The sequence below is a fragment of the Pseudoalteromonas luteoviolacea S2607 genome (assembly GCF_001625575.1).
Taxonomy (GTDB): Bacteria; Pseudomonadota; Gammaproteobacteria; order Enterobacterales; family Alteromonadaceae; genus Pseudoalteromonas; species Pseudoalteromonas luteoviolacea_E.
In genome coordinates this window covers 57,672-115,342 of sequence record NZ_AUXV01000019.1, presented here as the reverse complement: position 1 = coordinate 115,342, position 57,671 = coordinate 57,672, and the positions used below count along the sequence as shown (strand labels likewise).

The 57,671-nt window shown below is 42.1% G+C and carries 47 protein-coding genes and 1 tRNA gene (1 of these 48 only partly in view); 18 read left to right on the top strand and 30 right to left on the bottom strand.

Features of this window, described 5'->3' with window-relative positions:
- A protein-coding gene (locus N480_RS11580) for a LysR substrate-binding domain-containing protein (protein ID WP_063372666.1) crosses the window boundary here: on the bottom strand, positions 1 to 483 show its 5' portion. It extends 453 nt beyond the left edge of the window; the window shows 483 of its 936 coding nt (coding positions 1-483); its start codon is at positions 481 to 483; its stop codon lies off the left edge, out of view.
- A 124-nt stretch (positions 484 to 607) separates the two neighbouring features.
- Between N480_RS11580 and N480_RS11575 the strand changes: the two genes are divergently transcribed.
- Positions 608 to 1,072 carry an OsmC family protein gene (locus tag N480_RS11575; RefSeq protein WP_063372665.1) on the top strand — a complete coding sequence of 155 codons (465 nt, stop codon included), beginning with the start codon at positions 608 to 610 and terminating at the stop codon, positions 1,070 to 1,072.
- Here the strand turns inward: N480_RS11575 and N480_RS11570 are convergent, their stop codons facing one another.
- Both N480_RS11570 and N480_RS11565 read right to left on the bottom strand, forming a co-directional pair.
- Positions 1,073 to 2,230 (bottom strand): sensor histidine kinase, encoded by a 1,158-nt coding sequence (locus N480_RS11570; protein ID WP_063372664.1) that lies wholly within the window; start codon positions 2,228 to 2,230, stop codon positions 1,073 to 1,075.
- Positions 2,223 to 2,906 (bottom strand): response regulator transcription factor, encoded by a 684-nt coding sequence (locus N480_RS11565; RefSeq protein ID WP_063372663.1) that lies wholly within the window; start codon positions 2,904 to 2,906, stop codon positions 2,223 to 2,225. The genes N480_RS11570 and N480_RS11565 overlap by 8 nt, the downstream gene beginning before the upstream one ends.
- A 71-nt stretch (positions 2,907 to 2,977) precedes the next feature.
- Here N480_RS11565 and N480_RS11560 point away from each other — a divergent pair, with 71 nt between their 5' ends.
- The 3 genes from N480_RS11560 (at position 2,978) to N480_RS11550 (ending at position 8,257) form a co-directional block, all read left to right on the top strand.
- Positions 2,978 to 4,723 carry an amidohydrolase gene (locus tag N480_RS11560; protein WP_063372662.1) on the top strand — a complete coding sequence of 582 codons (1,746 nt, stop codon included), beginning with the start codon at positions 2,978 to 2,980 and terminating at the stop codon, positions 4,721 to 4,723.
- 334 nt (positions 4,724 to 5,057) lie between these two features.
- Positions 5,058 to 7,010, top strand: coding sequence for a methyl-accepting chemotaxis protein (locus tag N480_RS11555; RefSeq protein WP_063372661.1), 1,953 nt, complete (start codon positions 5,058 to 5,060; stop codon positions 7,008 to 7,010).
- A gap of 8 nt (positions 7,011 to 7,018) precedes the next feature.
- The gene (locus N480_RS11550; protein WP_063372660.1) at positions 7,019 to 8,257 is read left to right on the top strand and encodes an extracellular solute-binding protein; all 1,239 of its coding nucleotides are present in this window, start codon (positions 7,019 to 7,021) and stop codon (positions 8,255 to 8,257) included.
- A 453-nt stretch (positions 8,258 to 8,710) separates the two neighbouring features.
- On the opposite strand, the gene N480_RS11545 is transcribed toward N480_RS11550, so the two are convergent.
- Positions 8,711 to 8,986: a hypothetical protein gene (locus tag N480_RS11545; protein WP_063372659.1), complete on the bottom strand. Its 276-nt coding sequence runs from the start codon at positions 8,984 to 8,986 to the stop codon at positions 8,711 to 8,713.
- Between the two features lie 88 nt (positions 8,987 to 9,074).
- Here N480_RS11545 and N480_RS25340 point away from each other — a divergent pair, with 88 nt between their 5' ends.
- The 5 genes from N480_RS25340 to N480_RS11525 all read left to right on the top strand — a co-directional run bounded on the left by N480_RS25340 (position 9,075) and on the right by N480_RS11525 (position 14,597).
- Positions 9,075 to 9,338 carry a hypothetical protein gene (locus N480_RS25340; protein ID WP_155732826.1) on the top strand — a complete coding sequence of 88 codons (264 nt, stop codon included), beginning with the start codon at positions 9,075 to 9,077 and terminating at the stop codon, positions 9,336 to 9,338.
- A 132-nt stretch (positions 9,339 to 9,470) separates the two neighbouring features.
- A complete protein-coding gene (locus N480_RS11540; RefSeq protein ID WP_063372658.1) occupies positions 9,471 to 10,166 on the top strand; it encodes a fimbria/pilus periplasmic chaperone in 696 nt (231 codons plus the stop codon).
- A gap of 8 nt (positions 10,167 to 10,174) precedes the next feature.
- A complete protein-coding gene (locus N480_RS11535; RefSeq protein ID WP_063372657.1) occupies positions 10,175 to 12,631 on the top strand; it encodes a fimbria/pilus outer membrane usher protein in 2,457 nt (818 codons plus the stop codon).
- Complete coding sequence (locus N480_RS11530) at positions 12,628 to 13,494, top strand: hypothetical protein (RefSeq protein ID WP_063372656.1); 867 nt, start codon at positions 12,628 to 12,630, stop codon at positions 13,492 to 13,494. Before N480_RS11535 ends, N480_RS11530 begins: the two co-directional genes overlap by 4 nt.
- Positions 13,495 to 14,093: 599 nt before the next feature.
- Positions 14,094 to 14,597: a hypothetical protein gene (locus tag N480_RS11525; RefSeq protein WP_063372655.1), complete on the top strand. Its 504-nt coding sequence runs from the start codon at positions 14,094 to 14,096 to the stop codon at positions 14,595 to 14,597.
- Positions 14,598 to 15,300: 703 nt separating this feature from the next.
- Here the strand turns inward: N480_RS11525 and N480_RS11520 are convergent.
- On the bottom strand, positions 15,301 to 15,717 hold the full coding sequence (locus N480_RS11520; protein WP_063372654.1) for a BLUF domain-containing protein: 417 nt from the start codon (positions 15,715 to 15,717) through the stop codon (positions 15,301 to 15,303).
- Positions 15,718 to 15,818: 101 nt separating this feature from the next.
- Here N480_RS11520 and N480_RS11515 point away from each other — a divergent pair, with 101 nt between their 5' ends.
- Positions 15,819 to 17,618: a sensor histidine kinase gene (locus tag N480_RS11515; protein WP_063372653.1), complete on the top strand. Its 1,800-nt coding sequence runs from the start codon at positions 15,819 to 15,821 to the stop codon at positions 17,616 to 17,618.
- 275 nt (positions 17,619 to 17,893) lie between these two features.
- Here N480_RS11515 and N480_RS11510 read toward each other — a convergent pair whose 3' ends face one another.
- From N480_RS11510 to N480_RS11485, 6 genes are read right to left on the bottom strand one after another with little or no spacing between them, the layout of a single operon-like run.
- The gene (locus N480_RS11510) at positions 17,894 to 19,186 is read right to left on the bottom strand and encodes a sensor histidine kinase (protein WP_063372652.1); all 1,293 of its coding nucleotides are present in this window, start codon (positions 19,184 to 19,186) and stop codon (positions 17,894 to 17,896) included.
- Position 19,187: 1 nt separating this feature from the next.
- Entirely contained in the window at positions 19,188 to 20,453 is a 1,266-nt protein-coding gene (locus N480_RS11505) for a sigma-54-dependent transcriptional regulator (protein ID WP_063372651.1), read from the bottom strand.
- Positions 20,454 to 20,507: 54 nt separating this feature from the next.
- Entirely contained in the window at positions 20,508 to 21,731 is a 1,224-nt protein-coding gene (locus N480_RS11500; RefSeq protein ID WP_063372650.1) for an ABC transporter permease, read from the bottom strand.
- 9 nt (positions 21,732 to 21,740) lie between these two features.
- Positions 21,741 to 23,030 carry an ABC transporter permease gene (locus tag N480_RS11495; RefSeq protein WP_063372649.1) on the bottom strand — a complete coding sequence of 430 codons (1,290 nt, stop codon included), beginning with the start codon at positions 23,028 to 23,030 and terminating at the stop codon, positions 21,741 to 21,743.
- A gap of 14 nt (positions 23,031 to 23,044) precedes the next feature.
- Complete coding sequence (locus N480_RS11490) at positions 23,045 to 23,770, bottom strand: ABC transporter ATP-binding protein (protein WP_063372648.1); 726 nt, start codon at positions 23,768 to 23,770, stop codon at positions 23,045 to 23,047.
- Between the two features lie 26 nt (positions 23,771 to 23,796).
- Entirely contained in the window at positions 23,797 to 25,065 is a 1,269-nt protein-coding gene (locus N480_RS11485) for an efflux RND transporter periplasmic adaptor subunit (protein ID WP_063372647.1), read from the bottom strand.
- Between the two features lie 510 nt (positions 25,066 to 25,575).
- Here N480_RS11485 and N480_RS11475 point away from each other — a divergent pair.
- Entirely contained in the window at positions 25,576 to 27,750 is a 2,175-nt protein-coding gene (locus tag N480_RS11475; protein WP_063372645.1) for a fasciclin domain-containing protein, read from the top strand.
- A 55-nt stretch (positions 27,751 to 27,805) separates the two neighbouring features.
- On the opposite strand, the gene N480_RS11470 is transcribed toward N480_RS11475, so the two are convergent.
- The 3 genes from N480_RS11470 to N480_RS11460 form a co-directional block, all read right to left on the bottom strand.
- Positions 27,806 to 28,681: an ROK family protein gene (locus N480_RS11470; RefSeq protein ID WP_063372644.1), complete on the bottom strand. Its 876-nt coding sequence runs from the start codon at positions 28,679 to 28,681 to the stop codon at positions 27,806 to 27,808.
- Between the two features lie 3 nt (positions 28,682 to 28,684).
- Positions 28,685 to 29,935, bottom strand: coding sequence for an MFS transporter (locus N480_RS11465; RefSeq protein ID WP_063372643.1), 1,251 nt, complete (start codon positions 29,933 to 29,935; stop codon positions 28,685 to 28,687).
- 668 nt (positions 29,936 to 30,603) lie between these two features.
- The gene (locus tag N480_RS11460) at positions 30,604 to 33,582 is read right to left on the bottom strand and encodes a TonB-dependent receptor (RefSeq protein ID WP_231102256.1); all 2,979 of its coding nucleotides are present in this window, start codon (positions 33,580 to 33,582) and stop codon (positions 30,604 to 30,606) included.
- Positions 33,583 to 34,061: 479 nt separating this feature from the next.
- Between N480_RS11460 and N480_RS11455 the strand changes: the two genes are divergently transcribed.
- Complete coding sequence (locus N480_RS11455) at positions 34,062 to 34,928, top strand: AraC family transcriptional regulator (RefSeq protein ID WP_063372641.1); 867 nt, start codon at positions 34,062 to 34,064, stop codon at positions 34,926 to 34,928.
- Positions 34,929 to 35,040: 112 nt separating this feature from the next.
- Complete coding sequence (locus tag N480_RS11450; protein ID WP_063372640.1) at positions 35,041 to 35,826, top strand: penicillin-binding transpeptidase domain-containing protein; 786 nt, start codon at positions 35,041 to 35,043, stop codon at positions 35,824 to 35,826.
- A 48-nt stretch (positions 35,827 to 35,874) separates the two neighbouring features.
- Here the strand turns inward: N480_RS11450 and N480_RS11445 are convergent, their stop codons facing one another.
- Both N480_RS11445 and N480_RS11440 read right to left on the bottom strand, forming a co-directional pair.
- Positions 35,875 to 38,379 (bottom strand): ABC transporter permease, encoded by a 2,505-nt coding sequence (locus N480_RS11445; RefSeq protein WP_063372639.1) that lies wholly within the window; start codon positions 38,377 to 38,379, stop codon positions 35,875 to 35,877.
- The gene (locus N480_RS11440; protein ID WP_063372638.1) at positions 38,369 to 39,088 is read right to left on the bottom strand and encodes an ABC transporter ATP-binding protein; all 720 of its coding nucleotides are present in this window, start codon (positions 39,086 to 39,088) and stop codon (positions 38,369 to 38,371) included. Before N480_RS11440 ends, N480_RS11445 begins: the two co-directional genes overlap by 11 nt.
- Between N480_RS11440 and N480_RS11435 the strand changes: the two genes are divergently transcribed.
- Positions 39,087 to 39,707 (top strand): arylesterase, encoded by a 621-nt coding sequence (locus N480_RS11435; RefSeq protein WP_063372637.1) that lies wholly within the window; start codon positions 39,087 to 39,089, stop codon positions 39,705 to 39,707. The two genes, N480_RS11440 and N480_RS11435, sit on opposite strands and share 2 nt — an antisense overlap.
- Positions 39,708 to 39,788: 81 nt before the next feature.
- Here the strand turns inward: N480_RS11435 and N480_RS11430 are convergent, their stop codons facing one another.
- The 4 genes from N480_RS11430 to N480_RS11415 all read right to left on the bottom strand — a co-directional run bounded on the left by N480_RS11430 (position 39,789) and on the right by N480_RS11415 (position 43,948).
- On the bottom strand, positions 39,789 to 41,048 hold the full coding sequence (locus N480_RS11430; protein WP_063372636.1) for a sensor histidine kinase: 1,260 nt from the start codon (positions 41,046 to 41,048) through the stop codon (positions 39,789 to 39,791).
- Positions 41,049 to 41,052: 4 nt separating this feature from the next.
- A complete protein-coding gene (locus N480_RS11425; protein ID WP_063372635.1) occupies positions 41,053 to 41,778 on the bottom strand; it encodes a response regulator transcription factor in 726 nt (241 codons plus the stop codon).
- A 281-nt stretch (positions 41,779 to 42,059) separates the two neighbouring features.
- On the bottom strand, positions 42,060 to 42,476 hold the full coding sequence (locus N480_RS11420; RefSeq protein WP_063372634.1) for a winged helix-turn-helix domain-containing protein: 417 nt from the start codon (positions 42,474 to 42,476) through the stop codon (positions 42,060 to 42,062).
- 365 nt (positions 42,477 to 42,841) lie between these two features.
- Positions 42,842 to 43,948 (bottom strand): type 1 glutamine amidotransferase domain-containing protein, encoded by a 1,107-nt coding sequence (locus tag N480_RS11415; protein WP_063372633.1) that lies wholly within the window; start codon positions 43,946 to 43,948, stop codon positions 42,842 to 42,844.
- A gap of 251 nt (positions 43,949 to 44,199) precedes the next feature.
- Here N480_RS11415 and N480_RS11410 point away from each other — a divergent pair, with 251 nt between their 5' ends.
- Together N480_RS11410 and N480_RS11405 are read left to right on the top strand one after the other, a co-directional pair.
- Positions 44,200 to 44,670 carry a hypothetical protein gene (locus tag N480_RS11410; protein WP_063372632.1) on the top strand — a complete coding sequence of 157 codons (471 nt, stop codon included), beginning with the start codon at positions 44,200 to 44,202 and terminating at the stop codon, positions 44,668 to 44,670.
- Between the two features lie 454 nt (positions 44,671 to 45,124).
- A complete protein-coding gene (locus N480_RS11405) occupies positions 45,125 to 47,509 on the top strand; it encodes a hybrid sensor histidine kinase/response regulator (RefSeq protein ID WP_063372631.1) in 2,385 nt (794 codons plus the stop codon).
- On the opposite strand, the gene N480_RS11400 is transcribed toward N480_RS11405, so the two are convergent.
- The 3 genes from N480_RS11400 to N480_RS11390 form a co-directional block, all read right to left on the bottom strand.
- On the bottom strand, positions 47,489 to 47,815 hold the full coding sequence (locus N480_RS11400) for a cupin domain-containing protein (protein WP_063372630.1): 327 nt from the start codon (positions 47,813 to 47,815) through the stop codon (positions 47,489 to 47,491). The two genes, N480_RS11405 and N480_RS11400, sit on opposite strands and share 21 nt — an antisense overlap.
- 62 nt (positions 47,816 to 47,877) lie before the next feature.
- Positions 47,878 to 47,953 (bottom strand) — tRNA-Ala (locus N480_RS11395).
- Positions 47,954 to 48,112: 159 nt separating this feature from the next.
- Positions 48,113 to 48,640 carry an NADPH-dependent FMN reductase gene (locus N480_RS11390; protein WP_063372629.1) on the bottom strand — a complete coding sequence of 176 codons (528 nt, stop codon included), beginning with the start codon at positions 48,638 to 48,640 and terminating at the stop codon, positions 48,113 to 48,115.
- A gap of 119 nt (positions 48,641 to 48,759) precedes the next feature.
- Between N480_RS11390 and N480_RS11385 the strand changes: the two genes are divergently transcribed.
- Positions 48,760 to 49,659 carry a LysR family transcriptional regulator gene (locus tag N480_RS11385; protein WP_063372628.1) on the top strand — a complete coding sequence of 300 codons (900 nt, stop codon included), beginning with the start codon at positions 48,760 to 48,762 and terminating at the stop codon, positions 49,657 to 49,659.
- A 2-nt stretch (positions 49,660 to 49,661) separates the two neighbouring features.
- Here N480_RS11385 and N480_RS11380 read toward each other — a convergent pair whose 3' ends face one another.
- Complete coding sequence (locus N480_RS11380; RefSeq protein WP_196761486.1) at positions 49,662 to 50,399, bottom strand: substrate-binding periplasmic protein; 738 nt, start codon at positions 50,397 to 50,399, stop codon at positions 49,662 to 49,664.
- 394 nt (positions 50,400 to 50,793) lie between these two features.
- Here N480_RS11380 and N480_RS11375 point away from each other — a divergent pair, with 394 nt between their 5' ends.
- Positions 50,794 to 51,177, top strand: coding sequence for a hypothetical protein (locus N480_RS11375; protein WP_063372627.1), 384 nt, complete (start codon positions 50,794 to 50,796; stop codon positions 51,175 to 51,177).
- A 256-nt stretch (positions 51,178 to 51,433) separates the two neighbouring features.
- Here the strand turns inward: N480_RS11375 and N480_RS11370 are convergent, their stop codons facing one another.
- From N480_RS11370 to N480_RS11345, 6 genes are all read right to left on the bottom strand, one after another.
- Positions 51,434 to 52,588 (bottom strand): PQQ-binding-like beta-propeller repeat protein, encoded by a 1,155-nt coding sequence (locus N480_RS11370; RefSeq protein WP_063372626.1) that lies wholly within the window; start codon positions 52,586 to 52,588, stop codon positions 51,434 to 51,436.
- Between the two features lie 92 nt (positions 52,589 to 52,680).
- Positions 52,681 to 54,057 carry a winged helix-turn-helix domain-containing protein gene (locus N480_RS11365; RefSeq protein ID WP_063372625.1) on the bottom strand — a complete coding sequence of 459 codons (1,377 nt, stop codon included), beginning with the start codon at positions 54,055 to 54,057 and terminating at the stop codon, positions 52,681 to 52,683.
- A 175-nt stretch (positions 54,058 to 54,232) separates the two neighbouring features.
- Positions 54,233 to 54,979, bottom strand: coding sequence for a hypothetical protein (locus tag N480_RS11360; protein ID WP_063372624.1), 747 nt, complete (start codon positions 54,977 to 54,979; stop codon positions 54,233 to 54,235).
- Between the two features lie 515 nt (positions 54,980 to 55,494).
- Positions 55,495 to 56,100, bottom strand: coding sequence for a glutathione S-transferase family protein (locus N480_RS11355; protein ID WP_063372623.1), 606 nt, complete (start codon positions 56,098 to 56,100; stop codon positions 55,495 to 55,497).
- Positions 56,101 to 56,229: 129 nt separating this feature from the next.
- Positions 56,230 to 56,643, bottom strand: coding sequence for a VOC family protein (locus tag N480_RS11350; protein ID WP_063372622.1), 414 nt, complete (start codon positions 56,641 to 56,643; stop codon positions 56,230 to 56,232).
- Positions 56,644 to 56,717: 74 nt separating this feature from the next.
- The gene (locus N480_RS11345; RefSeq protein ID WP_063372621.1) at positions 56,718 to 57,623 is read right to left on the bottom strand and encodes a LysR family transcriptional regulator; all 906 of its coding nucleotides are present in this window, start codon (positions 57,621 to 57,623) and stop codon (positions 56,718 to 56,720) included.
- Positions 57,624 to 57,671 lie beyond the last annotated feature (48 nt).

The following is a 57,671-nucleotide window of genomic DNA, read 5'->3' as shown; positions in this document are numbered from 1 at the left end:
TGCCATAAAAACACATTCCACCTCTGTTTGCTGACCATGGCCGAAGTGGAGGTGCCCATGAATATGATGTTGATTGAAATCGACCAATTGATCAGCGGCTATTAACTGCAACTCAATATTTGGAAAGCAATCGTAAAAGTCATTCAACCTTGGTATTAACCAATTTTCCAACAGTGATGGAACCACAGCGAGTACTAGGCGTTGCACCGATTCAGTTTGTGTCGCAGCTCCCACGCCAGAGTCGATTAATTCAAACCCCTTGTTGATTTGTTTAGCCAATTGCTTGGCTGTATCGGTTAACATTACCCCTTTTGACTTACGATGAAACAAGCTCATACCAAGCTGTGATTCCAATAGCTTCATTTGATGGCTCACTGCGCTAGGGGAGATGTTAAGAACTTGCGCAGCTTTTGAAAAATTGAGAACTTTAGTAACAACTGAAAATGTTTGGAGTGCAGTCATTGAATAGTTTGGCTTGCTCATGATGTGAATATTGCTCAACTCAGTTTGACGTATTATCGCTTCTCTCGGGCGCTTGTCAAATGCATACTAAGCCTCAGTTTCACCCGAAAAGTAGCCCATAATCGAAATATAGGGAGTATCTATCATGGCAAAATATATCGCACAAATTTCTTGGCAGCGTTCTCAACATGACGCTTTTATCGATCAGAAATATAGCCGAGTACATACTTGGGTATTTGATGGAGGCGCAAAAGTTGAGGCGTCTGCGTCACCAACCATTGTGCCGCTACCTTATTCTGATGAAGCACATATCGACCCTGAAGAAGCCTATGTCGCTTCATTGTCCAGTTGCCATATGCTGTTTTTTCTGCATTTTGCAGCCAAAGCAGGACTCACCGTAGATAGCTATGTCGATAGCGCAGAAGGAATCATGAGCAACAATGCGCAAGGTAAGCTAGCCATGACACAGGTTATACTCAAACCGCAAGTCACATGGCAAGCAGGGAGCAGTGTGACTGAAAAAACACTTAACCTTTTACACCATCAAGCGCATGAAGCCTGCTTTCTCGCAAACTCTGTTCATACAGATATCCAAATTAAACCACACTAGCTAGAAGGTAATTTCGAGCACATACCATTCACTGCTCGAGGAGGTAGTCACACGCCAACCGAAACAATCACATACCTGTTTAGTAATCTTGCTGCCCAGGCCATAACCGCTAGACAGGTCGCTGGTACCCACTCGGTTTTCAAATCGCATACCTGTATCAGTAACCAAAGCTGCTAACATCCCTTGCCCATGTTGTCGTGCATTTTTCGCAATTTGCGTGAGCATCAAATTGAACAGGGTAATATGTATAGCTTGGGTTACTTGCTGCTGTACCGCCTTCAAATCAATATTCAATCCGTGAGGTTTCCACTTAGCACACCATTGCTCTAGTTCATGGTTCAAGACGTGGCTTTGTAATTGACTCGAATTTGGCCGACTTAACAATAAAATGCCTTGTGCTATTTGTGACAATTCTTGCTGGCTTGACTCCAGCGTATCCAGCACATCCAACGCTTCCAAAGGTACATCATCTATCTGTTGTATTCTGCTCATACTATGGCTGATCTTTGTCAATGGTGTGCGTATTTCGTGGCTTAAAAACGCAGCAAACAACCGCTCTTGCTCAAGCGCATGCTGCTGGGCAAATTGGGCGGTTTTAAACACCGCGGCAAACTGTTCAAACTCTGAAAACCGAGAGGGTTTAATCTCCCTATTTGCGACACTTTCCAATACATTGTCCGCCTCTTTTGAAACACTTGCACCAATACGCCAGATAATGAACCCAAGTGGCAGCAGCATGCTACCAGCTAAGATTAAAAAAATGGGCATTAAGCTTGGTGAGTCTTGCGCTGAAAAATAATGTACAACGTATAGCGGTTCTTCATCTAAGCCTTGCTCCTTAAGGATATAAATGTCTCCAGATTGCGTGGCGAACAACGCCGTATGCGCGAACATGATTTCAGTGCTTTCAACTGCTGAACGATACTCTGCGGGCATCTGCTCAAGTGCACCAATATATTTACCCTCGAAGTGATAAGGTAAAGACAATTGCCCACTCAATGCTAGTGCTAAGTCCTGATGCAAGTAAAACTCGGTCGTATCATCCCACGCATAGTGATAAACCCACTTTGCCACGAGCGTCCATATCAACACAAACAGAACAAACAATACCCCTATTCGTTTAACTAAATATGCGGTAATACTTTGCTTTTTACTCACTATGCTTCCTCAGCACAAGGCCCTGACCTTTAATTGTATGCAGCAATTCTCGTTCACTATCTCTACTAATATTTTTCCGCAACCGAGTAAGTAACGACTTATACATGTTGTTATTCACATCTTGATCGGGCCAAACTTTACATAAAATATCTTCCTTACTTACGGGGTTAGGCGCATGTTTAGTCAACAAGCTCAGTAGCAACCATTGCTGTGGCGATAGCACCAGAATACGTTCACCACGTTTGGCGATTTGAGTATTGAAATCAATCAATAACGAATCTAACTCAAAGGTATTTTCAGCATGTGCACCTTGTTTCTTGGCCAGTAATTTTAGCCGTACAGCTAATTCAGGAAGGTCAAAGGGTTTGGTTATGTAATCCAAAGCACCTGCAGAAAAAGCAGCGAGCTTGTCTTCCAAAGCAGTCGCAGCAGTACAAAATAACACTGGCACACCTTGACCTAATATTTGTTCGCTTATCAGACTTATACCATTGCCATCGGGCAGGTCCATATCTAAAATCGCCGCGTCATAACGACTATATTTTATTGTTTGCGCAGCGATCTCTTTCGCACTGCTAACAGACGCGGCATAATCCACTTCAATATTTTCGTGTTGCAAAAAGTCAATCAATTGAGCGGCGAGCGCAGCATCGTCTTCAACAAGCAAAACCAGCATAAACCCTCTACACTGTTACCTTATGGTTACCATGCCTTTGATAGTGTAGCGCCATCTAACAGGAGTCAACTATGCGAGTAACAAATATGCCTATTTTTCCTTTATTGTTAGCTGGTCTATGTTTATCTGGATGTAACTCAGATTCAAGTAGCCCGACAAACAGTACGAATGTAAGCAACGATACGCAATCCCCAACAACAACAGAACAAGTAGCAGGCGAGTTTGCTACACAATTATTCACTAACGGTAATATATATACCGTAAATGAGGATAAACCGTGGGCTCAGGCTGTCGCAATTAAAGGCAATAAAATCGTTTTTGTGGGTAGCAGTGAAGATGCACAGCAATATGTGGGTGACAACACGCAAGTGGTCGATCTGGCAGGCAAAATGATGATGCCTGGGTTTCACGATGTCCACATGCACCCGCTTGAATCAGGTTCAGATGCCACGCAATTTACCATCCCTGAAGCTGCATCTACAGACACATATATTGCTTTAGTAGAAGAAGCAGCATTGCAAAATCCGAATGCACAATGGCTAATAGGATACGGTCATAATATCGGCACTTTACTCGAAATGCAGGATAGCCCTTTAGATGTACTTGATGAAGCAGTGAACGACCGCCCAGTCATTATTATGGAACAGACTTCTCATTCAATGTGGGTCAATAGCAAAGCCTTAGAACTTGCAGGTATTCATCGTGATAGCTTAGACCCAATCGGCGGTGTAATAGGCCGAGATGAGCAAATGCGCCTAGATGGTATTTTATATGACAATGCGGGTAATCAGGTCATGGAATTGGCTATGCGGTCATTGAGTAATGCTCAACAAAATGACTATTTGGGACTCATAGAATATACAATGCCCGCCTTAAATAAAGCCGGGATCACATCTATAAGTGACGCGCGTACATATTGGCAGCGTGGACACTTAGAAACATGGCAACGCGTGGCAAATGAAGATAAGTTAACTTTGCGCGTACATTTAGGCTTGTGGGCTTACCCACAAATGAACGATGCCAGCCAGATTGCAAAGCTAAAGTCGTTATACCAAGCACAGCCAGATAGTTTACTCAAAGTAAACCAAGTTAAGTTCTATGTTGATGGCATTTTAGTCAATACAACCGCAGCGATGCATGAACCTTATCACCAGAACTGGCTAGAGCTTGAAGGTAACAAAGGTCTAAACTATTTCACTCAAGCAAGACTAGAGCAATATATTAAAGCGCTAGAGTCTACAGGCTTTGACTTTAATATTCATGCCATTGGCGACCGAGGCATTCACGAGGCACTCAATGCTATTGAAAATGCTTCTGCGGGCAACTCCCGCCATAGACTGACTCACCTAGAGGTGGTAGATCCGGCTGATTACGCAAGATTTGGCAAATTAGGCGTGATTGCAGATGCACAAGTCGCTGGCGACTTTACCGATCCCAGTCACTGGCCGGAGAATATCCCGTTACTTGGCAATGAACGCTCACAGGAGTTAGTTCCAATAAAAAGTTTAGTCGCAAACAATGCTACTTTGACACTTTCAAGCGATTGGAATGTAAGCCCATTCAACCCTTTTATAGGCATAAGCAACGCAATTTCGAGAACACCACAAGCAATCACTTTGGCACAAGCACTTGAGGCTTATACTTTAAACAGCGCGTATGCCATGCGACAAGACCACCTCGTTGGTAGTATAGAAGTGGGAAAACTTGCCGATTTAGTGGTATTAGACAGAAACCTCTTTGACAGTACAATCAAAGAAATTGCCGAAACGAATGTGGTGATGACGCTGTTAGACGGCGAAGTCATTTACAAAAAGTAGTTAGATATATCGCGGGCACAAAGGCACATCAAGTGTCTTTGTGCCATCTCTTTGAAATATATTAACGCACATACAACCTTTAAAACTATTTCATTATCACTGAAACGTAACTTAGCTCATACCTATTACCTTTACCCAACAGGGCCCACACTTTTTCAACACTTAAGCTACGCAAAATCACATTTAATTATTTAAATATACTGAATAATGACTAGATGATTAAGTTTCCATAAGTGGTACCATTTCGCAAATTTTAAACCTAAGTACCCATACCATGTTCAAATCATCCGTAATATCAAGAATATCAATCGGATACACGGTAGTTCTCCTGGCAATGGTTGCCATAAGCATTTTTTCTCTGTTTAGAATGGCAGAAGTAAATAGCAACTTAAAAAAAGTGACGCAGGTCGCTCAGCCTATTGATATAAAAGTAAATTCCATCGAAAGTAAACTAGATCAGCTCAACTTATTTGTCTATCAACACTACTACACAGAAAGTATTTCTGAACAATTGAAATTGGAAGGTTCCATCAAAAATTACAAAAATGCCATCCAACAGCAGCTAGACGCCATGTCAGTCTTGTTTGCGAACATACCAGACAGTGACGAAAAGTTACGTGTTTTAGAAGATTTTGAGAGCAGCAAGACTCAAGTTTTTATTGCCCAGAGTAAGTCAATGACTGTGGCCAGTGCTGCATTGAAAAACAAGGCAACTTTACAGCAATACCAAGCACGCATCGATACACTTGATAAACAATTAGCAGATTTAACCAAGCGCTATCAAGGTTACAAACAATCTCAGCTTATCACCACTGCGCTTGGCCAACTGAGATACGGCGTATCCATTGCGAAACAGTTTTTGCTGATTAACGATCTACAAGACTTACAGGCGCTATCAGCAGAGTATAAATCTTGGTTGATTGACTACGTAAATACTGGCTATCAGCTAGAAACTTTGAAAGCCAACAGTATATTGCAACGAAATATACTGCAGCCTTTGGGCAATATCGCTACCGAGCTCGCTTGGACACTAGGCAAGCAAGACGGCATAAAATCTCTTCAAAGCAGCTATTTGTCTAGCAAAAATGTACTTATTAGTAACCTCTCACAAGTTGAGTCTGGCTTACAACAACTGAAATCAGACATGACACGAATTAGCGAGTTGAGCCAGTCTTTTAGTGCCAAAGTGGAAAAGCAAACAACAAAGTCAGTCGAGTCAAGCTTCGTATGGATTTCACTCGCCACTGCCACAACCCTGCTATTGGGCATACTCATGGCTTACTTTATTACCCGAAGTATAAGCAAACCACTGAAACAAACTGTTTCTGATATAGAAAAACTTGCCACGGGAGATCTGACTTGTGAAATTGATATCAAAGGCGAAGACGAAATAGCAAAACTACGTCAGTCATTGCAAAGCTTGCGCATTGCTTTTGTGAATATTATCGCGGATATTAAAACCCAGTCAGGGCAAATAAACCTTTCGATTGAAACGCTATCTCACAGCGCTCAACATACAACTACTATTGCACACCAACAAAAAGATCAAACCACCCAAGTTGCCAGTGCGGTTTTAGAGATGACTGCAACATCCAGCGAAATATCTGACACCGCAGAACAAGCCACCAATCTAATGGCACAGGCAGATAGCTTGGCAACTCAGTCTCAAGGTCTTGTTAAACAAAATCACTCACTTAGTGAACAATTACGCAACGAAATGACTTCAGCAGCAGAGGCCGTCGCTTCTCTTGATCAGGAATGTAAGCAAATTGAAGAAGTCGTGAACGTTATTGATACCATTGCTGATCAAACCAATTTACTCGCACTAAATGCTGCGATTGAGGCCGCTAGGGCAGCTGAGCACGGTAGAGGCTTTGCTGTGGTTGCAGATGAGGTGCGTACGCTGGCAATGCGAACGCAAACCTCCACAGAGCAAATTCAAACCAAGATTAATCGGTTAATGGCATCTTCGGGGCTGGCAGTTAAAGCATTACACAGCTCGCTTACAAATGCGCAATCTAGCTCCCAAATGGCTCAAGAAATAGATGTACAAATAAAAGAGTTCGCACAAGGTGTAAGTAATGCTCATCAGCTTAATGAAGTTATTGCAGAGGCTGCAAAGCAACAGCATATAGCAGCACAAGAGATCAGTACAAGTATCGAAAACATTGATGCTCTGTCACTGCAAACCCTTGCGCAAATTCAGCAAAATAATGCAGCTACAGACGAACTCGACAATGCTTGTGATGCGTTAGTTGCGATGAATGAACAATTTAAAGTGAATTAGAGGTTGTTATGTTAAAGTATTTATTTCCCCTAATTGCTGTGCTGCTTTGGCCAAGCTTTAGCTTTGCTCAGCAGCAGCTTGACCTGTACACATGGCGGCAACAGGAGCAACTATTGTGGGAAAAGGTCAACCAGCAAAACCTGATTGAAGGCATTAAGGTTAACGTAAAAGTCATAGACTTTGATACCTACCAAGCACATATACAGTTAGCGATACAGAATCAGCGCGTCGACCTATTTCAATGGTCGCCGGGCCCAGCGGCACTTGCACCTCTTGTTGAACGAGGACTAATTGCCCCACAAATAGAGTCGCTGTCCACTATTAATAACAATGCCTTACCTGCTGCTACTGGCGCCGACGGTAAAATTTACGGAGTACCTTTTGCAATGCAACTTGAAGGGCTATTGGTCAACCAAAAGCTCTTAGTAAAACATGGCTTAGCAACTCAGCCTCGCACTCTCTCACAGTTAGAAAACTTATTCGCACAACTGCGCAGTAAAGGTATTACACCGCTACAAATGGCAAGCGACCAATGGTATTTGTCGCAGGTTGTTGCTGAGGTAATGGCCGCGGGATTACTTGAAGCTTCGAATGCCGAGGCACTTATCCAAGGTGAAATGTGCTTTACTTCTAACGAATTTATCACTGTACTGCAAACCCTAAAAGAGTGGCACAATAAAGGCTTTATCAATCAAGATATACTGCAGCAAGATTACCATGGTATGGGCACAAGTAAGGCACTGGGTAATGCGGCGCTAGCACTAGATGGTGGCTGGCGAGCAGGTCCAAACTCCGTGTTTTATCAAGTAGACAAAGACTATCAAGTGGAGTTTTGGCCAATTCCAGGGGCAAGTGGTAAGTTTTATGGGTTTGCAGATGGCACCTATCAAGCGAATGCACTTGGCCAACATCACGCACTTGCACAAAAAGTACTGAACTTTACAACCACACAAGCCTTTGCAACTTTATTTGCCAATACTTTAAACGAAGTACCCGCATATGGTGGGCATGTTCAGATCAGCAGCGAACACGTGAGAAAACAAGCACGACTACTTAATGAGCATAGCTACAGCGCAAGTTTATTCACCGCTTCATCATTAAACCAAGGAAAACCAGGCTACCAGCAACTTGTCACGGAGGCTATCAAGCAAGTATTTGGCGGTAAGTCAGTGCAGTCCGCAGCTTTACACATCCAAAAAGGACTAAACAGTTGGCAATATGTGGGAGCCGAATACTGCAAAGCGTAGCCCGTTTCAAGAGCCAGTCCACACGCTCAGTGCTGCATTGGCCTTGATGGTAAGCATTTTAATATAGGTGTGCAGAGATAATATGAAGATTCTACTCTCATAAACACATACCTAAACACACCTTTGTATGCAGTTGGCAGGGCATAACCTGACCGCTGCATTACAGCCCGTAAGGATAGTCAAGTTCTAGAAAAAATCACCACATTTAAATATTTTTTCACCACAGAGCGGATAAAAAATCAAGTTCACCATATTTATTTAATAATATACAACACACATTACTATTTAAATAATGAAGACATAACAATAAAAGATTAAAACCAAATATATGATTTATAAATAGAGAGCGAGGTATATTGCATTTTAGTAATCAAACCAGCTGCCTTTTGATTGTGAGATTATTTTCACTTTGAGTATATAAACCCTGTTCAGGACATTTTGCTTTATCCATTGCTACTTGGAATGGTTCACCTGTGAAAATAAAGACAGTGGTGATTGGAGCATAAACATGCGGTTTCCCACCCGAGGGGGTTCTTCTATATGTTCTTCATAAAGAATAACTGACAACTCATATGCACCAATGGTAGAAACAAAACCACACGCTTGATGATGAAATGAGAAGTGCTGTGAATCTTGCTCCTTAGTAAACTTAGTCATATTGTATTTTGCCAATTGAACAAGCTCACCTTGATGTAAGCCCAATACCTTTATATGGCTGTTGGCAAGCACCTACTCTACATCGCCTTCAAAATCGCGGCAGTGATTCTATAATTCACTAAGCTAACACCGGAGTATGGCTGTCTGATCGCGAGGCGTCTTGGCAACGACCAAATATAAAACATTGTTACATGATGCCTGTTGGGTCGCTTTCGATAAACGCTTGAATAAAGTCATTTGTCACTATACATGGGGGTATTTCGATATCCCGCTGCGCTTTTCACTCATAAGATACAACCAAATTGCAACGACCAAGCACAACGCAAAGAATAGTGAGTACATCTATCGCGCCACAATAGACCAAATAGACAAGTCGAAATCGATATGCAACCAAGCGCAAAGTTTAACTGGCATTAGGCGTTGAAAACCTCACTTACGCCGATAAATCTTACTCAAACACCTAATATAACTGTTCAATCAAAATTTACCCTTGTATTAACAGACAAGCAGGGTATCGTATAGCAAAATTTTGTCCCGTTTCTTAATTGGAATTCAGATGCGTAAACTGTTGTTATTACTTTTGTGGTTGTCGACCCCTGCGATGGCCTACCAAGTTCAACCAATGATTGTTGACCTTGCGTCGCATGGAAAGAACTCACTTGTCACTTATCGCCTACAAAACCCCAGTGACAGCGCATTGCCAATTGAAATCGAAGTATTTAAGCGTACTTTTGATGAAAACCAAACAGAAGTATTAGTTCCTGCGGAAGATGACTTTATCGTTCTACCCCCTCAAGTAGAAGTACCAGCTAAAAGCTACCAAGTATTTCGCGCCAAATACTTGGGATCACCGGAGCTTAAAGAAACAACTTCATACCGTATTGTTTTCAAGCAGCTGCCATTACCAAACGAAGATGAAAAGTCGGGTGTAAAAATGGTGTTTAATTTCGCGACTTTAGTGTTTGTTAGCCCTGAAGGTATCAAGGCTCAACAAAAAAGTACGATAAACTGTGAAAAAATAGACTCTTGTATGCTGACTATAAGTAACGAAGGCGAGCGTGTATTGGACCTCTCCAATTTTGATTACCACTTTCACAACGGCAAAACTAAAGTGAGCTGGGCTCAGTTTCAGTCAGTAACACCGGGTCGCTTCGTTATGCCAGGGCATAAAGTGGAGCTTGACATCAAATCTTTGTTAGAAGACAAGCCAACACCCAGCGCGGCGCTTATCAACTTGTTTGACAAAAAGTAAGACAACGCATGTTAAAAACGGGCTTATATACTCGGCCTGCTCAGTATAAGTGTGTCATTTTCTCACTACTTTTGTTTTGGGCCTGTACATCCATTGCCGCTACATTCGATATGGACTTTCCGGTGCGGCTAAATTCTGCCGAGGTGGGGCAAGTTTCTGCCGCCACAAATGGCTTTGAATTAGCTTCAATCACTGCTGTTGAATTTAAAAGCAGTTTACAATCTGTACTCAGTGACAGTGTAAATGATTGGCTGACTCGCAAAGGTGACACCCCTATTACACTTGAAGAGTTTGCAGCCAAAGGCATCGAACTTAAGATGCAGCCGCAAGATTTAACCATTGATATGACTTTGACCGAAGCGGCAATGGCCACTGACAGTCTCACCTATGGCAGACAAAAACACTTTGATAAACCAAAAGATGAAGCAAGTTGGGCCATGCTCAACAACTTTAATTTAAACCACGAACGAAGCAACAACAGCCATGACCATAAATCTCAGTTAGAGTGGTTAATGAATGCGAATCTAGGTGGTGGCGATGGCGTAAACATGCGAGGGGCGCTTTTTTGGGAAAACGGCAACACACAAGACAGTGATGTATATCGCGGGGACATCGCCCTGTTTTATGACAGACCAGACAAGCCACTGCGTATTACGCTTGGGGACACACAGATTAATAGTTCTGGGCACCTTGCAGGTGCACAGCTTGCAGGTATTAGCTTCGAAAAAGCCTATTCAAGACTTCAGCCACAGCGCAGGATCACGCCAAGTAACAGCCAACAGTTTGTTTTACCCCGGGCAGCGAACCTTGAGATTTACATTAATGACTTCCTAATTTCACGGATCAGGTTGAAAGCAGGGCGCTATGACCTGAGTGATTTACCACTTACATCAGGGGTAAATAATATCCAAGTAGTTGCAACTTACGCCAATGGTGAAACCCAAGAGTTTTATTTTACAACACATTACAACGCGAGATTACTTGCAAAAGGACTAAGTGACTACTCACTTGCAGTGGGAAAGCTTTCGACCTTGGAGCAAAGACGGTATGAATATGACGATGAGTTGTTCGTCTCTGGTAATTATGAATATGGGGTCACTGACAAACTCACATTGGGCGTAAATGGTGTCACACACCCAAGTGGTCATGTGTTGGGGGCGATTGCCACTGTAAATAGCCCTATTGGTAATATTTCAGCCCGCTACTCCAAAAGTAAAGCCAGCAATCAATACGGTGATATCTATTCTATCGAAACAGAACATAGTGTTTTTGGGCACGGCAATTTTGGTTCACCCAATTTGCGTTTGGGTTATGAAGTAAGAAGCGACTTCACCAACACACCTTGGCTGGAGTTTGACACTATCTCAAGTAGCAGCAGAGCATTTATGGATTACAGCTACTTTATTAATGACAATTTAGACTTCAACTTCAGTACGTCTCGTGTCAAAGACAGCGACAACTTTGTTACTGATAACGCGTCCATTGAACTTAATTTACGCTATGATGAAATAAGGATCCGCGCAGGCTTTACACACAACGACAGTGAAGATGCCCGCATTGTTTCTGACAACCAGTTTTTCTTAAATTTTACTTGGAATCATTACGATAGAAACACCAGCAATCGCGCTCGCACCCAGTATAGCAGCCGAGATAAAGTAGCCAGTGCAAGCTATGCAAAAACAAACAATAACTTTGTCAACGATTACGGTTACGAGGTACGCGCAGAGCAAGGTAGTGACTTTAGGCAGGAGCAACTAGAAGCCAGTTATACCGGCGCGTTTGTCAGAGCAGACGTCAGCGCCACTAATTATACGCGTAAACAACAGCACGCTGACAGCAGTGCGAGTATTAACCTCTCTACCAGCCTAGGTGTAGCCGACGGCTATATAGGCATGGGTGCCACGACAACCACCCCCTTTGCCGTTATCACTAAGCATAAAACTTTGAAAGATGCCGAAGTGTTAGTAAATGTGGACCGCCAAGGTCGCGCGCAAACTAAGCCAAGCGATGAAATTGGCGCCCTAATTGAATTGGGGACTGGATACAGTAACTCTCAACTCAACATTGACGTACCTGATGCACCACTTGGCTATGACTGGGGTCCAGGCATGTATGTCGTCGTCGGTGGAGCCAGCACAGGCCACCACATTCAAATAGGTTCAGAGCTTTCTTACACTATCATCGGTAACCTTTTGGACGACAAGGGCATGCCTATTGCAATGAAACGCGGGCGTGTTGTAAAAACTCAGGTATCAAGTGACAATGAATTAGCATCATTGAGTGTACCAATATTTACCAACCGCACAGGGCGATTTGTGGTCGAGGGGATCAGTATCGGCGATTATGTTGTTGAAATTAATGGTATGACTGGACAATTTAGCATTTCTGATAAAGAACAACGCTTTATAAGAGTCGGGGCACTTACACTAACCAAAAGTCAGCCTGAAGGAGGCGAAAACGAATGAAATCCGTGATCTATACTTGGCTGATTTTAAGCTTTTTGCTGGCCGCACCCAAAGCGATGGCAAGATGGAATGATTGCTATGGCAGTATGTTAGCCACTTCCAACCCTTCAGAAATAATCGAAGAGCATAACAACCGTGTAACTGTGTATATACCAATAAAAATAAAGGTGTCTGACAGTTTATTGGACTGTGCTGACGAGATATGGGTTGAAGATGTCTACTACTACTCAATGGTGTTTTCAGGACCCACACAAGACAAATATGCTAAGCTGTACGACTCTCAATTCAAAAAGATAAAAGTAAGAAACGGCATTTGGCGTTCTGATCTTAAAGACCGTTCTACGCAAATGTGGGTAAGATTAAGACACTACAGTCTATTCCCAGCTGGCGCATATACTGGCCATGTCATTGTGTCTGTCGTCAAAAACAATGAAATCATTGATGAGCAGTATCTCGATTTAACCTATTACTCAGAACCACAAGTTGCAATATCCCTTTCCAACTCCAGTAAAGGCAAGGTATCTGGCAGCAATGGTAATTACCACATTGATTTAGGCGAGCTTAAAAGTAATATGCGGTTTAACTGGGGCATAAAAATACTGAGTAACAGCTCATACGATATAGTCGTAGACTCTGAGTACAATGGGCTACGACACGAAACTAACACCCAAGCACTCATTGACTACTCGATTCGATTTGATAATACACAAATCTCATCATCCGGAAGGCTCCATCGCAGTTATAACTTTTATCCCGGTGTTAAAAACAAGTGGTATGGATTTGAATTTCAGCTTGGCAATGTCGAACTTATGCCAGCTGGCACCTATCAGGATAATTTATCATTAACCGTTTACCCAAGGTAACCACACTACAATTTCTTCATCATCTAAATATATGACGTAAAACGAATGGGGAAGTGGTGTTTTGGCACTTCCCTATCAATCTATTGGCACACACCACAATTTCAATCAAACCAACTGACACAATACGCATGCTTAACGTCAGAAAACGGACAAAACGAGTGCATTTCAGTCAACCGGCTCAAAAAAAGCCCACTTTGCTCGGTAACTTGATGAATAGCGTCATAAAACTAACGCGCATCATAATTAATTCACTCATCACGCTCCACCAGCGTCAAAATGCCGTCATTTAAAATAAATCGCCGCTTATCAGCGACTTTTGCCGCGTCAAAAAATAGGTGGTACGAGTTTTGATGTCATCATTGAGCAAGCTCGATTAGTAATTCGGAGAGTAACATTGAAATCAAATAAATATTTTTAAAAATATAAGCAATTGATAATAAATGGATATTTAAAACTTCACTCACAAAAAACAAAATGTGACGAAATATTTTCTCACTATTGGCACGCCCTGTGCATTTAAAATATCAACTAAGGTGATAACACCTAACCATGAAAACTAAATAAAAAACCAACTCTGTGTTTTGTTAAGGGGAAAAGCCATGAACGCACTACTTAAATCACTACTAGCTGCAACTGCAATCACTTCAATGGGCGCTGCAGCAGCGGTTTTAGATACAACAGGTACTGAAGCAAAGTTCACTTTTGAAGGTACTATTCAACCAATGTGTAAAACAAGCAGCGGTAACAACAGTGTTACAGGCCTAAAGCTTGACTCTTCTCAACAAACTCAAGAAATCGGTACTTTAGATGTTTGGTGTAACACTGGTGAAAATGCAACAACTGAGTATACTTCAGCAAATGGCGGCTTCTTAGTTGCAAACAATGCTCAAGGCAGCAAAATCGCATACACACTTAACATTGGTGACACAGCGGGTATCGACCTTCAAACAGGTGCATATAAGCACTCTAAAGCAACTGCTGCTGGTACTGGTACTGCAGGTGAAACAAAAGCAACTTCACTAAAAATTACACCGCAGTCAAACGGCCTAAATGACGCAGGTACTTACTCAGATACAATCACTGTAACTGTAAGCCCTAACTAATTTAGCATTTAGGCAGCAGAGTTTATGGCTTAATCTATACTGCCTAAACTGTAAAATCAGAGCGAACTATTACAGTTCGCTCTTTTTCATTCTAAGTGTGTTCACACTTTCTTGCGATTCATGGCAGCCCTGTTTGTTATGACACAACACATCTCTTACCGCTAACTCCGCGTAGCTCATCTATTACCGTTTAGCACATTTCAATTTAAAACAAACTAGTTCAATAAATATAAAATACATCACTCAGAATAATAAATTTATACATTGCAATTAAAATAATAAACAACTAATTATCTAATTAAAAATAAAACCACATTCAAACATATACAAAATGTGATTTAAAATTCCATTTAACTTTCCAATAAACAATACTGCGCTCATCTATTGAGAATCAAGCATCTTGTGTATTTTCAAGCGTAAATGGCCATAGTCTTACTCGTCGCTAACTAGGCATAGGTAGATATAAGAGAGGTAAGCTTTTATTATATAAATTGCCGCTGATATGAACTAGACAGGCTTAACAGGAATCTGCAATTTTGCTAGGGCATTGAGGGCTGTAGGCTGCCTAACTCACTATATTTATCAGCCCCTGCCCCTCAATAAAAGCAGCATGTTTTTACAGCAAGATTTAAAAACCAATCCATAACTTGTTGACGTCTAAAAAGGCTTTAATGCTTAAAGCTGTCGATGGCGTGAAACGTATCTAAACCTCTGTTTGACACGCGGCCATACCTTTCAAAAACGATAAAGCCTGTTCTTTAGACATCTCTTCTGGGTCGAACTCAACTTGCCCATTTTTACGCAGCAGCTCGTAAAACGCTTCGGAACCAGCAGCATACCCCATTTTCCAGAGCTCAAAAGTTGGTTGTTCAACTTCGTCATAGCTTAGTATGGTCGCACCTTCATGTCGCGGATCATCCGCGATATCCAAATACAACTCATTCACTGTTTCTCTATCCCCTTCAAGCGCTTGCAAGAAAAACTCGTTTTCAAAACACAACATGCCACAAACCTTTAATTCATTATTATTAGAGCGAGCGGTCTCTAAAATATTGCGTAAGTCTGACAAGTTCATGGACCGAGAAGCCTGACTGTAATACACCAATCTAACCAATTTCATTTTATCACTCTCCTAGTAATTTATTGACGCAACTGAACTTTCGCCCAAAATTTAATCATTGGCTATAGTTAAACAAAAAACAAGGCAAGGTGCGCTGAGTTATGGACAATTTAAACAACCAAATAGTCGTGGTATCTGAATCAACTTCTGAAGAGTTAGACGTCATTTTAGCGCAATCACAATGTGAAAAGCATAATGCTGAAAACTTTAAACTCTTTAAAAAAGCCTATAGAAAGCACCGCCCCGGCGTTTTAGTATTGTATGTACATGATACTGAATCCGAGCAATTGGCCAGCCAAGTTTTATCGCATGTCCGACATGCCATGCAAGACAAAGACGCTATTTTTGTTGTCGCACACCCACCAGAACATATGCCGGATGCGTTAAACTGGATAGAGGAATACAGCATTGCGAGCTTTATTACTTTAACCACAGACAAAAGAGCGCTTAATCAAAGCGTTATTGATCGCAATGTCAAAGCTTGGCGACGCTTTGTACAAGTCACTGAACAGCATCAAGCTGAGAGCAACTTATTAATGAGTGTCGCGCACCTACACCGAAATAATAACAACGTGAACGAAGTCATGCTTAAGTTTATGCAAGCGCTATCTAGTATTGCCTGCGCTTCTGTTCAATGCAGAATCAAAATCAATGCACAGGGAGAAGGCACTATAACCAGCTGCTCTCCTGACTTAGGCGAACTAGAAAGTACGTTAAACCAAGCGTTTCAGCTTCCCACTTTACCCCCCTACTTGCAACGGGCCCTCAGTGAAAAAAAACCGCAAATTGACTTACTGCCAAGCATTGACGCATTTTCCGCTTTGAGCCGGTTACTCAAATTAAAACTGAGTAGTTATCTTATATTCCCAATCGTTGTGTATGGTAAAGTCTTGGAACTCATGGTGTTCTTCATAGATGAGAATGCGATGGAGTCTGTCTCCATGCGTCAAATCGATGTGATCAGCAAAGCTGCCGAACAGCTCACTATGCTGCTAGAACGTAAAGAGTCAGAAAGGCGGCTCAAAAAGCAATGTACACGACTCAAGCACGCTTTAATTGAACTAAAAGAGACACAAGAACAGCTCGCGCATAGCGAGAAAATGGCCACAGTAGGGCAGTTTGCAGCGGGTATTGCCCATGAAATCAACAACCCTTTGTCTTTTGTCCTCAGTAATTTTGGTTCGATGGACAACTACCTTGATAGCATTTTAAATCTGCAAAATTTGCATGACCAATTTTTAAGTGCTGTAGAAGTTGGCAACCAAAATAGAAGGGATGAGATAAAAGATGAGATAACCCACTACCGGGGCCAATCGGAAATTGACTTTATTTACGACGATATGCGTGAAATTGTAGCCCAATCTCAGATGGGTCTAACTAGAGTCAGTGAAATTATTAAAGATTTACAATCTTTCAATGGTAAAGCTCAGCGCACAGAACTTGATTTAAAAGATCTGTTATCACAAAGCCTTACACTCCTTCGCTCAACAAATGTTAGCGATATCCCTATCAAGACTCGCTTCACGCATCAGAGCGAAATCGTTTCAAATGCAGGGTTCATTCAGCAGATCCTGACCAACTTAATCAAAAATGCCTATCAAGCTTTGGCAATTAACCCATCTACCGAACACATTATTGAAGTCAGCTCAGAAGAAACCAACGGGGCTATTCACATTGCTGTTCGAGATAATGGTCCCGGTATCAGTTTTGAAAAGCAAAAGCATGTTTTTGATCCATTTTACACCACCAAGGCTGTGGGAGAAGGGACGGGACTGGGGCTCTCCGTCAGCTATAATTTGAGCAAAAGGCTCGGAGGCAAATTACTCGTTGACTCACAAGAGGGTAAATACTGTCAATTTACTCTTGTACTGCCGATACAAACTAAAGGGTCACCCCATTAAAACTCTCGGTGTATTTAAAGAATAAGGCTTTTTTATGTGTCCATCTACCATATCCATCCTTGATCAGGAAGATGGGCTCAGCCACCAAAAGTGCGAGGCAGTAGACGGTAAAAGTTGAAATAACACATTACCTAACAAACCACTCACGCTTCTGGTTTATTCCTTAAGCCCCAATTTAGTCCCGTTAAGAAAAACAAACAAGCATCTTAAGCGATTGTTTTGTAACTAATTGTGAAAATTGATTTCGTAGACCATCACTGAAGTAGCGCTTAGAATTATAACAATCGAGCTGGCAGGAAAATACGTACCGTTAATCCACCACTTTTGCGATTGTAAAAAGACAGTTTGCCTTGGTGCGCCTCAATTATTTCTCGGCATAATGCCAGGCCAAGGCCGGTCCCTGAATGTTTAGTCGAGTAGAATGGTAATAATGCATTTTCTAAGACTTCAGCGGCCATGCCTGGTCCATTATCGGAGATTTCAATACCAATACCACCTTGACTCTGCTCACTAATAGCCAGACACACCTCTCCCATAGACTCAAATTCTGAATAAGCTTCATGTGCATTTTTTAATATGTTGATTAAAACTTGTTCTATTTGATGTTCGTCTGCATAGACATCAGTTTTGGGAATGTCGGTGACCAGATTAAATGTATATAACGCGCTGATTTGCTCCAATAGCACCTGCCAATCTATGACGCGCTTGTCTGGCATTTTTAACTTAGACAGCGCACCATAGCCTTTAATAAACTCATTTAGGTGATCAACTCGTCGAGATATTGAACTAAATACTCGGTCCAACCTCGGCTCGTCTAGATTCTTAGCCAACAACTGTCCCGAATGACACATTGAGCTAATAGGTGCTATTGAGTTATTGAGCTCATGGCTGATCACTCTAATCACTTTTTTCCACGTTTGAACTTCTTGTCGATTCAATTCATTGGTAATGGACTTAAGTAAATACAAAGTGTTATTAGCTTGGTGTATCCGTACGCCAGACTTCGCTAAATGCCATGCTTGTTCTTCACCTTGCGCATTTTTTAAAGTGAATATGCTCTCACCACTTTGTTGTAAAGCTTGCACAAAATCGGGGGCTAACTTCGCGCAAACATCACTCCAGCTGTAACCTAATATTGAGTTTCCGTGGTTGAACATCAATTCTGCGGCGCGATTGGCAAAAATGATTCTTTGATTAATATCTACCAGAAAGGTCACAACCGGAGACGTATTAAGCACCTTATCTAGTAGCATCTCTCGTTGATATAAATGTTGGCGCTCTTTTCTCAATTTATCCGCACATCGATTAAATAGATCAAAAATAGCGTCTCGATTACCATCTTTAGCAGTAGGGATGCTGACAGAAAAGTCCGAATCCATAAGACTCAGCAACCCCTGCTCTAGGCTGCGATCTGCGTTTTGCAGTTGTTTAGACCTTTGATGAATCAGGCACCCAATCACACCATTAAAGCTAACGCCTGCGGCGAGTAGTAACCAAGGGTATTGACTGATAAACAAGTAAGTTGCGACAAAGAATAATGCCTGCCCAATAAAGGCTACCCAAAGCATGTTATTGTTCACCTTTGACCAGCTTAAACTTTTCTATACGTCGGTATAGCGTTTGTCTGCTTAAACCGAGCTCTTGCGCCGCATGCGCAATCGTCCAATCATGCTTCTCTAACACCGCTGATATATGCTCTTTCTCGCTCAACGTCGCTGATTGGGTCTGGCCGGCTAGGTTGCTGGCCGTCACTTGCCCATCCTCGGCAAAAATCAGTGCACGCTTGCAAGTATTTTCTAACTCTCTCACATTGCCAGGCCAACTATGTTGCAGTAAAAACTGCTCTGCGTCTTTTGAGAGCGCCGCATCAACGCCTATAAAATGCTGAGCAAGGGGTAAAATGTCGCCTTTGCGTTTGTTCAATGGCAAAATGGATAACTCCATGCCATTTAAGCGATAATACAAATCCTCTCTAAAAGCACCACTTTTAATGTCTACCTGCAAATTTGCATTCGTTGCACTAATAACTCTTACATCCACTTTTTGCGTCACATTCGACCCCAATCGCTCAAACTCCCCTGTTTGCAAAACGCGCAGTAATTTCATTTGGCCAGATAATGTTAAATTGCCGATCTCATCTAAAAATAACGTGCCACCATCAGCGGCTTCAAAGCGCCCTGCACGAGCTTGGTTAGCCCCCGTAAATGCGCCTTTTTCAGCGCCAAACAACTCCGCTTCCATTAACTCTTGCGGAATTGCCCCCATGTTCACTTTTATAAACGGTGCATACGCTCGACTTGATTTTTGGTGAATAAAGTCAGCTAACTTTTCTTTTCCAGAACCATTGGGGCCTGTGATTAATATATTTATCTGTGCACTCGCTACTTTCGTAGCGGTAAAGATAAGCTCAGCCATCTCTTTACTCTGATAAATAAGCGCATTTGTTTCATCCGGCTGGATTGAGGCAGAAATATGTTCTGTTATTGTTTCAAGAAGCTTGTGGTCGTCCCAAGGTTTGGGTAGATAATCAGCAGCCCCTGACTTGATTAACGTTATGGCGGTTTCTAACTGACTCCAAGCCGTAATAACTATAATGGGTAACGCTGGGTTAAGTGCTTTTATCGCATAAAAAAGCTGTTTGCCTTCTTCACCCGATGTAGTGCCTTCACTGAAATTCATATCTTGAATCACAAGATCTATTTTTTGCCGAGAAACACTCAGTAAGGCTTCTTTCACATTAGAGGCACTTATCACTTTGTAATTATGTATGCTCAGCAATAGATCTAATGCATCTAAAATATCGGGGTTATCATCGACAACGAGAATTGTGTTCATAGCTTGCTATCTAACCCTACTTGATGAAATACAAGTAGGGTATCTATCCTTTCTTTATACCGTTCGGGTAGCCGTAACGGGCGCGATTTTTGTTGTTTTCCAAGCTGGTAACCAAGTTGCCAGTGTACCAGAGAGAAACACGATAATAACACAACTTAAATAACTGGTAACATCGGGCTTAGGCATTGAAATTACCTTACCCAGTAGCATGTTAATGGCAATCACACTAGCAATACCTAACCCTGCGGCTATCACACTAATTAACCAGTTTTCACTCATTACATAGAGTAATACGTCTTTTTTTCGCGCCCCTAATGCACGTCTAATTCCGATTAATTTTTTCTGTTTTGAGGCATGAAAATGTGCATGAGCAAAGCTGCTTATCATAGTTACAAACAACATAAATGCCGTTAATAAGCTAAACAAAATCGCCAAACTCGTTGCTTCTTTATAATAGTCACTGTGATGCTGTGTCATTGTGAAGATATCTTTAATGTCACGCTCAGGATGGACCTTCTTTAACGCTTCAAGGACTTTGTTTTTAGTATCCTGTAATTTTCCAGGCGCCACTTTTAACAGATAGAACATTCGACTTTGCGCACGCGCCATATTTCTATATTTAAAAATGCCATGATGTGCGTATTGTCGTGATGGTGTAATCGCTATATCTGATACTACCCCAATTACACGACCTTCATTTGTGTGTTTTCCAACAGCAGATTCATTGGGGTACAAAGCCTCTGCAAGCGAGCGCGTTATGATGATGTTTGCCTCAAAATCGGTATTTTCTAAATAGCCTCGGGTTGCATCGTCTGACGCTTCAAAATTTCTCCCCTGAAACATGCTTGCACCTAGAAGGCGAAAGAAATCTTTACCCGTGTAATACGTCGGTATGCCACTAAACTGATCGTCAGTGGGCACATCTTCAGGGTGATTGATGTCTTCAATAGAATGATAGTTACCACCACGCATCAAAGGTAGTTGATTCGTATATGAGACGAACGAAACCTCTGGTAGCGCTTTTAACGCAGCCATATCTTCATCAACAATAGACAAGAAAAAGTCTGCATCAAGAAACGCTTCAGAAGTGGGGCGAATTTGAAATGCCACCACATTATCCATGTCGAAACCTACGTCACGAGACAATTTTTCGTTCGCTTCTATACTTAATAATAAGCTGTTACAAGCTAATCCAAGGGTTAAAATAAGCTGAAATACCAGCAATCCGGTGGCGAACTTTCTCAGCAACATAGACTTAATTAATGCTTTGATATTCATAGCTATTCCCTATTTTAAAATGCTTGCAAGTGATGTGCGAGTACCTTGAATTAATGGATATACTGTACTCAAGAGGCTAGAGGTCAAGGCAACCCCCAAGCCAATGACAAGCATATGCAGCGGCAACTCCGCTACTGGCGCGAGCTCATCAAACAATTGTCTATAAAGCGCCAGTAAGCTAAATGCTAAGACAAAGGAAAGTAACGCGCAGATAATCCCAAGTATGATACTTTCTACAACACCTTGAAAAAATACTTGCTTTTTACTTGCGCCAACAGCGCGCCTTAAGTTCGCTTCAAACTGACTCGCTTGATATCGTGATAGCATCAAACTATTGGCATTGAAAATACAAACTAATAAAAACAAACCTGTCGCAATCGTGAAAGCCAATAGATCTTTATTGACGACCTCGTTTTTATCTAACCACTCATTGACGTTGTAAAGTCGATTATCTACCTCGTGGCGGTGGTTACCTTTTTCTTTCAGTTGATTGGCATAACCATCAATGAAGGTCTGAAATGCGAGGTGTTGCTTGTCATCTAATAGCTCAACAAAGACTTGGATGTAGTACGCATTAATCTGACGTGTTTGGTCAAGCGTTGTATAACTGTCGGTTGACATTGTGCGAGCAAATACAGCCCAATTATTATCGATGGCCACTTCAATGGGTACGAAAATATCATCTGTCTTATCAAATGCTTTTCCTTCAGACGCATGATAAAACAGTGGGCGCATTTCCCAGGGCTTAAGCACACCGACAATGGTGTAAATTTTACCTTGCAGTTCTAGCTTTTCCCCAACGCTATTCGCTCCACCAAACAGCTTAACGTTTAGCTCATGACCAATCACAATATTATTGCTATGTTCATTTTTCCAAGGCTCACCATGGGCAAATTGTGCGCCCATTACTTCAAAGAATGAAGCCGTGGTTGCGCGCGTTGGGCTGGCATAACGGGTTAAATCTTGGGAGTCTGCTCTGCGACTATACACCATACTGGAATAGTGCATGGTCGCATTGTTCGCAACTTTTGAGTCCAAAATCGCTTTTGCGTCGCTGTATCTCAATACATGCATGCTTCCAAACCGATTGTTTGCTCCCGCATAAGTATTCATATTGACGTTGAAGATCTGCTCGCTCTTCCCGGGGATTGGATCTGTAGACATAAGAGACAACATTGATAAATTTGCCAATAATGTGCCAATACCAATAGATAAAGTTAAAATCACAAGCGCAAAAAAGAGTGGCGTTCGCTTAACATTACGCGCAAATAAATGTATGTAATACAAAAACATTTCCATAATTTGCTCCCTGCTTATGCTGGCTGTTGCTTATCAAGTGCAATGCTTGAGTCTGGTTGCATTGGCGCGTAAATGCTGTAGTCGGTGATTTGGCCATCAATTATTTGAATATTACGATTTACCTCCCTTGCCTGATCTGGGTCATGTGTGACCATGATAATTGTGCTCCCTTGTGCATTGATTTCTTTGAGTAAGTCCATGATTTGCCTAGCCATTAACGAGTCCAAATTACCCGTAGGTTCATCTGCTAATAGTATTTTTGGCTCTCCCGCTAACGCTCTCGCAATGGCGACACGTTGCTGCTGACCACCAGATAATTGGCTCGGTAAATAGTTGTGTCGACTGGCAAGACCCACTAACTCAAGCGCATATTCTATTCGGTTACGCCTTTGTTTCGCACTGAGCCCACGGTAACGTAGTGGCATGTCAACATTGTCAAAAATGCTGTAGTCCGGAATGAGGTTGTAATTTTGAAAAATAAACCCTATTTTTTCGTTTCTTAAACGCGATAAATCATCATCAGAAAGACCATTCACGTCTGTCCCATCTAAGGTATATTCGCCCTGTGTAAAGCCATCTAATAAGCCTGCCACGTTTAAGAATGTTGATTTGCCCGAGCCAGACGGGCCAGTGACAGCAACAAACTCGCCTTTTTCGACCTCTAAACTAAAATCCCGTAAAGCATGCGTTTGAATTGTCTCACTTCTATATACTCTGCTAATGTTTTTCATTGAAAGCATGATCTTATCCTTTATAAATTTTGTTCTTATTTATCAATATTAAATGTCTGACTTTGGCTAAACGACTCGTAATCCGAGATAATAATTTCGTCCCCTTCTTTTACGCCAGCAATTAGCTCAATGTAATCTACACTACTAGCTCCGGTCTTAATTTCGCGTAAATTCGCAACATTTTCGGCGATTATAAAGGCTTGTTTTCCACCATAAGCGTTAAGAAAAGGGCCTCTTTTCACTTGCAATACCTGCGGCTTTTTCTCAAACTCAATCCGACCATTGATGCGCTGATTTTGGCGTAGCTTTGCACCTGTGTTACTTGCCACTTTTGCACGCACAACGATCTGGTTCTGATCAATTTCAGGTGAAACAGAGCTGATCTTCCCGTCTAGCAACTGACCCGCTAACGTCAATTCCACATTGAGCCCAATACCCAAGTCATCAGCGTAAAACTCAGGTACGTGAAGTTCCGCTTCGTATTCAGATAAATCCACTATGGTCATAAGCGCTTGCGCATCTGACACCGCTTCTTTTTGCTGTACTAGCCAGTTACCGACAACGCCGGACACGGGTGCTTGAACCTCTAAAGCACGCTTTCTTCGTTTTAGTTCATCTAGGATTTGTTTTTGGCGTTTTACAGCAAAATCTCTGGTTTTCGCTTCAAAAGTTAATCGCTTTTTTGCCAGCTCAACACGTTTTTGAGCATGTTGGTGCATCAAATCAGCTTCGAGCAATGTATCTTTGCTTCGTGCATAATCTAACTGACTAATCACTTGCTTCTCATAAGACTCTTGCGAACGGAGTTGCTCCCGCTTTGCGGCGTTTAAGCGCACAGTGGCTTCATCTAAACTGCGCTCTAAATCCAATTGAGCTTCATCATCAGCCAGTAGCCCTCTATCGGCTTCAAGCTTGAGCTGCGCCAATAAAGACATTTGCTGTTCAATCAAAGCATCTAATTCAGGGCTCTCAATACGAGCAATCAGTGCGTTTTTATCCACTGAATCCCCCGGCTTAGCGAGCAATGTTACTTGACCCGGTTCTGGGCTATATATTTGCGGAGCGTTGGCAGCCACTAAGCGCCCTGATACGGAAACATCGCGAATTAAATCTTGTCGTACTACTTTTGCGGTCAGGAGCTGTTCATAGGACACTGTTTTAATTCCTGCATACCACTGGCTAATTGCAGGAATAGAAACAACGGTCATAACGGTCATCAGTAAAGCGATTAACGCATACTTCACCTTACCTTTGGATTTATCTGGCGTAATCAATTCATCTTGAGACTGCGTTCCATCTATCATAGTTTTCACCTTTTGACATTCTATGCATAGATAAAAGCGAAGACAGTGCCAACATTCAATAAATTTTAAATTATTGATAATAATAACATTTTTATATTTTCTATTTTATTCTGTGTCCGAACGGACACTTCAAATGTCCAAACGTGTCACAAAAGTACGGGGCTGGACACACCTCTGGACACCATTTTAGACACTTGGCAGATTGAGTATGAATGCTTCTGCACTCTTTACTTCTCAATGGCATGGTTAAAAGAAAAGCAGGGGGAAATATCGCAATGTTTTATCATCAATCTACACAAATCAATTTTAAAAGTACAACTAAGTGCGACTTTCCCTCAATCCTCTATAAAACAATAAAAATCAAAACTTTACACTGTAAAAGACAATTTCAGATAAAACCAAAAATGTAAAGTTTTGCAATAAAAAAGCAATACCCGTTTAAAAAATCATGATCTTATTTTAAAACTTCGCCGTATTGCCGGAAAATTAACCACTCCAACGGAGATGATCGTGAATATTATTGCTAAACTCGCATTCGCCGCTGCAATGACGACACTCGCAGCCTGCTCTGATGATAACGACCCCGTTATCACGCCAGCCCCAGAAAAACCAGAAAACTCTGTGTATGACGCAGCCAAAGCTGCGGGATCATTCACTACGCTGGTTGCAGCTTTGGACGCAACGGGATTGGACGCAACGCTAGATAATACGAACAACAAATTTACCGTGTTTGCACCAACTGACGCAGCGTTTGAAATACTAGGCGCAGAGACCATAAACGGTTTACTGGCTGACACCGATACGCTCAGCGGCATTTTGACGTACCATGTCCTAAGCTCAGAGGTGAATGCAGAAACGGCGCTGTCACTTGCAGGGCAAACTGCCGAAACGGTTAATGGCGCTAAAATCGCGCTGTCGCTGTCTGGCGAGAGCTTGTTGATTAACACCGCGACCGTCACACAAACAGACATCATAACCGATAACGGCATCATTCATGTCATCGATGCGGTGTTGATGCCACCAGTCCAAACAACCTCTACTCAAAACATTGCCGAAGTCGCAACCGCTGCAGGGTCATTCAGCACTTTACTCAAGGCAGCTGAAACCGCAGGTCTCAGCAGTGCACTAACCGGTGCGGGCCCACTTACCGTGTTTGCGCCTACCGATGCTGCATTTGCCGCACTGGGTACTGACACCATTAACACTTTGCTTGCCAACCCTGATGTACTCGGTGATATTTTGAAACAACACATTGTTTCTGGCAACGTGGACTCGGTCACTGCGATGTCGCTCAATGGCAAAAATGCCACAACCCTGCTTAATAATCAGTTACCTGTCACAATAGATGCAACAAAAGACATGTTGAAATTTGCTGGCGTTACGGTGACTCAAACGGACATAGCTGCGTCTAACGGTATCATTCACGTCATCGACGCCGTCATTGTAGCCGATGTTACCGTTCCAGAATCTTTAGGTCTGATCCCGCAAGTTGCTCAGAGTGCAGGGTCGTTCAACACCCTAATTAGCTTGCTCAGTGCAACAGGGCTAGACCAAACGCTTTCAGATCCGACGACTAAATTCACGGTGTTTGCGCCAACCGACGCAGCATTTGCTGCTCTAGGCCAAACCACTCTTGACGCGCTAGCGGCGGATACGCAGATGCTGTCAGATATCCTCTTGTACCACGTCGTTTCGGGACAAAGCATCATGTCTGACGCCGCTGCTGCGGTCGCTTCATCTGACAGTAATATGGTATCAATGGCCAACTCTGACAGCGCCGCACTGAGTATGGTTGATAGCAAGCTGTTTATCGATGACGCGGTCATTAGAACTGCAAACGTCAACGCCGATAATGGTGTGATACACGTACTAGATAAAGTGATCATGCCACCTGTGGAGAAAACAGACACCGCAAAAACAATTGTCGATGTGGCAGTAGAAACAGAGTCATTATCCACATTAGTATCCGCTTTAACGGCTGCAAATTTAGTCACGACACTATCTGATACTAGCAAGAAATTTACCGTATTCGCCCCAACTAATCGCGCCTTTGAAAAAATACCGACAGCGACACTGAATGCGTTGTTAGCCGATGTCCCCGCGCTGACTCAAGTGCTTACTCAACATGTCTTAGGACTTGAAGCGCCAGCAATGACGGCTTTAAAGCTCAACGGAAAACAAGTAGAAACGCTTGCTGCCAACATGCTAGATATTAATGTGGTTGACTTTGCTGGTACTGCTAATACCGATGCCGATGCGGTAGCATATAGTGCGGCCACACAAACGCTCATTGCCGGCAACGCCCTAGCCAAAGCCGGCTTTACCCTGTATGTGTTTGACAACGATCTTACTTTTTCTCAAAGCCAATGTAACGATGCTTGCGCGGCGAGTTGGCCACCGGTTATTGCAACAGCAGAACACATCTCGAATATCCCTGGTTTGTCACTCATGTCAAGGCTAGACGGTTCAATGCAAGCAGCCTATTTAGGAAGGCCATTGTATATGTTCAGCGGTGACACCGAGGCAGGCCAAAACACAGGGAATGGCGTCAACAATGTTTGGTGGCAAGTATCTTTGCCTACGTCTGGTTTGCAAATAGAAGGAAGCAATGTCACACAAAAAGACATTTATACTGCAAATGGCGTCGTACACCTGATCGATACCGTGATAACGACGGTTGATTAACATTTATTTCCCACCGACTTTGGGTATGGCGGTGAGCCATACCCTTTTTGTCCCATCAAGCAGGTTGAACGTTTTTTAATTCAGAGGCGTATCTCTGATAAAACAACTCACATGCACCAACCAAGGCAGCATGAGGGAGCGAACTAATACATATTTTCAGCTCTTCGCACTGTTCAATCTGAGCAAAACGAGCGTGCATCGCCGATCCAAATAGATGATAGGCGTTAGAAACCGACCCACCTAACACAATTAAATCTGGGTCATAGGCAAGTTGCATATGAGCGATTGCCACGCCTAAGTGATTGCCCAATTGTTCGAAAAGGTTAAGTGCGTTTTGGTTACCTATCAGTGCCAACTCATATTCTTTCGCGCCATCCGTACCTAAGTTACGAAAAAACTGGCCACTGCAATAATCCTCGAGTGTCTTTTTCAAATAAGGGGCACTGCCAAACTCTCCTGCAAGTCCATTTCGCCCTTCGTGTAACTTGCCTGAAATAACCACTCCCGCGCCAAGCCCAGTTCCGAGGCAAACACCTAAAATCGTTTGGCATGGTAGACCTTTGTCAAAGTGCGCACCAAACTTATATTCACCATATACAAAGCAATTAACATCATTGTGTATCATCACAGGCATCTGAAACCGTGCTCTCAAAATACCCGCTAAATTGATATTTCGCCAGTTTGGAATATTCGTCACTTCAAAGACATAACCAGAATCACTATCAACCACACCAGGAATACCAATGGCAATGCCTACACACTCGTCTGATATTATTCGGTCTATCAAATCAATTATGTAGCGATTCATCTCGCTTTTAGTAGCGCAAGCAGGTACTGGATAACGCTTAACATTTTCTACAGTACCTTGAAAAGCCAATCCACACAGCGCCTTGGTACCACCTAAATCAATACAAACAATTTTACCTGTCATCAATTATGCTTCCTGCTCCGACGGTTTTTTACTAAACAAACGTATCGTGTGATTGTTTACAATTGGTTGAGCCACAACGGCGACATACAAAATGTACCCTGTCGGTATCAAAAGCGTGAATAGAGCCATTTGCAACGAGCCGAAAACTTCCGCAAACAAACCTATAATTGGAGATGCAAATGCCCCACCGATGATGCCTGTACATAAAATGCCAGCGATTGCGCCATGTCCCTTATCAAAAGAGTTTAGTGCTAAAGAAAACAGCCCAGACCACAAAATTGAGAGGAAAAAGCCCGTAATCGGAAACGCGATAACTGCAAGTTCGGCAGTACCTGTTATGGCTAACAATAAGCTCACCACTGCGCCGACGCAAAACCAAGATAATAACTTTCTTACGTCGTACAGTTTCATAAGCGCCAAACCGAAAAAACACCCCACAGTGAGCATCATCCAAAACTCACTTACAACTGTTGCACCCACGAGCTTTGTATCAAGCCCATGTGTTTGATGTAAAAAAACACCTATAGAGTTTGCGATGCCTTGCTCCAAAGCGACATATGCTGCAATCGCAAAAAAGAACTTAACCACGGTGGTGTTCCTAAATAGTGCTACACATTCTCGCCAAGTGAACCGAGGTTGCTCTGTACTTGCATGCGTTTTCTCTAGTTGAGTTGCAGCAACCCAAATCAACATCACAAAACTCATCAGTGCGAAAAGCCAGTACATACTCAGCCAACTCATGGTCTCTGGTACTATTTTACCGAGCAGGGTGCTTTCGTTTTCTGCCAAGTTAGAAAGGCTAAGATACACAACAGGTGATAAAGTGGCGCCCGCACCAAACATGAGTTGAGCCACCACAGACAGCAGAGCAAAGTGTTGACTGCCACCACAACGTCGCAACAATGGGTTAATAGAAACCTGTAATAGTGCCATCGCGCTACCGATTAAAAATAGTGCGATCATCGCAAGTTCGAAAGATGGGAAAATAGCAAATAACAGTGCGCCAAAAGCGGAAAGAGTAAACGCTAACAAAATGACAATTTTTTCATTTGTGCGCTGAACAAGAAGTCCTGCTGGTATAGACATCACACCATAAGCTGCAAAAAATGCAAATGGGAAAAACCCAGCTAGCGCTAATCCAATATCGAAACTTTGGATTAACTCAGGAAAAATTGGACCAAGAATGTTTGTAAAAAAGGAAATCACAAAGAAAGTTGCGAGTACCATGCCCACAGCAGGTAAATTCTTTTTCATTTATAGCACCTTATTTTAATAAAAAGGTGATGGCAAAAATAGGATCTGTTTGTTGGCAGACAAATGATCCAAGGGGAATCCGCCATCACCTTAACTCGTCAAATAAGGCTAGTTTGCCGCTAAATAGCATGACTTTGCGGCACTTTTCAATCCTTTATCAATACAATTCAAGCTCACGAGTAAACTCGCTAAGGGTCTATAACTTAGTACTAAAACGTGTACAAAGAAAAGCGTGTAATAAACTAAGACTATTTAAGAGAGATCAAATAACTACAGCTTAACGTCTGTGCTTTTTTAAGCATAGCGTCTGAATTTACTACTTTGAGGAGTGCTTCAAATACTACGTTTATCGACGTGAATTTAGTTCATATATCCACGCAAAAGAGAATCATTCTAACGCCAAATTATTCCAAAATAAAACACAAAGTGTAATTTTATAGTATTCAAAAAGTAGGGCTAATTTTGCGGGTGATCATTTGTCAGCGGTGTTTATGGGTTTTAGTACAGGTGATTATATAAAGCTAGCCGATATGCGCTCGCATAATCAAACAGCATGCTCGAATGATTAATGTAGGAATTAATACTTTAGGAATAGCAACAATACGTCAAATGCACCAAGAAAAAGAAAGGCCACACAAGGCCTTTCTTTTTCTTGACATATACTTAGTTTACCAGCGTCCACGAACACCAAATGTTAAACGTCGCTCATAAATATTTTGCGCCATGCGATTATCTTTCCACTGCGCATATTGAGATTCATACTCCTCAGTTAAGTTACTGCCAGACATATACACAGTGAAATGATCAGTCACATCATAACTAGCAGACAGATCAATATAGGTCGTTGGCTCTGTCCAAACACCTATATCGTTCATACCGCCCGGAGTTGAGATGACATGCAAGCGCTTAGACCGGTAATTTGCCGCCAATCTGAATTGAAAACCATCTCGCTCATACCAAAGCACAGCATTACCTGATTCTTTTGAATTATCAACAAGTGGCATTGATTCACCGCCAAACCCTGTTTTTCCACTTTCACTCTCTGAGTAAGTGTAGTTAAACGCAGTACCAAACCCACTCCAGAAACCGGGCAAAAAGTCAAAAGCTTGTTGGTAGCTCAGCTCAGCACCTTTCATTGTGCCGCCATTACCATTCACTTGGCCTCTTACCGTTACGTTTCTACGTAGCACCCCATCAGCGTCTTCAACTGGAATTTGCCACTGCGCTGACTCGATAAACGACTCTAGATCAATGTTAAAAACAGCCGCACTCAACAGCCCACTCGGTGAAAAGTACCACTCGAGTGTCACATCTGTATTTTCCGCGCGCCATGGTTCGAGATCTGGATTGCCTTGCATTGTAGCATTGGTTGCTATCAGCAAATCTGGGCTTATACCTTCTGATGCAGCCAGCTCGTCACCCGCACGCGCTCGGCTGATTGTTAACCCACCAGCTAGCTCCTTCAAATCAAGACGGGTCATAGTCTTACCCCAAGATGCGCGTAAGATTAAGTCCTCTCGCAGGTTAAACGCCACATTGACAGACGGTAAAAAGTCATTAAAAGAACGATTTGAAATGATATCACCATCGTCCTCAGCCACTTCTGCTGGACAATTACTGCAAATTGAAGCGCCGACTTGATTTTGTAAGATATCTAGCTCTGTTTTAATGTACTGAAAGCCTGCATTAGCACGATAAAAATCATTCGAAAAATCTGCTCGCCAGTAAACAGACTGTGTTTTCTCCTCAACCGTATAAGAACTGCCCGGTACGCCACCTCTAATATTGTTTGGATACAGACTATTTTGGAAAGCAAAAGGGTCGTCTAACTGACGGGGGTCAACGAAGTAGTACTCCCCTAAATTAACGGGACCAAAATCATTATTTGTTTTAACCCAGCCTTGGGGCAAACCACTAAAATTGAACGGGGTGTCTGCACCCATAGTAATATCACCTGCCGACGCACTGGGAGTGCCACCGCTACCATCGGTATCAAATGCAGCCAGACCTTGGTCTTTCCACATGACGTTGACACTGCCTTCTCCAACAGGATTAGAAAAAGGAGCCAACAAGACATATTGATTTCGCGTAACATCTCGCTGACTAGCCCTGATCCCAAAAGTCATTTTCTCCAGATGTCCAAGGTCAAAAACATATTCACCATCAAATCGTAAAATATCTAGATTTGCCTCTTCGTCGTAATTGTTTTCTGAATACGTCGATACAATGGCATAGCGATCGATATTTGAGCCAAACACCTCTCCTTGCACCACCCCTGGCACTGATAATGTCGGATGTTTACCTGTGAAATTTAATCTCATAGGTATTGGATCCGGACCATAACCATTGGGGTTTACAGCTGTGGGGCCTGTACCATCATTTCTTTTAAGACCATGGGCAAGACCATTTGTCATATAGCCCTGTGCCACATTTTCAGTATGACTGCGCTCTGCATCTGCGGTAATAAATCTTGCTTTACCCGAGAAATTGCCGTCACCTTTGTACTCTAACTCAAAATTAAAATTCGTCGACTCTCTTTGATTGGTTTGGCTCTCGGAGTGTGATACCACACGTGGAGAGTGCAGCGTAATGTCTTGCGCGGTAAAGAGGTTATGCCCGTTTGATAGCTTACCGCGATTGATTGGATCATGCTGTTCTTGCCAATCCCAATGTCCGCCCCAAGCATTGTCAGCGGTTATGCCCATTTGTCTGTCAGCATCATCCATGTCGGTATAAAAAACATCGCTGCTAAGCACCCAGTTATCGCTCAGTTGAGCCTGAAAGCTGACTGTAGCCCCTGTCCGCTCTCGCTCTGTGAAACGGTTCATAATGCCGTAGTTGACGTAGGTGAATTCGGCGTCGTCAAAGTCGCCATCGCCTGTCATGTCGGTTTTAGGACAAAACCAACACTCTGCGCCCTCATCATTTTCATATGGCGCATAAGCCCAGCCATCATTGAGGGTACCGAGCCGATAGTTGGCCAGATTCACTTCGTCATAGGAAACTGTCGCTAAAATAGCGAAACGCGCCCCATTGTACCCTGCTGAAACCATGAATTTAGGGTCGGACTCTTCCGAATAAGACCCTGATGACACTTCCGCCAGCGCCGCACCACTAAAGCCTTCTTCCAAATCAAATGGATTTCGGGTCAATAAATCAACAGTACCTGAAATCCCGCCTGCTAACGTGTCTGAAGTAGGTGATTTCATTACATTCATCGCACCAACTAGGCTAGAAGGAATATCTGTAAAATCAGGCTGAACCGTTGAAATGGAGCCAGCACTTAAAAACTGTTCACCATTGAGTAATGTAGTGACCTGAGGCATCCCACGTACATTAATCGTGGAGCCCTCACCCGCGTTTCGGCGAATTTGGATCCCTGGAACACGCTGCAAAGAGTCGGCAATTGTGATATCGGGTAATTTGCCGATGTCTTCTGCTGTAATAGAGTCAACGACCCCATCTGCAAAACGTTTGGTGTTTAGGCTTTTTTCCGTTGAAGCTCGGATCCCTCTCACCTCAATCACTTCAACTTGCTCTTGCTGAGCGCCTACCGACTCCGCCAAAGTGCCAGTTGACCATACACCCGCTAAAACAGCGCACGCCAAGGGGGACAATTTAAATGGGGACAATCTATGTTTCATCATTATTCTCTCTGATTATTTTTATATCTGTTTTCGAAAAGAAAATTAGAGAAAGACCATACGACTTAAGACTTAGTAACCACATTTATCTGCCGCTGTAATGAGCAACCAGACTGAAACCCTTTTCAGAAAAAGCGCTACCAAAAATTAACAACTCTAATTTCATCCGTTACTTATTTGAGCAGCCTGAGCGACAAGGTGTTTGCAATTTCTATCTCATGTAGGTACAAATCTATCAAGTAACAGCGTTGTCATTGGTTGCAAGGAGAGGTTTGAGAACAAAGTTGGTTAGTACCAAAATCAATTTGAATAATATTACTTCGCCATCTAAATATGATGAAAACTTTAACTATATGTAACCGTTTTATCCGAGTTAGAAACAAGTAGAAACCATTGCATTATTAATAAAAAACGAAAAAGTCGTTAAATTGAACCTTGAATCGGTTGCCGTTATAAAGATAAAAATAATTAAGGATAATATTATGAAAGCGATGTGTGAAAAGGTAATTCCATCATCCAACTGTTCATGGCGATACTGCTTGTATCAACTTAATGAAATACCATTTAATTGGCACTATCACCCAGAGTACGAAATTTGCTTAACCCTGAATAGTCAGGGCGTGTGCCATATTGGCGACTATATCGCACCATTTGGTGACTATGACTTGGTTTTACTTGGTCCCGAACTGCCTCATACATGGCAGTCAAAGCCAAATATAGATGGTAGTACACAACAAGTTCATGTTGCCCAGATCCCTGCCCTTTGGCTAGAGCAACAATTAAGGCTCAACCGAGAGCTAGATAGTCTGCGTTCTTTGCTTTATGAAGCGAAGTGCGGCTTAAAATTTGATACTTACGTCGCCAAACAAGCTGAATTGCAATTTATCCAAATGGGCAATGCAACCCCGCTTGAACGCTATGTCTTATTGTTCAACTTACTCAACCTGATGGCCTGTAATACCTATCAAACGCTATCAAGTATGGAGTTTAATTTTTCGAACCAACAGGACCCCGCAAAAGACAAGTTTGATAGAGTGATCAACTTCATCTATGAGAATTATACGGAACACCTGAGCGCAGATATTTTGGCTGAACAGGCACATATGAGTACCAACCACTTCCATCGATTTTTTAAAAAACGCACAGAAAAAACCGTTACAGAGTTTATTAATCAGCTACGCATTGCTAAAGCATGCAAGTTACTTATTAACTCCCAAGCACCTATCACAGTGATAAGTGATCAGTGTGGGTTCAACAACTTATCTAATTTTAACCGCCGGTTTTTGGCCTTAAAGTCGTGTACTCCAAGTCAGTTTCGAGCACGCGTCCAACACAAAGCATTGATTTAATTTGTATTAGTGTTTTAGTGGACTGACGCATAATACGAAGTTCTCAATTCAGCATTCAGTCAGATATATGTTTATAGTATGCATGCAACAATAATAACCAAACAGGTACATCATGCGCTCATCACTCAATTTATTTTTCTGCAGTCTTCTTTTAACGACAACGGCCCCTTTATTAGCACAGCAAGGCTGTCAAAAAGATGAGCGCTGCACCATGGTCGTTTACAGTGAACAATCTGATACATGGAAAATCATTAATAAAGCGCGTGCGCAGCGCGCATTTAGTCCATTTTCAACTTATAAAATCCCAAATACCCTAATTTTATTGGAGCAAGGTAAAGTCGATACGACGTCAACGTACCAAGTGGATACAGCACAATATAAACCCGAAAAATGGTGGCCAAAAACATGGTTAAGTGATGATATTCGCCTCAAAGATGCTTTTCACAATTCAGCCTTACCTCTTTATCAAAGCTGGACTAATACTTTGACAAAGTCGCAAATACAAGCGCATTTGGACAAATTTAGCTACGGAAATAAAGATATCAACGGACCACTAGATGCCTTTTGGTTGAATTCAAGCCTACAGCTTTCGGCAATCGAGCAAATAGACTTTTTACGTCGATTAGACGACAAATCACTGGGCCTCAGTGAAAAGACTTATCAGACCTTCGAATCGATATTTTTAAAAGAAAGTACTCCAGAGTACAAACTCTACGCTAAAACAGGTACTGGACCAATCGCGAGAAAAACCTATGTTGGTTGGTATGTAGGCAAGGTTGAAAATGCGCAAGGCACGCATTACTTTGCATTTAATATGTATGCGCCAACTTTTAGAGAAATGGTGAAGGTTCGAGTCAAAAAGGCCCAAGCAACACTTGAACAATTAGACATACTTTAGAGTGTAAGTGAGTGGGCATTTAGTTGTGCCCACTCTTTTTTCAGCCCATTATACAAGCTTGCGCAATAAGCCCTGAGTATTTTGACGCATGGTACTAGATACCATAAAGTAACCAATTGCGGCAACAAAGCCCGCACCGCTTAGCGGTCCCAATGCCCAAATATAAGGGTGTAGCTTTCCTTCAACATCAAAGAGCTCGCGCTGAATGATCACCAAGGTAATATCACTTACCAGTGCAGCGACGAACCCCGCTAATGCGCCTAGCAATAAGAACTCATATAATGTTGCCAATTTAATCAAGCGTCCTCTCGCACCTAGCGTGCGCAGTATTACGATTTCTTGCATACGCTCTGCAAGGCTCGCTTGTACCTGAGAGATCAATACCAAAGCACCACTGGTCAATACAATTGCCAGCACAAAGCTAATAGCCAGTGAAACTTGCGCTATCATAGATTGTGCTTGCTCAAGTTGGCTTTTGATATCAATCATGCTTATTGTCGGGTGGGCTTTTAACAATTCACTCACCGACCTAGCATCTTCTATCGCAAATTTGGCAGCTGTAAAATAAGTGACAGGGAATTTTCCTGCTACAACGGGGTTGAAAATCATCACGAAGTTGGGTTTCAGCGAACCCCAGTCAACACTGCGAATACTCGTCACTTTAGCATCGAAAGTACGCTCATTAACCAAGTAAGTCAGTGTGTCACCCACTTTAATGTCAACCCGCTCAGCTAATCCTTTAGAAACTGACACTTCAAGCTCTGTGCTATCAGGGTTAAACCATTGTCCATCTATCACTTCATTGCTAGACGGTAACTCAGTCATCCAAGTAAGGTTGAGCTCCCTGCCAACCCCTTCTCTGGCTTCCTCATCTTGCTCTTCTCCTTCTTGTTTCGACGTTCTACGCGCGAATGTTTCACCATTCAAGCCATTGGCACGACCACGGAAAATTGGAAAAATATCCTCATGGACAATCTTATGCTCTGCAAAGAAAGACTCAATATCTGCCACTTCAGATTCATTGATATTAATTAAAAATGCATTAGGTGCGTCTTCAGGCACTTGCATTTGCCAATCAGATATAAGGTCATTTTTTAAAACAAATAGGAACAGCATCAGCTTAATTGCCAGTGCAAAGCTGATCAACTGTACCGCATTTGCATTTGCGCGTTTTTGTAACGTAGCGATAGCCAATGACCAGCTGCTACCTGGGCTTAACCCGAGTTTTCTGCCTGCACTAAAGAACAGCCGAGATAGGCCAAATAAAACCAGCATTAAAGCCGCTGTACCACCAAATAAAAGTAACGTTGTTTTCAGCTCACCACTGAACAACCACATCAATGAAAAAATGGTCAGTACAGAAAGCCCCATATGTACTTTGCTTATCGCTAACTTATCGCCTAAATTGCGACGTAATACACGCAGAGGTGGTATATCAAATAGATCAAGAAGCGGCTTCAAAGAAAACATCAGAGCACAAACAACTCCGATTGAAATGGCCAAGATCCATGGTTTCAATCCTGCTTGCGGAAGTTGCGCGTTCATAAAACTCGCCAAGTAGTCCGTTGCAACAGACTGCAAAATAAAGCCGATTATCAAACCAATCGCCAAAGAAAACAGTGTAACCAGAGACAGGTGAAGCAAAAATATATTGCGTATTGTGTACCGGCTTCCTCCCAGCGTTTTCATCATGGCCACAGGGTCATATTGACGCTCACAGTAGCGCTTTGCGGACACAGCCATTGCCACCGCAGCCAGCATGATCCCAAACAACCCGGCCAGCAGTAGGAAGCTTTCTGAGCGAGCTAAGTTTTCACCGAGCGGAGACTGCCTGTCTTTAATGCCCTGCCAGTTTTGATTTTCTCTTAGCTGTGGTTTGAGCCACCCGTAGTAGTCCGTCAGTGCCTGCTCGCTACCAGCAAATAACATACGATAGAAAACACGACTTCCTGGTTGCACAGCTTGGGTCGTTGCAATGTCTTCGTAATTTAATAGCACGCGCTTGTTACCCGCCAACGAGAAAAATGGCGCATCTGGCTCACTCACTAAGATTTTACTTGCTCGAAAAACGCCAGCACCAATTTCAACTTCGTCTCCCACTGACAACCCAAGGCTGTAAAACAACCCTTCGCTGATCCAAACCTCCCCTAACTTAGGTACACCTTGTACTTCATACTCAGATGCCAAAAAATCATCTTTTAACGTAACTTTGCCACGCAAAGGGTAACCCTGCGAAACAGCTTTAATTGACCCTAAAACCAATTCATCATTGGCAAATAACATCGAGTCAAAAAACATTTGCTGTGCGGTATTTAGTCCGACACTCTTGGCTTCTTCTAAAAATGCAAGATCGATTGGGTGATTACTTGCCAGTCGCCTATCAGCCGCAATAAAGTCCGCCGATTTTTGTTCGATGTTCAGCCTGATCCGCTCCGTCACAGAGGACAAACTGAACACGGTTAGAACCGCAAGTGCGATAGCAGCAAAAATAATTGTTAACTCTCCTCGGCGCAACTCGCGCCAAAAGAGAGTGAGCGCCAACTTAAACCACATATGCTTTAGCTCCCTCTCCTTCACGGATCTTTTCCAGCTGACCCCCTTCGATATGAATAATGCGATCACATTGCTTTGCTAGCGCTTCATCGTGCGTAACTAAAATAAGTGTCGTCCCATTTTGTTTGTTTAAGTCGAAAAGCAACTTTTCAATCAAATGACCATTTTTGCTATCAAGGTTGGCTGACGGTTCATCAGCAAACAAAATTTTTGGTGACCCAATAAAGGCTCTAGCGATCGCTACACGCTGCTGCTCCCCCCCTGACAACTGTGACGGGTAATGGCCTATGCGATGTGATAAACCTACTTTTTCGAGCAGCGACATGGCTTGTTCTTTTGCGGACTGATCTCCCGCTAATTCAGCGGGTAACATTACATTTTCCAATGCTGTTAGGCTTTGTACGAGCATAAAAGACTGAAATACAAAGCCAACTTTTTGAGCTCGTAACCTCGCTCGCTCTTCTTCATCTAGCTTGTGAAGTGCCTCACCATCTAGGAATACCTCGCCCGCAGAGCCGGTATCTAGACCAGCGAGTAAGCTGAGTAAGGTTGACTTACCGGAACCAGACGTACCAACAACGGCCACAGACTCACCCGACTTGACAGTGAAATTTATATCGCTAAGGATATCTAAGTCACCTTCAAAGGTACTTACTGTCTTATTAAGTCCTTTGACCTGAATAATATTTAACTGAGAAAGTACTGACATGATTCGAATTTTCCTAAAACTTGTGGTGTTACTCGCCTGCCTTTACCAACCAATTGCTGCGTATGCAAGCGAGACTAAAATTATGATCATAGGTGATAGCTTAAGTGCGGGCTACGGACTTAAACAAGACCAAGACTGGGTTAATTTGTTACAAAATAAGTACGTTGCAGAAAAAAAATCGATCTTACTTATCAACATGAGCGTCTCTGGCCAAACTACCGATAATGCACTGCTGAATATCGACGCGCAACTCAAAGCACACAAGCCAAGCCATGTTTTAATCGAATTAGGTGGTAACGATGGGATCCGCGGCTTTCCGATTAAGCTGATCCGTTCTCACCTCACTCAATTAGTGGAAAAAAGTAAAAACAGCGGTGCAGAAGTCGCGTTAATGGAAATTCAAATACCCCCTAACCTTGGACCACGTTACACAAACATGTTTACCAATAACTATCAAAAAGTAGCGAAAGCGACGGGTGCACATCTAATGGACTACTTTATGGTGCCAGTGGCGGTAGATAAAACCCTGATGCAAAATGACAACTTACACCCTAATGAAAAAGCTCAGCCAATCATTCGTGACTTTATGGCTGAACAGTTCAATCAATGGCTCAATTAATTTAAATCGGATGGCTTATCAGATTTGGGGGCGCCTTGCGAGGCGCAATTCAAATCTGTCTAAGCAAAAGAGTCATGCAGCCTAACGACACTGAGAAGGACAAGTGATCATAAATTGAGTGCCAGCTTCGCTCGTGTCGTAATCAAGCGTAATATCCAGCCTCTGACACAGGCGATGAACTATCGAGAGTCCCATCCCTAAGCCTTCACTGCGAACTCCTTTGATACCAGAATCAAATAGCTGCGATCGAATCTCTTTTGGAATACCTGGCCCAGTATCTTCTATACTTAACACCCCAGCTTTAAATCGCACACACACTTGGCCTGTCTGTATATGAACAAAAGCATTACCAATTAGGTTACTCAACAGTAAGTTTAATGCACTTTCGCCGATGGCCATCGTCGCACTCGCTGGTACTTCAATCGTTATCTCAATATCTTTCTCTGCGATTTGCTCCGCTTGCTGCAATATACAGTTTTCAACAATGGGCAACAATTTCACTTCTTTTTGGGTGATTGTTTCTTCCCTAGCTAATGCCAGTAACGTTTCTACATTCTGGGCCATTTGTGCCTGAGCAGACATTGCACGGTTAACCAATTGTTGCTGCTTACTGGTTAATTCAGACTGATTTAGTAACGTCAATGCGCCTTGTGTGACTGCAATGGGTGTACGTAATTCATGGGACGCATCTCGAGTAAATGCCTGCTCCCTGTCTATAAAATGACGTATCCGGTCAAGCGCTTGCTCTAGTGTCTGAGCAAACTCACCAATTTCATCATTTACGAATTGTTTGGAAAAATTTTGAGGAAGCTTTTCCACCGGGGCCTCGGCAACGATGTCGACGAGTTTGTCTAGAGGCTTGAGTAGTTTTTTAGCCATTGCCAATGACAAATAAGCGAGGATCACGGCCACCACCAACACAACTGCCAAAGCAACCAATAAAAAGTTGAGCATGCCCACTTTAATTTTTCGCACCACTAAGTGTTCACTTACCTCTGCAAGTAGCACCCCTTGTTCCATTCTTACCATGTGGTAGTGTTTGCCATCCGCTGCGGCAAACTCCTTCGCACGCGGCTCTTCAGACAGGGAGTTCTTTATAAAATCAGGCAGTAAGGTTTCATTCTCAAGGTATTTTATAAACTCTAACCTAGGTACGGGCTGGTTTCCCGCTGCTAGTTGCTCCGTAACGTAAGATGCTTCATCTTTGAGCAAAAAGTTGAACAAATGGTCTTCGATTGTATAAGCGAACAAAAAGCAAACAAAGCCAAATAATACACTAATGAAAAGAGAAACACCTACAAAATAGGCAATAATTCGGGTACGTAACTGACGTGCTTTCATAAGGCTACTCAATATCTAAGGCAAGGCCAACACTGTGGATTGTTTTAATTACCGGCTCATCAAATGGTTTGTCAATCGACTTGCGCAACTGATAAACATGAGAGCGCAAAGCATCCGAATCTGTAGGTTCATCGCCCCATATCTTGTCACTGATCTCACTGCGACTCAGCGGCCTTGGGTGGTGCTCCATAAGAAGTTGTAGAATCTTAAATGGGATTGGTTGTAAAACAATAGGTTGACCTGCACGACTGACCTGTTGAGTCTGTAAATTGAGACTGATTAACTTTTTGTCTTCACCCAGCTTAAGCGTCCGTTCGCTGTGCAACATATGCCGCTTGGCAAGCGCTAAGCACCTTACTAAAAGCTCTTCTAATGCAAAAGGCTTGGTTAGGTAATCATCCGCGCCACAAGAAAACCCAACTAACTTATCATCCAAGGCATCTCTAGCTGTCAGCATGATAATTGGTATATGTCGATTTGCCTGCGCTCGGAGCAACTTACATACGGCTAACCCATCCATTTTAGGCAACATAATGTCTAGAATAATACAGTCATAGTAATGATTCAGCGCTAAATCAACGCCTTGCTCACCATCATAAGCAAAGTCCATTATCATACCAAACGGCTCAAAATACTCTGCAATATTACTGCTTATCTCTTGATTATCTTCAATAACTAATATTTTAAACTGTAACTCCGTTTCAGCATTGGGTGCTTTAGACTGAGACACTGCGCGCTCCGTGGTTATGTGTTTTGGCACAGCTTAACATGGCAAATCGTGAAACGATTGTGAAATAAAGGCAGAAACGAAGTGACATAGGAGCACGCATTTGTAATCTGTTGAGGGCATATTACAAAATTATGCTCAGGTGAAGTACTACAAGTTTGGCTAAAGAGTGAGCAACTTGCTTGCTCACCCGCGATACAAAGCACGACTAATGAATTTATTTATTTTTATTCTTATTTTTATAGAGCTTATGCGCTCTTTCCTCCCTCATAACCTAGGGTTTATTACGTTAACTTTCCTTTATTTAATAGAGTTTGGCTGAAAAACTTAGATAGCCATTTCAACAAGCTGGGCCTAGGATCCAATTGGACTTCCAGATTAAAGCTGTACCCTTTTTTGTAATGTGTTCTGATTACTTCACCCTCGAACTTATGCTTTGAAATACTACGACGAAGTTCCGACACAGCGCGATTAATCGCGTTGTTATCGACAAACTCTTGTTGCCAGATTTCTCGACACAATTCATCACGGCTGATAACGCGATCTCTGTGCTGAATAAAGTAAACTAACAGGTCATAGATCAAAGGTTCAACTTTTACCCTTTCACCACAAAATGTTAACGAACGTTTCCTTTTATTCAGTGCATAATGACCAAATACCGCAAAGGTAAAGTCAGTATTTTCTTTATCACTTAAACTCATGATCAACAATATACTTCCTTTATATATGACTTTAAAAGCAGGTATATTTTATCGTCCATACAGCCAATTTGGAACGAATTTAAGCGTAAATTCACATGACTTTTGTTAATAGCAATATATGACTAAATTGCCCATAAAAGAGACAAAAAACCTTAACAGTAAACCACAAGTAAACAGTATTTATACATAAAATACACATAAGCGAATAAAAATCCTACGCTTCATTTTAATAGATCACTCTTTATTTAGGTAAACATGACAGTGTTTAATTTAGGCCTTTTTCATGCACTTTAGTAAATTTCATGATGTCATAATTTTTTAATATTTTTGCGGGTGTGGACCAGCAAAACTGGCCCAACCTTTCTTTAAAGAGACGCAATGAAAGATTTAATTTGTTGGTTTTTTGGGTACAATTTAGCACTTTTATTTAGTACCTCTATCGCCCTGTCTCGTTGGTTTAACCGCACGTAAGCTTTCGCTAAAGTTAACTCCATTACCGGATGAGAAGTTTTGGTCAGAATATAAGATAAAAATCGAGCACTGGCATCCACTTGGAATTCTGTTTCAGCATGCCTAATTTGGAGTACACTCATCATAGCCAGCATGTTTAAATCATATTCCTGAGTAGAAGACTCATAATTTTTCTTGGCAAGCTCTGGATTTCGCAAGAACAATTCATAAAGTTTAACACTGGCATCATCTTGGTACTCTTTTCGCGGCAGTGTTTCGATACCCAGCTTTGCTACCACCGCTCTGGCGGTGTCGACTGTCGAAAATGGATTTTGACCGGTGATCAAGTTCCCATCGATCGTCACTTGATTGAGCATTAGGCCATCTTTTTCAAAACGAGCACCTCGTTCAATCAACTTATCCTCTAACAAAAACGCAAATTTATCTCGCCACTTTTTGCCAAATGCAGACTCTTCTTGGTTCGTGAAACCATTGACACGTTTGCCATCAACTAAATAATTTCCGTCACTTAACTTTACATCTACCAATGCAGCTGGACCATGGCACACCGCACCAACAACTCCCTTACTTTCATATACTTCAGCTATGATCTCCTGTAATGGTTGATGTTGGTATAGATCAAACATAGGACCTTTTCCACCAACAACAAAAACACCATCAAATTCACTGGCATCAATGCTGTTTAGGGTAAGTGTATTTTTAAGTGCTTTCATCGCCTGAGGGTCTTGCAAAAACGCTTGGTTATACTGCACGGTTTTTTCATATTGATCTGCAACAGGTTCTCCACCAGCAGGTGACGCCAAAGTCACTTCAATGCCGTGGCGGTTGAACACATGGTATGCTTTGCTCAACTCACCAAATTCATAGCCGGGCTGAATGAGTTTTTGTTGGTTATCTAACTTTCCATAGCTGCTTAACACCATCAAAACTTGAGGTGCTTCTTTGCCGATTGATGCGGTACTTACTAAAGCCGCGCAGGTTAGGGTAAGTAGCTTGTTCATAACATCTTCCTCTTGGTTGGGACCTCAAAGATACAAAGTTAGATGTGAAAGTGATGTGAAGTTTCTCGCAATGATACACAGGACATAAATTACATTTTTTCAACTAATAAGGCATGACCTATGAGCGCTAGGTAAACTGAAAATCTAGTTGTAGAATGAGAAAAGAAGACAAAAAGTATAAGAAAATTGGTTAATTAACTCCCCGAGATTACTTTACTTTTAATGTACTAAATTAAAATGGCAATTATTCAATGAAAAAAATAGGCGGAACTTTTAGAACAGCTGAAATTCCCTCGCAACTTTGGGATATATATCAAGCGGTTTATTTTTCGCCTTTTAATGCGGCGCACCACTATCTAAATGGCGCAATCATCAGCTTGTGGAATCCGCATGGAACACCTATGAATATGCAACAAAATAACTTTTTAGCGAAGAAACATATTTCACTAATTTCCCGACAAAATAAATCACTAAAATACTTATATGGCGGCAATGCAGACATGTCCTACAGAGAGTTGAGCGTCTCAATCGATGCTTCTTTAGCTAGGGCCCAAAAAATAGCCCTAAGGTGCCGCCAAAATGCTTTTTACTATGTACAGCAAGGCCAAATCACTTTATATAACAGCACTCAACTAGAACAACATTGCCAACTGAGTACACACTTTTTCTCGCGATTATGTCGTCCAACTTTACCTCAAAGTAATGGCGCAATTTGCCGTTAAACCACCTAGTAAACATCAAAGCTACATCATCACCTACGCGACCAATTGTGCATTTAACTCTTTTTGTCATAGGCGTGCCTTTACCCCCCTCGAACCAGAAACGGCGGTGCGCTTCGCAAAGTAGGCGAAGAGTCATGTCAGCGACGACGTCTTTCACCCATTACGGCTGGTGAAAGTATCTTTGTATCGCTGACTGATACGCCATTGCTAGCTTTTGTTTTGTGTTGCTATTTTTATTCGACTAACCATGGCCACGAGGACAAGTTATCACTACTAAAATACAAGCATTTTGATTCAGAATAATAAAATGACAAACCTTTCGTTAAATTGAAATAAGTATTGATACATCACTAAATGGCACTCCACAGTAGACCCGCGTTCAAAAGTGGCTTTTAAAGCCAATTACACAAATTATTGACTAAACTTAAGTGTAAATTGACAGCCATTTTTGCCTATGCAACTAAAAACTCGACTACCTCTTGTGCTGGCAATTGCAGCACTTTTGCCTATGCTAGTGATTTTTTTCATCGCCATGCTACATAGTGCAAAACAGGCTGAGGAAATGAGTATTCGCGCAGCACAATCAGAAGTGCTCAATGCCGCAGCTATTTTTGATAACTACTTTTCTCTTCGCAAATCTGAAGTTGCGACACTAGCCCGTCACACAGCGCTCCGATCGATGCAATTTTCGGATATTAAACCCATTTTATTGAGCGAAAAGCTCGCTCATCAAGACACATATGAGAAGTTTATTCTAGGCAGAACAGACGGCAGTTTTCACAACACGGAGGGCGGTAACCCTCATCAAAACATGCTCAGAACATTTGATGATAAAAACCCAAGTGCAAAACCCAAAACCATTGCCAAAAGAGATTATTGGCAATACACCATAAGTAATAACATAGAGCAATCGGCAAGAGTATACGTTTCTGAACCAATGATCTCCTATACAACCGGCGTAACTCAAGTTGTTGTTGCTGCATCTATTATTGATCCCGATAACCAAGTAGTCGGGTTACTTGGTGGCAGTATTCCTTGGATCGAAGTGGAACGCCTCGTGGCGCGTGCCAAAGCACATGTTTTGCAACAATTTGGAGAGCAAGCTAAATTCATGCTGGTTTCCAGCATGGGCACTTATATGTATCACTGGACCAAAGCAAAGAACATTCAATATAAACATGTAGATGGCCGCCATGTACTCAATGAAATAGGTGAAAAGGCCAGTACAGTATATCAAATCACGAGGGAGCGAGACCCCAAACTCAGAGACATTGGCGTTAAAATGATCGCGGGCTTTGAAGGGTATGGTCGATTTTACCTAGACGATAAATCCACTGCGTTTGCATTTTTTGCCCCTATCAAATCTGCAAATTATAGCCTTGCAGTCGTGCTGCCAGAGCAAGTCGTTTTTTCTTCGGTTTATGCCTTACAGGGTAAGTTACTTTGGATATTGGTTGTCGCAACCTTTGTCACTATGGGCATTGCTTGGTGGATTGCCTACCGCCTATATTACCCTATATCTAAACTCACCAACGCCGCGCAATCGCTCGCGCAAGGCCAGTATGATATTCACCTCAAGCCAAAAGGGAACGACGAAATTTCAGAACTGAGCCGCACGTTCGAGTCGATGCGCGATATGATTTCCAAACGTGAAAGTGATTTAGAGTATCGCGTTGAGAAACGGACTCAAGCGCTGGTCAAAGCTAAGCACCTAGCCGAGTTGGCAGCTTCAGCCAAAAGTCGTTTTCTAGCAAATATGAGTCATGAAATCCGCACACCCATGAACGGCATTTTAGGCACCATTCAATTACTTGAACAAGAACAAAACTTTAACAAAGAGCAGAAGCACTTGCTTAAGCTAGCAAGCATTTCAGGAAGTAACCTATTAACACTCATAAATGACATCCTTGATATATCGAAGCTAGAGCAAGGACAAATTAGGTTGTATGAAGAACCATTCAATTTACAGACAGCCGTTGACCACCTCATGCAATTGACACAGTCCAAAGTGGATTGTAAGCCCATTACAATGAGCAGCTACATTGACACTGATGTTCCCACCGAGTTAGTCAGTGACAAGCATCGCCTACAGCAAGTGCTACTAAATTTACTCAATAATGCCTATAAATTTACCGCTGAAGGCAAGATCACCTTACACATACGGGTGTACAAAGCAAACCCGCACTTTCTGCAATTTACCGTCAGCGATACGGGGGTTGGGATAGGTCAAGACAAGCAGACAAAGATTTTTGACCCGTTTTGTCAAGAGGATGACAGCACCACAAAACGTTTTGGCGGCACGGGACTTGGATTAAGTATCTGCAAACAATTGGTTTCACTCGCTGGTGGCGAAATAACGTGTGAATCGATTCACGGCAAAGGCGCTACTTTTTACTTTAATTGGCCATTTGCGCCATGCTGCCTGATCAATCAATCCAATGAAAAACCACGTAGTACACAGCTAGCTGGACATATCTTGTTGGCCGAAGACAATGCCATTAACCAAGTTGTGATCTGTACAATGCTTGAAAAACTGGGATTAAGTGTCGAACTTGCTACCGACGGTAGGCAAGTCTTAGAAAAAGTTGCCCAGTCGAATTTTGACTTAATTCTAATGGATATTCACATGCCCAACATGGATGGCATACAGGCAACCAAAAGGCTGAGACTTCAGCCTGAGTGTTACAAGCTCATCATCATTGCGATCACAGCAAACGTCTTTTTGGAAGATATCGCTACTTACTACAGCTCAGGTATGGACGACTTCATTGGCAAGCCTGTTGAAATAGCCAAATTAGAGTCGGTATTGAGCAAGTGGCTACGAGTAAAAGACAGCTAACCACACCGTCTCTTCATCAGGCTGCGTCCAACTGACTTTGTGCTTACAGTGCGCAGGAATATTAATATGTTCTCCTGCAAGTAGCCTTACAACTTGGCCATTTTCAAAAGTGAGTTCCCCCGCCCCTTTAAGCACCATCACCCACTCATGCTGCGCTTGATCATACCACCCTTCATCTGGTGAAGTGTGACCTCTTGAAACAATTCGTTCAATTTTTACATCATCATTTCCTGCAATAACTTCAAAAAACTCGTCATTTAAATTGACCGGAATTGCTTGCAATAGGTTGTGTTTATCTAGATGCATTAAAAGCCTCATGTGCAGCACGAATCGTGTATCTAGTCAGTAGGAGTGCGCATTGAAAAGTTTGGTGGAGCTAGGCGGGATCGAACCGCCGACCTCTTGCATGCCATGCAAGCGCTCTCCCAGCTGAGCTATAGCCCCAAAAAACACATTGATTTTATTATACCTTTTAGATTTGTAAAGTCGTTTTTGCTGGTTTTTAGAACAAGTGGTAGCGATCCTGCTCGTCAATTCAACGGGTAACTTTTCAGCATTACCTTATCGCTACACACTTATGGGGTTTGGAGCATAGCTCATACCTTAATTAGCGAGTTGCTTTAATGCGCTCTCTAAAGAAGCTTCGATCTCATCATTGGTTAGCTTTGCAGCTTCAACATCAAAATTATCAAAGAAGCTCGGAACAGATAGGCTAGCTTTTACATCAGCTGCGAAGTATGGTGCAGAATTCACCGCCGCACCCAGTACACTTTGTGCGCCACCTGGGCCTGGAGAAGTTGCCATCAATAGCATTGGCGTGTTCTGATAAACTTTCATATCAATACGAGAAGTCCAGTCAAAGATATTTTTATACGCCGCAGTATAAGATCCGTTATGCTCAGCAAACGAAATAAGAATGACATCAGCGGCTCCTATTTTGTCGTAAAATCTCTGCGCTTGATCTGGAATACCACTTTCACTTTCACGATCTGAACTGTAGATAGGCATTTCAAAATCGTTTAAGTCTAGAACTTCTATCTCCGCGTTTTCAATTTTTGATGCAGCATATTTTACCAACTGCTGGTTTATTGATTGACGACTGTTGCTTGCTGCAAATGCGAGTACTTTCATGATGCTCTCCAAATGTTCGGGTAATTAAGTCTATTTAGTGTCTCTCGACTTGATGACAAACAGTGTAGATTAAGTTTTAATAAACATTAATAGGGCAATTATAAAGTAACTATTTCCATATGAGTTATAATCTATTTGAAGGCATACAGGTCTTTGTTAAAGTCGTACAATGTAATAACTTCGCGTTAGCCGCTGAACAACTTGGACACTCCCCATCTCATGTCAGTAAGGTGATCAATCGCTTAGAAGCTAGGTTGGGCTTAAGATTACTTAATCGAACAACACGTACCTTGGCTTTGACGCCAGATGGCGAAGTTTATTTTCAACACTGCCAGCAATTGATCAATGATGCTCAGCAAACCCTTCAATTGCTGACTCATAGAGATGATAAGCCCAAAGGGGTACTTAAAATAAGTTGTCCCGTCGCTTTTAGCCTTGATTACTTACGCCCAGCAGTTGCGCAATACCTCCGCAAATACCCTAATGTCACAATTGAATGGGACATCAGTGATCGCTCAGTCGATGTTGTCGGGGATGGCTACGATTTAGCAATTCGGGCAACCGCCCAGCTTGAAGAATCGAGTTTAATCTGTAAGCGTATCTATCAGTGCCGAACACTGGTCGTTGCAAGTCCACAGTATATTGAGCAATACGGTAGGCCTTATCACCCGCGTGAACTCGCTAAGCATCACTGTATCTGCTATAGCAATTTAAAAAACCCTGAACGGTGGGAGTTCTCAGATCCACAAGGCAAATCATTTACTGTCGATGTGCGCAAGCGTATAAACTGCAACAATGGTCGAATGCAAGCCGCAATGGCCATTGATGGGCTAGGCATTACTAGGCTTCCCGAGTTTTACCTCTGCGACGCATTAAATAGCAAAGAACTAGAGATCTTATTTGAGGAGTATCTACAAAAGCCAGTTTACGTCTATGTTGTGTACCCTAGTCGAAGGCACCTGTCTCCTAAAGTACGATACTTTATCGACATGCTCAGTGAACACTTAGAACAATATTAACTTTAGTGTTTCAGCGTCGCACCGTAGCGAGCATATATTGCTGAGATTTCATCGTGCTGCAGCATTTGTGCTAACGCTTTATTGAGCTGCAATTGGAGTAAGGTCAAGCTGGGTTGCAATCTGATGTATACGGGTAATGTACTTATCTCATAAACGACTTCGAAGTTTTTATAGGCATTTACAGTACTTCTGTAGTAGTCAGCGGTCGTGTCGCCTAACATGACATAATCTACTCTTTTATAGAGTAGTTGTGACAGCAGCTCTTTTTCTGAAATATTGTCGTATATTAGGATTTTATCTCGTCCAAAGTGCTGTTCAAAATCACCGTAACGATAGCCACGAACGCGACCAATCACCTTACCGTATAGCTGAGCAGGATTTGTCACAGTGACATTACTCTGTCGCCCCAATATCACCTCAGTTGAACTGGCGTAAGCATTTGTATATATCCCAGGTATACCTCTTTGTAATCGCCAACTAGGGTGTACGCCCGGCTCAATATCAATTTTGCCTTCGTCGAACAACTTTTGACCTTTGGCAACAGACCAAGGTACAAGCTCGAAGGTATGTCCGGTTAACTCACCGAGTCGCTTAAAAAGATCTTTGAAGATCCCACTTTGCTCATTGTTAGCAATAAAATTATAAGGTGGGTTTGCCCCGTGATACACCAATACTGTATAGGTTTCAGCTCGTGCGAAAAAACCCCATAGAATCACGATTAAGCTAAGTATATGACGCATAATGTCCTCATCTTGACGCCTTCTTCCTCAACTTAGCATAAAATTTACACTTTTAAATAAAAACGTTATTTTTTGAGCAAGTAACCCGCAGTTTAAACACAAAACCGTAATGGTAAGAAAAGTCGCAACAGAAGAAATGAAACATTAATCCAATTAACTGAATATTTGGACTATTTAATACACATAAATTTCAATTCTTAAATTTTTTCTTCATTTTTTTGACTTTAATCATAAATATTATATTCATTAACTCGTTTAATAATAGTGTGCAACGCGAGACAAATGTCACGCAGTCCGAACTTGTGAAGGAAATAGCACGATGAGGACGCAATCGCACAAAAAATTTTATTAATCGAGCCAACTAGGCTCTCATTCTTCAGAAAAGGAAAAAACTATGAAAACTGGCGTATTATTCTCACTGATTGCTACTGCTGCCATTGCTAACGTTTCAGCTCAAGAGCTGCCTTCTCAAGACGGTTACGCAAGTGTTCAAGAAGTGTTGGAATATGGTCGTAAGTATCAGTCTATTAAGGCGCATTTAAAAGATGTAGGCTATCGATTCCATAGCTGCAATCAGCAGGTGATTTATTACTTTGTGACTCCAATGCAAGCTGAATATCTTTATGCACAAGCAGAATGCACTTACTCAACGCCAAGTGGTGGTAACTTCTCACTACAAACGGACTATGCGACAGTGAAAATTGACGTAAACTTTAATCAAGAACATGGCGTTTACCGAGAGGGCAATGTAACAGTGAACTACATGACTGTTTACTAAACGCCTTTAGGCACAGTCAGTATCGACACCGGTTAAGAATACTAAGCTGTGTCTAAGCTCTCCCGAAATTGGAGCATCAATGATGCTCCTGTTAAATTTCAGTCTCTTACACAAAGAATTGCAATCCACATGCTCGTGAACGCTTGCAATCATAATTTGAAATGCAATTTTTAAATTATTATTCTCTCAGAAAACCGCCTAATAACCCCATCACGCTTTGGTAATTATGGATTGCGCATTGAATTTTCAACCAAAATCACTTTTCAAATATATGGATATAGCCGTCAAGATCAGGCACCAAAACTTTGAGATTACTTACGGCCGGGGACGCATATACGCCGCCATGAACAAAACCTGAAATTTGGTTCGGTTGATATTCCCAAACAATGTCACCGGACTCAGTATCAACAGCTAAAAAGCCTCGTTTTGTGATATACCAGCCTGGCTCATCATGACCGGTTGAACCAATATATACGTGTTTTTTGTGGACCACAGGCTGACCCCAACTCCAACCTGGTGTCGCCGTTTGCCAAAGGATTTCACCGCTTTGAGTCGTCATTTTGAATAACAGCTTGGCGTCTGAGCTGCCAATATAGAAGTAATCGTTTTCTTTGCCTGCCACAGCGCTAGACTCAACCCAAGAACCTCCGGGGAGCGCTTTTTTCCATATTATGCTTCCGTTTAATGGCGCAAAACCATATAAATATGTGTCTCTTGAGCCAACGACTAAAACATCTCCAATAATCATGGGGCTTGATGGAATTGCACCTTGGGTCTGATACTGCCAAACCACCTCACCAGTATGTTTATCGAGTGCGTATACAGTCCCTTCCCAAGTAGTGACATATACGAGCCCTTGATAAAGTGAGGCAGTAGATCGGATTTTACCATCAGCTTTAAACTTCCAACGCAATGTTCCCGAGCGTTTCACAAAAGCATAGAAATGGCCATCAGCGCTACCAACATAAACGTTATTTCGATCTGATATTGGGCTTGATTTAGTGTAATCAAATTCCCAGGGCGCATGATTTGCTGGCAACACGCGTACATAGTCACCATCGTTTAAATCAGCCTGCCAAATCTGCTTTCCCGTCCAACGGTTGAGCGCATACAAGCAACCGTCATCACTGGTAAAATACACCCGATATTGATCGATTAATGGCTTTGAACGAACTTTGTCTCCAGTCGAAAATGACCAACGCAGTTTAGCTCTGTCGATATCAAGCGAGTATAACTTACCATTATCACTACCAAAATATGCAAGATGGCCCCTGAGGGATACACCACCCCAATTCTCACTGCCAGTTTGAAAGCTGTATAAGTAGTCGCCACTTTTGGCAATGAGTTGAAAGGACATGACAAATAAAAAAGCTGCCATGAGGTGAAAATGTAAAGATGTTTGTCGTTGCATTGTGTGCTCCTTATTAGAATAAAAGGCACACTAAACACAAACGCAAAATATGTCCTGAATCAATTCTAAAACAATCTTAAAAATCATTAAACTTATGATTTATTTGATTTTAAAATATATTTATCGATCATTTCATTAAACCGCTTGTCTTTTTTTAACGATGAGAAATGGGGGTCTGCGCCTACCCACATAAAGGCATATTGTCCGGCTAAGCGGGACTGCTCCAAATAATGTAGTGCCAGCTGATTATCCCCGATCGCGACTGCATATCGCGCCAGTGACATCGGGGCTGAGTAATGGCCAACATCTGCTCTTCGCGTGTCTTGGTAAAGCAACCACTGATAAACTCCCTCCATGCCATGATCGTTAAATTGATGACGTACAGCATTGAGTTCCTCCTCACTATATCCCTCATAATTCATGACCCACATAAGCTCATTGAGCGCCAACTCGTGCTCACCTAATTGCTCATAAATCGCTCTCAAACACACGTGGTAAAAACGATTACTATCCGAATAGGGCCTTAGCTTCTCAAGCGCTGTATGTGCTTGTTCAAACTCTGAACTCATCATATATACCCAAGCAACGCTCTCACTTGAAAAGCCATTTGGGTCAAGAGACTGATATATTTTGATATGTTTCAAAGCTTCTTGAACTTTGCCTTGCGCCAGCAAATACTGGCCGTACATATGATGTCCTTCACTACTGGGTAAAGACTTGTGGAAGTAAGACTCTGCGTTCGCAACATCCATACCACCCATAAAAACCAATTTAGCAAACAGTAAATTTGCAGCCTTGTGCTTCGGCTGCGCCTTTAGGATGCGCTGTAAAATCGATTCTAGCTGTAATTTGTCACGAGCATAATTGCTCTCTTGTGGGTTGAGGCGCATAAACTGTGCTTTTGCAAGCCAATACAAGGGCTCAATCAAATCTGGGCTATCGACGCTTACGTTTTGTAATAAACCTATTGCCGTATCTAACTCTGTAGGATGGTTGTTAATGATATAACGTGCTTGATTGTATGGCTCGACCAGATGTTCGGGGATCTGCTCTGAGACAGGTGCTCTGGGCAGTTGCCAAAATAATATTAATGCGACGACCAACAGACCAAACACTGCTTTTAATAAGTAGCTATCCAGTACGGAAGGAAGCGCTTCAACAATTGGCGGTCCAACCCAACGATAGCCCACCCCTGAAATAGTTTTGATATATTTAGGGGATTTAGCATCATCTCCTAGGAGCTTTCGCAACCCGTTTACGGCGACATATATAGCATCTTCGCTGACTACACGTTGACCCCATACTTCTGTGAGAATTTGAGTTTTACTCACATCTTGATGTTTAAACTTCAAAAGTAGCACCAATAAGGCATATTGCTTTGAGTCAAGCTCAACCACTTTTATGCCATTTTCTAGGCTTAACTGCCGATGATTAATTACCCACTGTCCTTTATTGGTTGTCTTCAGCATAATTCCTACCTGAGAATAATGATTTATCGTTATTTAATTTAAAAATTTCTAGGATGAAATATCGCCAATAGCATAATGGACTTGAATGGGGTTGTTAAGAATTTGTTTACATAAATTACAAGTTGAAACATTTTGCCTTATAAAAGGTGGCGAATTAGCCACCTGAGAAAAGGGATTAATGGTAAGAGGTACTTATTTGACCCGATTGATTTGATTCGGTCACACGCCACTCATCCACTAATAAGGTTGTGCCACCCGCATTACTGCATTTAATGCCATACACTAGCGTAGAACTATATGCGTCATAACCCGTATTTGCGCGATGGCTGTAAAAATCACTATGGATATTATTTACTTGAGACTCGCCATTAAACAATTTTGGCCCTACCGCATTGAACTCAACGATATTGCAAAGGCCGTCTGCAACAAAAGTGTTGATTGCCAACTGAGGCGATAACGTGACATCAGCATAATACCCCGGTGTCCGATCGCCCGCTGAAACCCAATTAGCTACGTCTAGAGTTCTATCATAATTGATGCTGGGTGCGGCAGGAACTTTATGATGCACAAGGTAACTGTGATTATTGTCGTAACATGTTAGCTTTAAAACCTTAGGCAGCGTTTCATAACCCATATCTATCGAGCCAAACACCGCTTTGTTATCTGAGATCTGTAATTGAGAAACTAAATTGGTACCCGCCTCATCGTACAGAGCCGCTGAAGTGCAAGTCGCCTGATTACGTGTTGTGACATAGGCCGCTAAATAATGTGACGAGCTTGTCTGTACACTCACAGAGCTAACAGGGCCATAATTGAATTGTGTTGTTCTACCAGCGCTACTATCCGCGTCATAAATAGATTCTAATGCATAAGCATTTCCAACAGTTAACATACTTGCAGCCATGATATAGACCAATTTCATTACTATCTCCTTTGAAAATACACGATCTTATAAGTCAATTATTTTTACTAATTATTATAAGCGCAGCGTTTCATACCAACCGCGCTAATTGGGGTATCCAAAACCTATAACTACGAGTCAAAACAATCACTAAAGCCATTAAATAAAGCGATTTCGATTGACCAATTTTGCACTTCACAGCATGGGTAAGGTGCCATTCTAATTTGCTGTGTGCTTTTCAATAATGACGACAAAAAGTAATAAGTCAATTAATTTTACTTATTTATTTTTGCAGGCTTCAATTCATAACTAACTCTGCAAATAACCATAACCAATTGAAATAAATAGTTATATTTTCAGTCTGTAATTCTCATTTATAAAAAAGTAAAAAATTGAATGTTTTAGACTTAAGAAAGTGGTGTTAATCAGCGAGGTTTTGCAATAGAGCGTGACCAAATGCAGCAAACAAACCGACGTTTACTGAGCAGAGCACAACATTTGTACCCTGCTAAATGTACCCTGCTAAAATAGTAAAATTACTTTTCAGGCTCTGCAACGAAGTACTTACCCGACTCAATTCGCTCGAACCACGCAGAGATAAATGGAAAATCGCTTAAGCTAACACCCGCTTTTACGGCAAGCTTAGGGTAGGTGTAGAGCGCAATATCAGCAATTGTCGGTTCTTCTGAGGCTAAATAGCGCTTGTCACTGAGGAAGTTATTTAGATATGTAAAAAAGTTAATGGTCCTGTCATACGTCGACTCAAGATCTCCTGGTTTACCTATACGCTTAATACCGCGATAAAGGTTGGGCCCATTCAATACTTCCCCAGCAGACATAGATAAAAACTTTTGTATCTCGGCTCTTAATTTTGCCCCTGTGGGGTACCAACGGCCCGTCTTATCATATTGTTCAGCGAGATAAACTAAAATCGCATTTGAGTCACAGATCACCACATCGTTATCGATGAGCACAGGGACTTGGCCAAGTGGGTTTAGTGCCATAAATTCTGTCGATTTATGTTCTTTTTGGTGCACATCTAGCAGCTTTGACTCGTAATCCAAACCTAGAATAGACAAAAAATGTCTGATTTTGTGGCTGTTACCAGAAAGTGTAAAACTATAGAGTGTAATGTCTGACATACCAAAAGGATCCTTTTCCTGTTGTTAAACATATTTGCTGACTGCACCACACGCACTCAGCAGTACGGTTAGTTTTTCATACTCCTCAATTTGAGTAAATTAAGTATTTTTGAATATTCAAAAGCACACTTAATCACTATTACGTTGAGTAGGCAAATCACTCATATACTCTACAAACTCAACTTCAAAGCCATCAGGGTCTATAAAGTAAACATTTTTTCTGTGCGGGTGTGCTTGGCCATCTTTATCTACCTTGAAACCCGCCTCAGATAACCGGTTAATCACACTATCAATACAATTCACCACATAAGCAAAGTGTCCAAAGCCCACCTGATGGCCTGACAAAACTCTGTTTTCACCTTCACCATGATCGCTAAACGCTAAATAATGATAGTCATCGCCAAAATGCAACCAGTGCCTTGGTTTACCATACCACTCACTATGGCCTTCGCTTCTTACTTTCCAATGCGGAAATGCAGCGCGATAAAATTGGAGTGACGCGTCGATGTTTTTTACCACTAAGTTGACATGCTCTAAGTACATAATCTGCTCCTTCTATAAATTGAGTTGCACTTTAAAAGCTCAACTTAACTTGAGGTAAAGCATTATTTTAGTGATTAAACTAAATCTAATCGCTCGGTAAAGATCGTTTGAATAAAACAGATAAACGCACGCACCTTAGGAATGTTCAAGCGGTTTTTGGGGTAAAGTGCGTACACTTCAACCTCAGGTAATTGCCAGTCAGCCAGCACGCTAGTCAGTGCACCTTGATGAAGTGCCTGCTGGCACATGTAGTCTGGTAGCATCGCGATGCCAATACCTTCAATGACCATTTGCTTAAGCACTAAGTAATCATCTACGCGCATTCTTGGCTGAAAAGCGATTTCACACGCTAAATCACCGTTTCTAAGCGTCATAAATTCGGCCTTTTGAATACTACTCATCAACAGTACATCTAGCTGCGAGATATCCCTAGGCTCAGTAACGGACGGATGTCTCTCAACGTATTTGGGGCTCGCGTATAAGTGTCTAGTGACCTTGCCCAATCGCTTCGCAACTAGTCGAGAGTCTTCAAGCTCACCAATTCGGATCACCAAATCGAAGCCTTCTTCAATGACATCTACACGCCGATTTAGCAAATTTAGTGATAAACTGATTTGCGGGTACTCATGCATAAACTCGCCAAGCACAGGTTTTAAAATCTCATGGCCCATACCAACTGAAACGCCAACTTTTAGCTCACCAGATACGCTATTCAATGCCTTTGCAACCGCGGCATTCGCCAATTCCACTTGCGATTTTATCTCTTTGCAATGTGCCAAATATGTGTGACCAGCTTCAGTTAAATGCTGCGAACGCGTGGTCCTTTCAAGCAGTGTGATCCCAAGAGAAGCCTCCAGCTGAGAGATTTTACGGCTCAAGTTCGCTTTCGGCATGTTGAGCCGCTCCGCAGCCAGAGTAAAGCTGCCCGCTTCCACCACCGCCAAAAATAACAGCATGGTATTCACATCATGCTTTTGCATAGCGCACCAATTGTTGTTGAAAATGGAAAAGAAATTCTAATTTATAGG

Excerpts from the sequence above, each read along its gene's own strand:
- N480_RS11575 (WP_063372665.1), top strand. The coding sequence starts at position 608 with ATGGCAAAATATATCGCACAAATTTCTTGGCAGCGTTCTCAACATGAC.
- N480_RS11565 (WP_063372663.1), bottom strand. The coding sequence starts at position 2,906 with ATGCTGGTTTTGCTTGTTGAAGACGATGCTGCGCTCGCCGCTCAATTG.
- N480_RS11560 (WP_063372662.1), top strand. The coding sequence starts at position 2,978 with ATGCGAGTAACAAATATGCCTATTTTTCCTTTATTGTTAGCTGGTCTA.
- N480_RS11555 (WP_063372661.1), top strand. The coding sequence starts at position 5,058 with ATGGTTGCCATAAGCATTTTTTCTCTGTTTAGAATGGCAGAAGTAAAT.
- N480_RS11550 (WP_063372660.1), top strand. The coding sequence starts at position 7,019 with ATGTTAAAGTATTTATTTCCCCTAATTGCTGTGCTGCTTTGGCCAAGC.
- N480_RS11540 (WP_063372658.1), top strand. The coding sequence starts at position 9,471 with ATGCGTAAACTGTTGTTATTACTTTTGTGGTTGTCGACCCCTGCGATG.
- N480_RS11535 (WP_063372657.1), top strand. The coding sequence starts at position 10,175 with ATGTTAAAAACGGGCTTATATACTCGGCCTGCTCAGTATAAGTGTGTC.
- N480_RS11530 (WP_063372656.1), top strand. The coding sequence starts at position 12,628 with ATGAAATCCGTGATCTATACTTGGCTGATTTTAAGCTTTTTGCTGGCC.
- N480_RS11525 (WP_063372655.1), top strand. The coding sequence starts at position 14,094 with ATGAACGCACTACTTAAATCACTACTAGCTGCAACTGCAATCACTTCA.
- N480_RS11520 (WP_063372654.1), bottom strand. The coding sequence starts at position 15,717 with ATGAAATTGGTTAGATTGGTGTATTACAGTCAGGCTTCTCGGTCCATG.
- N480_RS11515 (WP_063372653.1), top strand. The coding sequence starts at position 15,819 with ATGGACAATTTAAACAACCAAATAGTCGTGGTATCTGAATCAACTTCT.
- N480_RS11510 (WP_063372652.1), bottom strand. The coding sequence starts at position 19,186 with ATGCTTTGGGTAGCCTTTATTGGGCAGGCATTATTCTTTGTCGCAACT.
- N480_RS11505 (WP_063372651.1), bottom strand. The coding sequence starts at position 20,453 with ATGAACACAATTCTCGTTGTCGATGATAACCCCGATATTTTAGATGCA.
- N480_RS11500 (WP_063372650.1), bottom strand. The coding sequence starts at position 21,731 with ATGAATATCAAAGCATTAATTAAGTCTATGTTGCTGAGAAAGTTCGCC.
- N480_RS11495 (WP_063372649.1), bottom strand. The coding sequence starts at position 23,030 with ATGGAAATGTTTTTGTATTACATACATTTATTTGCGCGTAATGTTAAG.
- N480_RS11490 (WP_063372648.1), bottom strand. The coding sequence starts at position 23,770 with ATGCTTTCAATGAAAAACATTAGCAGAGTATATAGAAGTGAGACAATT.
- N480_RS11485 (WP_063372647.1), bottom strand. The coding sequence starts at position 25,065 with ATGATAGATGGAACGCAGTCTCAAGATGAATTGATTACGCCAGATAAA.
- N480_RS11470 (WP_063372644.1), bottom strand. The coding sequence starts at position 28,681 with ATGACAGGTAAAATTGTTTGTATTGATTTAGGTGGTACCAAGGCGCTG.
- N480_RS11465 (WP_063372643.1), bottom strand. The coding sequence starts at position 29,935 with ATGAAAAAGAATTTACCTGCTGTGGGCATGGTACTCGCAACTTTCTTT.
- N480_RS11460 (WP_231102256.1), bottom strand. The coding sequence starts at position 33,582 with ATGATGAAACATAGATTGTCCCCATTTAAATTGTCCCCCTTGGCGTGC.
- N480_RS11455 (WP_063372641.1), top strand. The coding sequence starts at position 34,062 with ATGAAAGCGATGTGTGAAAAGGTAATTCCATCATCCAACTGTTCATGG.
- N480_RS11450 (WP_063372640.1), top strand. The coding sequence starts at position 35,041 with ATGCGCTCATCACTCAATTTATTTTTCTGCAGTCTTCTTTTAACGACA.
- N480_RS11445 (WP_063372639.1), bottom strand. The coding sequence starts at position 38,379 with ATGTGGTTTAAGTTGGCGCTCACTCTCTTTTGGCGCGAGTTGCGCCGA.
- N480_RS11435 (WP_063372637.1), top strand. The coding sequence starts at position 39,087 with ATGATTCGAATTTTCCTAAAACTTGTGGTGTTACTCGCCTGCCTTTAC.
- N480_RS11440 (WP_063372638.1), bottom strand. The coding sequence starts at position 39,088 with ATGTCAGTACTTTCTCAGTTAAATATTATTCAGGTCAAAGGACTTAAT.
- N480_RS11430 (WP_063372636.1), bottom strand. The coding sequence starts at position 41,048 with ATGAAAGCACGTCAGTTACGTACCCGAATTATTGCCTATTTTGTAGGT.
- N480_RS11420 (WP_063372634.1), bottom strand. The coding sequence starts at position 42,476 with ATGAGTTTAAGTGATAAAGAAAATACTGACTTTACCTTTGCGGTATTT.
- N480_RS11415 (WP_063372633.1), bottom strand. The coding sequence starts at position 43,948 with ATGAACAAGCTACTTACCCTAACCTGCGCGGCTTTAGTAAGTACCGCA.
- N480_RS11410 (WP_063372632.1), top strand. The coding sequence starts at position 44,200 with ATGAAAAAAATAGGCGGAACTTTTAGAACAGCTGAAATTCCCTCGCAA.
- N480_RS11405 (WP_063372631.1), top strand. The coding sequence starts at position 45,125 with ATGCAACTAAAAACTCGACTACCTCTTGTGCTGGCAATTGCAGCACTT.
- N480_RS11400 (WP_063372630.1), bottom strand. The coding sequence starts at position 47,815 with ATGCATCTAGATAAACACAACCTATTGCAAGCAATTCCGGTCAATTTA.
- N480_RS11390 (WP_063372629.1), bottom strand. The coding sequence starts at position 48,640 with ATGAAAGTACTCGCATTTGCAGCAAGCAACAGTCGTCAATCAATAAAC.
- N480_RS11385 (WP_063372628.1), top strand. The coding sequence starts at position 48,760 with ATGAGTTATAATCTATTTGAAGGCATACAGGTCTTTGTTAAAGTCGTA.
- N480_RS11380 (WP_196761486.1), bottom strand. The coding sequence starts at position 50,399 with ATGCGTCATATACTTAGCTTAATCGTGATTCTATGGGGTTTTTTCGCA.
- N480_RS11375 (WP_063372627.1), top strand. The coding sequence starts at position 50,794 with ATGAAAACTGGCGTATTATTCTCACTGATTGCTACTGCTGCCATTGCT.
- N480_RS11370 (WP_063372626.1), bottom strand. The coding sequence starts at position 52,588 with ATGCAACGACAAACATCTTTACATTTTCACCTCATGGCAGCTTTTTTA.
- N480_RS11365 (WP_063372625.1), bottom strand. The coding sequence starts at position 54,057 with ATGCTGAAGACAACCAATAAAGGACAGTGGGTAATTAATCATCGGCAG.
- N480_RS11360 (WP_063372624.1), bottom strand. The coding sequence starts at position 54,979 with ATGAAATTGGTCTATATCATGGCTGCAAGTATGTTAACTGTTGGAAAT.
- N480_RS11355 (WP_063372623.1), bottom strand. The coding sequence starts at position 56,100 with ATGTCAGACATTACACTCTATAGTTTTACACTTTCTGGTAACAGCCAC.
- N480_RS11350 (WP_063372622.1), bottom strand. The coding sequence starts at position 56,643 with ATGTACTTAGAGCATGTCAACTTAGTGGTAAAAAACATCGACGCGTCA.
- N480_RS11345 (WP_063372621.1), bottom strand. The coding sequence starts at position 57,623 with ATGCAAAAGCATGATGTGAATACCATGCTGTTATTTTTGGCGGTGGTG.